The following is a 57,671-nucleotide window of genomic DNA, read 5'->3' as shown; positions in this document are numbered from 1 at the left end:
ACACCGTGTATTTTTCAGCGCCGGAGAGCGAGACGAACTTCTCCGGGGGAAGCGCGGAGAGGCGCTCGCGCAGGAAGCCCGGATCGCGGAGCACCTCGGGGTGCTTCAAGTCGTTGTCCCCTTCCACGATGAGGGGAATCACCCGGAGCACGGCCTCCAGGCATTCCTCGCGGGTCGCGTGAGCCATGCGCTCCATCGTCAGCGCCAGGTGCTCGCGGAGCGGGGCGGGGCCCCCGGGGCACCATGCCTCCAGGGTCTTGCGCCAGACATCATCCATGAGCGCTTCCAGCGTGTAGTCGTCATCGAACGACCAGAACGCATAGCGAGGGCCCTGGAGCACGTCCCAGAAGCGGAGCACGGAAGCGAGCCGGTCCGCTATGCGCTTAGCGCTTCGCGGTGGCGGCGGAGACACGGCATGGTAGAGCGCCCCCCAAGGCGTGTTCAGGCAGAAGGTATCGAAGGAGGCCCTCGCGTGCAGGCGCTCCTCTTCTTGGAAGCCTTCATTCAAGTCCAGGAAAATGGATCTTCTGTAGCCGAAATGGGCGTTCCCGCCGTGGACGGGAGGGTCTCCGATGAGAGATGGGGAGCGAGAAGCCGATAGAGGCTGTCGCTCTGGGAAGAGACCAGGTCGCGGAGTTGCAATACGTGCCGCCCCCGGGGTGCTGGAGGGGGAGGCGGGGCGTGGCGGGGCCAAGGCTGCGAGAGGTGCTGGGGCGGGTGTTGCGCATCCAGGGGCTGAGTGTGCAAGGGGCCCGGCTGGAGGCCAAGGGAGTGGTGGTGGAGGTGCGCCCGCGCCAGCGCAAGCCTCGCTGCGGAGTGTGCGGCCGGCCCGCCCCCGGCTACGACGCGAGCCCTGGGCGGTTGTGGCGGCACCTGGCGCTGGGACAAACCATCTTCTGGCTGCATTACGCCCCGCGCCGTGTGCACTGCCGCGAGCATGGGGTGAGAGTGGAGCGGGTGGCCTGGGCGGCGCACGACTCGAGCTTCACGCGGGCCTTCGAGGAGCTGGTGGCCTGGCAGGCGCAACGCCTGGACAAGTCCTCCATCTGCCGGCTGCTGGGCATCAACTGGCGCACGGTGGGCACCATCATCGAGCGCATTGTCGAGGAGCGCCTGTCGCCAGGCCGCCTGGAGGGGTTGCAAATCATTGGAGTGGACGAGCTGGGCTGGAAAGCCGGGCACAAGTACGTGAGCCTGGTGGTGGACCACCTGCGCTCGCGAGTCGTCTGGGTGGGAGAGGGGAAGAACGAAGAGACCCTGGACGCCTTCTTCGACGAGCTGGGAGAGGAGAGGACGAAGGAGTTGACGCACGCGACGATGGACCTGTCGGCGGCCTTCAGCAAGGCGGTGGGCAACCGTGCCCCACATGTGCGCAAGGTGTTCGACCGGTTCCACGTGCAGAAGCTGGCGAACGAAGCGCTGGATACGGTGCGCCGGCAAGAGGTGCGCGAGCAGGCGGGGAGCCAGGAGGGAAAGGCGCTCAAACAGAGCCGCTGGGCGTTGCTGAAGAATCCGTGGAACCTGACGGTGCGCCAGGGAGAGAAGCTCAGCGAGTTGAAGAAGACGAACCAGACGCTCTACCGGGCCTATCTGCTCAAGGAAAGCCTGGCACGGGGCATGGACTACGTGCAGCCCAAGCGAGCCTCGGAGCACCTGGACAAGTGGTGTCAATGGGCCAGCCACTCCAGGCTCGCCCCCTTCGCGAAGCTGGCGAAGACAGTCCAGCGGCACAAGGACGGCATTCTCGCCTACGTGGAGACGGGACTGAGCAACGGAGTGGTGGAGGGAATCAACAACAAGATTCGAGCCCTCAGCCGCCGCGCCTATGGCTTCCGCAATCCCAAGGCATTCAGGGCGATGATACTGCTGTGCTGCGGGGGCATGGAGTTCACTCCGCCGTTGCCAGTAGCGGCATAGCCCCTCGCCGTAGAAGCAGGCGGCTGGGGACCGAGCCCCGCAGCGCCGACAGATTCGACTGCAACCCGGCCAGTAGGGCAGCGGAGCCAGGCGCTCTGTCATGCACGGCTGCGGCTTTCGGCACCCCAGGTCGTGCCCCTGTCTCATTCATGCCTCGAACTCTCGCGGGGACTTGAATCCCATGGCCATCGCTCGGCTCCGCACGCCCTTGAGCCCCATGTCCTCCCCATGCGCACGGCCTCTTGTCGACAGTCCTGCCCACTCGACGTACCGAAGACCCCGAAGATTTCCAATGAAGTCAGGCGGGTCCCAAGGCAGTATGATCAAATAATGGACTGGAAGCGATACGAGCGCGCAATTGTGGAGAAGTTTCGGCGCGAGTTCCCACCTCCACACTTCTGGGTCGAGCCTTCGGGGAAAGACAACTACCACTTCACCGGTCGCCACTCAGGTGAGAAGCGACAACTGGACGTTGCTGTGTTCCGACGAGGCGCGGACGCCCCATTCCTAGTGGTCGATGCAAAGCGTTGGCGGACGCCTATCGACATCGGGAATGTCGAGTCGTTCATCAGCTTCGTGGATGATGTCGGTGCGGAGATCGGAGTGCTTATAACCAGTTCTCGTTTCACGAAGGCAGCTCCGCGCCGAGCAGCAGGCGCACCCGTTTCGATCCAACTAGAAGTCGTCGGTGCGGAAGAGGCGCTGGCGTGGGATTGGTTGGGGCTGGGGCGGATAATCTTCCCGCAGGATTGGGCGTACCATCTGCATCTGGGCCAAGCTCTTCGCTCTCTTGAGGAGGGCGGGTCCCCCGACATAATCTCGGAAGCGTTGGAAGAGGTTCCATTTGAGGAATGGGAGGCTGCTGTCAATTTCGCAATTGGCCAGCAGCTGAGTGAAGCGCGGCTTTATCTTGAGTGGGTCGCGACGATGCATCACGACGACGGGTGGCGATTCAACGCTGCCCGTCACCTAGCGGAGATCGGCTTTCTTACTGAATCCATACGGAGGCGAGTTATAGAACTCGAAGCCGATCCCGAAGCCCGTGCGCTCATTACGGAATTATAGGTCTTCCCATAATGCGAGAGTTGACGCACCGTCCGGACACACCAACCCGCAGCCAAACAGAGGCGAAGCTCACGCCGATCGCAGGGACTCCGCGAGATCTGCACACTGGGCCAGCATCATTCTCGGTGTTTCTCCATGCTCCCAACGACACATGAACCACATACTGGAGCACCCACATACTGGAGCACCAGAGCTATCAGCTCATGACTAGACACCGCAACCACAGCATCCCCGTCCGCGAGCCCAAATAATGTCCCCAACCCTGTCAGGCGCAGCAACGTACACGATTCCATTGCAATTCAAACTTGAGGCGGACTTCGCCACGGCGGACGCCCACGTCTACACATCCTCCGTTCCTCCGGAAACCCACCAATGGTCGCCTCTTGACAACGAGTCAACCCAGCCCTCTGCTCCGAACGGATATCTAATAATAAATTTACACTCAGATCTCGATAAAATTGACAGCGTCTCTGAGAACGCCCGATACGCTCGTCCGCGCCTTCTGGTATTGCTGGGAGCAATCACATTTCTCACTGATGAGCCGCTCACCCCTTTTGACATAACAGTTTCATCATACAAGGAGCACACCCCGCAACCCTCCCTTGTCTCCAACAACAAGCTAATCTCCGAAACCGGAGATCACTCGAAGAGCCTTTCACATCTACTCCCAGCAATTACCTCTACAAATCCTGGGGCAAGACTGCTTGTTGCCTCACTGCTTGATCGGTGGCGCAAAGCTCGGTGGATGCAGGCAGAGGAAGAGTCTCATTTATACGCAGACGAAGCATTCTTGTCGTTCTTCCACATACTTGAACTGCTCGCCAAAGAATACGACAAGGGCTTGACGGAGCAAATTAAAACAGACATCGAATCATTCCTCACAAGGCTACTCGAGAGAACCCTGAAGCATCGCGGCCCCAGGCTCCAACAATTAAAGGGGGAAAAATTCAAATCGGTTAAGTCAGCGGTGACCGATCACATTCCAATAGCCTCCCGGATCTGCCACTTCCTAGAACACCGACCGATTTAAAAACCACATCATCCCACCTGCTGCTGGGACAACTCTAGATGGCGTTGCCATGTCTCCAAATTCTGGATGCTGGCCGCACGTCGTAGATCAAAGACGTTCTTACGCACGCCCCGATAGCGCGCACGACGCCCCTGTCGTCGCGCTATATGGGCTTGTCGATGTTCCACCCCTACTCGCTTCCTGAGTCGCTCTCGCCCAGCAGGTGTCTTCATTAATTTGCGCAACTTGTGCTGGAGCGCTTCATCTTCACTGATTGCCACAGTCCGTCCTTGTCCTATCTGGGCTTGTGTACATTTCTCGCGCAATGGACAAGTCTCACAGTCCTTTGTCGCGAATTCGACTGTCTTTCCCAGTTCGAAGCGCATTGTCTTCCCCTCCGGACACGTGATGGTCCGGCTTCGCATATCTATTTTGAAGTCTGACTTCGCGAACAACTCCCCATTGCGTGCCTTCCACGGCTTGCTCAGCACTTCCCCTCCCTCCTCGAGCACGCTGTCCACGATACTGCTGTTGATATACCCCCGGTCTATGTGTAACTCGTCAATCTTCACTCCTTGCTTCTCCATGTCCTTCTCAAGCGCCGGTGTTGCCTCCGCTTCAGGTCGGTTGGCGGGCGTCACAGCACATGCCAGGATGAGTTCTTCGTCCAGCGCCGTGGCCACATGCTGCTTGAATCCGTTGAAGCGCTTGCTTTTGCTCTTGCGTCCATGACGCATCTCCCCATCTTCTACCGACACTCGTCTCTCTTCCGCCACTTGCTGGCGAACGCGGACACCTCCTCCTTCTGGGTCCGGCTCCAGGTCCTGCTTGCGAATCTGCTCGAGAGTCTGAACGTGTTCCCTCAAAGGCTCCTCTTCCATCTCCTCTGCCAGATTCTTTCTTAGCCAGGACATCATGCTTTCCACTTGCTCGAGCAGGGCTTGCAGCGCTTTCTTTTTCTGCCCCGCTTCGCTCCAGTCCACATCCAATCCCTTCTTGATACTTTTTTCCAACAACAAGGGAATACCCGCCTCTCGGCAGGCCTGCTGCTTGGAACATCCCAGCAGCTTCGCCACGCACATCATCACCTTGCGCGCTGCGTGTCCTACCAGGTTGATGGTGTCCTCTACCCGGCCAGCTCCCTCCAGTGGCTTTGAGTCAATCGCCACTCGCAACAGCGTCTTGAGCTTTCGCTCACCGAACTCTTTCTGTTCCCGCGCCACCTCGACTGTCTTCTCCAGGAGGCGCCGGTCCATTTGGTTTCTCATCAGCCGCTGACGAAACTCATACAACGAGCCCTGGGAGAACGCCGGCTCGCTGTGACCCAACCAGCCCAACACCATCTGCACTCTCAAGTCGAAGACCGTCAGTTCCACCAGGGTGGCATCCGACACTCCCATGTATCCCTGTAAGAGTATTGCCATTGCCATCAGCCCGGGTGCTATAGCCACTTTCCCTGCTCCTGTCTGGCGGTACATGGAGGCCAGTTCCGCCTGAAAAGCCTCATCCATCAGCTTGTGCCGATTCAGACGCAGAAAAGCGAACAGCTTGCCGTTACGGCTCATCCGTTCGACAATCTGTTGCTCTTGCTCGTTCAACTCCCGCGGAGGAGTCCATCGAGCTATCTCTCCGGTCACCTTCGGCGGACTGACGGCTAAGGTCATGTGCCGACCTGATCAAATTCAGCCCCTGTTGTCCACCCCCTCACGTAAATCCCTGATTTTACTAAAAAATCAAATCGGTCGGTGTTCTAGAACACTTGGGAATGCTGAATATTAAATCACAGGGACTAGTGGAGAACCTAATCGACATTCGAAACTCGATCGCTCATGGCAGGCAAGTATACCAAGACAAGCTAATCTGGCCCTTCCCATCTTTCTTCCCCTTGTCCAACGATTCTCTTGGCTATCTACCGGCAATACAAGCGCTCACCGCCAGAGCAATTTCCAAACACCTCAAGCTAGATTCCTGGGAAAAGGAGTGGCGCCAGACCATTCGCTACCTACCTCCTCCAGAAGACATAATCCGAAGTTTCATCAAAAACAAAGAATACTCAAAAATTAGCGACAGCACATATTTATCTGGCAGAAAAAGCGGCATAACACCTTCTGCCATTACAGATCTTTACCTCGCAGGAAGAATCAAATTTAATGATTTTGAGGCATCCCTCTGCGGCCTGATGATTCGCGCACAACCCTCAAGCAAGAACGCGGACAAACTCATCATGGCCGCATATTTGCTTGCAGACTCAACCAATCCACAACTGGCATCGAAGGCTCAGATTTTTGTAACAAAAATTCACGACAGTCGCACAGGAGACCGGCTTATCGGCCCCAAAGATACTCTTAGATGGCTAGAATACCTCGGATTGAGTCCGGCCTGGATGCGGCAGTGGATTGAGAATCGGTAACCTCTAGATTCTCGACGCAATGCCTCTGGCTGCATCAGCCGCAGCCATGGAGAGGACGAGAAGCCAGCATCCAAGCCAAGCCTAATGATGGCGCCCTATCGGCGTTCCCTGCCACAGTAGAGTCTTTCAACCCCGTAGACTCGCGGCCCAACGAAGAAACTGCTGCGTAGTTTGGGGGAGGGCCACTCCGTTCTGATCCCTAGAGCGCCGATCAGGCTGAAAAGCCCGATGGAGTCCAGCCGAGTGGATGGTCCAGTTGTATGGACGGATCGACAAGAGAGTGGGTGGCGTGCTCTGCGTTCCGCGAAGGTCGATGGAGGAACGCCATGGAGCGCTGGACCCCCGAAGTGAAGTGCAATGAGCGGGAGACGCGACTGCTGCGGCTGGTGGGCAAGAGCCGCAAGCTGTTCGTGTTTTTGCGAGAGCATCGCCACGAGATTTTCGACGAGAAATTCCAGGAGGAACTCGAGGCGATGTATCGCAGCAGTGGACAGGGAGATGAGCCTCAACCGCCCGCCCTGCTGTGTATGGCCGTGCTGCTGCAAGGCTACCTCCAGGTGTCGGATGCGGAGGCGGTACGCCTCTCGGCAACAGACAGCTGCTGGCAGATGGTGCTCGCCACACTGGCACAGCCAGGCGACGCCCCTGCCTTCTCACAGGGTCTCCAGGCGCGCAACTGCGGCCATTTCTGGTCCCCCAAGCCGGAGCGGAGGAGAGGAGAGTGGCGCCCCAGGCAGCGGCCAGCACGGAGCCGATGAAGGAGAAGACGCCGCGAGTAGACTGGGCCGAGTTGCTCAAGAGGACGTTCGCGCTGGACGTGTTCGCCTGCGCCCGCTGTGGAGGCAGGCGAAAGGTGCTGGCGTATGTGACGGCCCCGGCAGGGGTGCGCTCGATATTGGAGCACCTGGGACTTCCCACGCAGGCTCTGAAGTGGGCCCCGGCCCGGGGACCACCCCAGCAGGCGTGGTGCTGAACCTGGCGCAGCCGCTGTCAATACGCCCCAACTCCCTGCCTCTCTCCTCAAGCGAGGGCGGCCAGGGCAGGGGTGTGCCCCAAGGGGTTGTACCGTCCCGTGTACCGGCGCGGCGCGCGGCCTTGCTGGCCCCGTCAGCGGCCCTCCTCGGCTCCTCCGCTCCAGCCCTCACCCTCAACATGGCTTCTATCCCGCCTATACGCCTCCTCGCGCTACCGGCACGAGATGAACGCCCAGCCGCGGGTGGAGCCCCGGAGCCTCGCGGACATTCCGGAGTAGGGGGCCGGGTGGCGCGCCCGTTCCAGATAGAGTGCCGCGATGGCACCTGAGCTTGAAGCCTTGGAAGCCGAACTCGCCCGGGCACGCGACGAGGAGCGTGTGCTGCAAGGGTCCACGGGCTCGCTCGACGCGCTCGATGCGGCCTTCGAGCGCACGCGGCGGGCCGAGCGGGCCCTGGCCGCGGCGCGGGGCGAGGAACACGCCATCCCGTGCGAGGGATTTCCCCCCTGGGAGGCGGCCTCGCCCTCGCCGTGCGTGCTGTATGGGCCCCTGGGCGTCGCGCTGGTCTACCTGCACCGGCCCACGGGCGAGGAGGACGAGAACGGCGATTCCTTGCCCCTGCCGGTCGTCGTGGTGCACTTCGACGGCGTCATGCGTGTCCAGGCGGGCACACCCAACTCCGAGGTGACGCATGGCCACCGGCTCCACGGCAAGGGGCTGGACGAGTGCGGGGCGAACCTCGTCATCCACTCCACGTGGGCCGAGGAGGCGAGGCGGATCAACTCCGTGCACTCGATGTACGACGCCGCCCGGTGGCAGACGCTGAAGCACTACTTCCTCATCATCCGCGATGACACCATCGAATGTCTGGCGAGCGGCTTCACCGTGCGGATCGAGCGCGCGAGCTACGAGGACGTGGTGATGCGCGTCGTGCGGGAAGTGAACGGCCTCGACTCCCCCTGAGCTGGCGCGAGGACGGCTGGCGGCGACTGGGGCGCTTCACCACATCCCTCAGCGCAGTTTGAAGCCTGCCTGTTCCACCGTGCCGCGCAGATTCTCCCGGCCGTCCATGTAGGCCATGTCGACCGCCGAGAGTCTTGCCGCGTCCTTCCAGGTCTTCTGGTTCATTCCGAGCTCCGCGCGAAAGGCCGCGAAGGCCGGCTCATAGCTGGCGAGTTCTCGCAGGGAGCGTTCGACGTCATAGCGGTTGTGATGCAGGACGACCGCCTGGCTCGGGCGGGGGCGGATGCGGGTGGGCACCGAGGGATCGGGGACGCCCACCAGCAAACCGAAGACGACGACACTGAATCTGGGCAGTCCGATCAACTCGGCAACGGCCTGCGCGTTGTTGCGCATCGCGCCCAGGTAGCACACGCCCAGGCCGAGGGATTCGGCCGCGATCGTGGCGTTCTGCGCCGCGAGCGCGGTGTCGATGGTGCTCATGATCAGGGCGTCGAGGTACTCGTGAACCACGGCGGACTGGCCGTCGGCGGTGGCAATCCTATTGTTGCGTGAGAGGTCGGCCACCCACAGCAGGAGCGCGGGGGCTTTTTCGATGTAGGGGTTGCCGGAGCCGCTGGTTCGCGAACATTCAGCAATGCGCGCCTTGAGTGCCACATCGGTGACGACGACCACGCTCCACTGGTGCAGGTTGGAAGAATTGGACGCGGATTGCGCCGCCGCCACCATGGCCTCGATCGCTCCCTCGGGGAGCGGCTCGGGCAGGTAGTTGCGAACGCTGCGGTGCTCGAGCAGCGCCTCGATGGTGCTGTTCCACCGCATGTTCCGCGGCTTGTCCTGCTCGCCGTACCGGAGGTCGAGCAGCTTCTCGCTGGTGTTCGGTGCGTTCATTGATGTGCTCCAGGGTTCATGTCCATGAACGATAAGAGCGTTGTCACTTGGGTGAAGAGGTGATTTCGTGAAGTCATTGTTCCTGGTGGGGAACAATGAACGGGTATGCTCGCACCATGGATCAGTTCGCCGCCATTCGTTTGTTCCTGCGCGTCGTCGAGACCGGTTCGCTGACACGCGCGGCGGCGCAACTCGGCATGCCGAAGTCCAGTGCGAGCAAGTTGTTGTCGGAACTCGAAGGCCACCTGGGGGTCAAGCTGTTGAGCCGCTCCACGCGGGTCGTGAAACTCACGGGCGAGGGCAGCGAGTACTACCAGCAGGTCAGCCCGATCCTGCTGCGCCTGAGCGAGGTGGACGCCGAGGTGCGGGAGCGGGGCTCGGGCCTCCGCGGTCGAGTGCGTGTGGATGTGCACTCGTCGATGGCGAACGCACATCTGATTCCCCTCCTGGGCGAGTTCCGGGCACTTCACCCGCACATCCAGTTGATGGTGGGCGTCAGCGATCGGCCCATCAGCCTGGTGGAGGAGGCGGCGGACTGCGTCATCCGCCTGGGCAAGATCGCCGATGCCTCGTTGATCGCGCGGGTCATCTTCGAGGACCGGTTGATCACCTGCGCCAGCCCGGCCTACCTGTCGCGCAAGGGCACGCCGGCCGATCCACCCGCGCTCAAGACCGGGCACGAACTGGTGGGCTACTTCTCGGCGCTTACAGGCGAGAGGGTGCCGCTGGTTTTCCGGCGGGGCGACGCGCTGTACGAGTTCGAGACTGCCGACGTGATGTCGAATGACAGCACGGGCCATCTCAGTATGATTCTCGCGGGACTGGGGGTGGGCCAGGCCTACGGCTCGACGGTGCGCGCGCACCTCGAACAAGGCGTACTCGTGCCGGTGCTGCGGGATTGGGAAACCCATACCGCGCCGGTGTCGGTGCTCTACCCGCAGGCGCGCAAGCGCAACAAGCGCGTGCGAGTGTTCATCGACTGGCTGGTGGAGCGGCTCGCCCGCGAGCTTGCGTAGCTCCCCGGGTTCAAGCGCATGGGTCTGAAGCAGAGGGGGCGAGGCGGGCTGCGGACACAATCCGGCAGCCTCACCACCCCGCGTGGGTTGTCAATTCAAGGCTCGATTCGGCTGTGCGTTCTGCACCGCCGGGTTCGCGCTCTCGCCCCGCGGTGCCGCGTGCAGGAGGCGCGGCACGCGGCCCGCGAGGGCAACGGGTGCCAGGACACGATGGAATGGCCGCGCACGGCCTGGACCACGAGGGTCGAGCGTCAGGCCCAGGGCGGCCACGTCCCCCCGAGCGGACCCATCAGCATCGAGCGCGCGAGCTGTCCCGCTCAGGGAGGGGGGCTGGGAGTGGGGCTGGATTCCACGCGGGTCAGATAGGCATCGGTGTTGTAGACGCACGTCTTGCCAAAGGCCGTGAACGAGCCGTGCTCGACCTGGTGCAGCTTGCCATTGTCGAGGGACAGGGAGCCGTCCGTCACATCCACGCGCAGCAGCCCGCCTCCACAGGACTGGGGTTTGGCGCTGGCGCTGTTGCCCGCCAGCGGGAGCTCATAACCGATGGCGCAGTCGTTGTAGGTGAGGACTAGGTCCGTCCTCGTCCCCTCGGTGACCACGGCCTCGCCATCGAGGGTGTCGCTCGAGCGGACTCCATCGCAGGTCTGGACGACGCCCCCCGACGCCGTGGACAAAGGGCCAGTGAAACTCCACTGCCCACCGGACATGGCCTGGAGGGCCTTGGACTCGAGTCTCTCCCGATGCAACGATTCGTCCCCGCTACGTGGCACTTCATCGCAAGCAAGCCACAGCAGCGCCGAGGCCATGGCCAGCCGCGCAACGGCCTCCACCCCGGTTCTTGGTGAGGATGGCATGACTGTATCCGATTGTTATGTGTTTGCTCAGCCCGGGATTCCGGGAACAGGCCCACGTCTAGTGTGCGGCTGGGTGGATAGGCACGTGAGGGACAGACATAGAATATTTCGCAAGAGGAAATCCATTCCGTCAGTGATTGAAAGAAGAGGACAATCTGCACGCCAGTCGGCTGTGGGGGGATTGAAGGGTAATGGCAGCCGTCAACCTGAGGGTGCCCTTTGGCTTCGTGAGAGGCCACGTTGCCACGTGAACCGCTTGGGCGCAGTGACGTGCTTCACACCCCAACGGGAGCATGCGACACAGCGCACCTCGCAGGCCCCCCGATGCTGGATGCCCTCCCACAACAGCATCCTCCTGCCCGTCATGCGGACAAGACAGACCCCACCCCGGCCCTCTTGTGGAGGGCTGATGATTTCACATCCAACGAGTTACCGGCGCGGCGCGCGGCCTTTCTGGCCCCGTCAGCGGCCCTCCTCGGCTCCTCCGCTCCAGCCCTCACCCTCTACATGGCCTCTATCCCGCCTATACGCCCGAGCGCCTCGCCGAAGGAGAGCACCTGGTCGTCCACGGAGAGGCGGGCGCTGGCCTCGAGCCGGGCCACGGCCTCGGCGTCCTCGGCGGCGAGGGCCTCCTCCACCTGGGTGGCGATGAAGTCGCGCAGCAGCCGCAGGCGGCGCACGCCGAGCGTGTCTCCCTTGGCCTGGGCCTTGGGGACGGCCTCGGTGGCGGCGGCGAAGGCCTCGGGGGAGGCGATCTCCGGCGAGTCCTCGTACAGCTCGCGCAGGGGGAGCTCCGGGGCGAAGCCGGCGGCGTGGCGGTGGTGCAGCGAGGCCAGCTCGGCGAGGAAGTCGGTTGCTGCGCGTCGAGGCGTGCGGCGTGTGCCATGGAGAGAACGTGGCCATTGAAGGCCATTGGCCCGGCGTGCAGTACCCGCGCATCCCCGGCCACGAGGTCATCGGCGTCATCGAGAAGCTCGGGCCCGAGGTGAGCGGCTGGGCGGTGGGCCAGCGGGTCGGCGTGGGTTGGGGCGGAGGCCACGGGCAGGTGACGGGCCTCACGGTGGACGGAGGCTACGCGGAGTACATGGCGGCCTTCACGGACGCGCTCGTGGTGATTCCCGAGGGGCTCAGCGCCGTGCAGGCCGCGCCGCTCATGTGCGCCGGCGTCACCACCTTCACGGCGCTGCGGCAGAGCAAGGCACGGATGGGCGATGTCGTGGCCATCCAGGGCATCGGCGGGCTGGGGCACCTGGCCATCCAGTACGCGCGCAGGGCGGGCTTCCGCACCGTGGCCATCTCGCGCGGCCGTCAGAAGGAGGCGCTCGCGCGCCAGCTGGGGCCCACGAACTACATCGACACCGAGACCCAGGACGTGGGCCAGGCGCTCAAGGCCCTGGGCGGCGCGAAGGTGGTCATCGCGACGGCGCCCAACGCCAAGGCGATTGCCGCGGTGGTGGGCGGCCTCGCCATGGATGGCGAGGTGGTCATCGTCGCGGGCTCGGGCGAGAAGATGGAGCTGTCGCCGGTGCAGCTGCTGAGCCGGCTCTCGGTGCGGGGCTGGGTGGCCGAGGAGGGCGCGCGCGACATCGACGCGACCGTGCGCTTCAGCGTGCTCACGGGCGTCGAGCCCCTCATCGAGCTCTTCCCGCTGGAGCAGGCCACCGAGGCCTATGCGCGCATGATGAAGGCGGACGTGCGCTTCCGCTCGGTGCTCAAGATTTCGTGAGCCGAGCGCGGGCCCCGGCTGCTTCGTGGCGCCGGGGCCTTCCTCCCGCGGGGGGCTCGCCTGTTACGCTGAGCGCCATGCCGCGTTCACGTCCCCGCGAGACCCTTACGCTGTCCAGCAAGCTCCGCCTGGTGCCCGTCGTCGAGTTCGAGCCGGGGCCCTATGCCCGTCTGGATCGGCCTCTGCCCGAAGTCTCGGACGAGGACGGGCCCGGGGACGAGCGCTCCTGGGCGGAGCGTCTCGCGGACGCGGGCATCCAGCTGGAGCCGCTCGTCCCGGAGAGCTGGCTCGTTCCGACCTCGCGGCTCACCGACCCTCACGTCCTGCGCCAACTGCTCCGGGTGTCGCTGAAGTCCCTGGACGCCACGGGCGCGGAGCCCCGCGTCGACAGTGTCTCCGCGATGATGGGAGGCCAGGCGCTGCTCGAGGACGAGCACGTGGTGCTGAAGCCCCGGTGCTGCGGCGATCTGCGGAACCTGGAGCACTGGGAGAACGCCGCGCGCCAGCGGTTCGAGGGGTTCTGGATCGGCCACCCCCAGGTGCGCGCCAGCTGGGCGGCGCCGTGGCTGGTCCTGCGTGAAGATGAAGAAGAGCTGGACGAGGACACGGTCCGCCGTGAATGGCGGCTCCCGCTCCAGGCGCTCACGCTCGCGGTCCTCGCGGCCCGGAAGGAGCAGGAGGACTTCGCACGCAGGCTGGTGCCCTTCCTCCTGGAGCGGTTCCCGCCCGCGGTGGCGCATTCGTTCGCGTTTCGGCTCGCGGGACTGGCCGAGTCCGAGGTCCCGGGTTACTCCTGAGCCCCGGAGCCCTGGTACGCCTCCCGAGTGGGAGGTCCGCCCCGCTGCTCATGAGGCGGGCCCTCGGTCCATTCGTGACGAGCCCTCTCAGGGCGTGTAGCGCGAGGTCGTGTCGCCCGTGAGCAGCACCTGGCCGGTGTGCAGCAGGGTCGCGGCCGTGCTGGCGGGCACCTGTGCATCCGGGAGCAGGGTCCACGTGTTGGTGTCCGGGTCATACAGCTCGGCGCCGCTGGCGAGGGCGGCACCGGCCACCAGCACCTTGCCCGAGTAGAGCAGCGTCGCGCTGTGGTTGTGGAGGAGGCGAGCGCGAGGCTTGAGGTAGCGGCCAGGAAGGAACCGAGGAAGGAGAAGACGCCGCGAGTGGAGTGGGCAGAGTGGCTCAAGAGGACGTTCGACGTCGAGGTGTTCGTCTGCGTGAGGTGTGGAGGCAGGCGGCGGGAGCTGGCGGACGTGAAGGGAGGGGGTGGAGTGCGAGCGATGCTGGCGCACTTGGGCCTGGCCCCGGCAGGTGCGAGGCTGGCCCCGGCGCGAGGCCCCCCCAGAGCGCGTGGTGTTGAGGCTCAAGCGGCCCCAGCCAAGAGAGCCAATCGCCTGCCGCGCACCTCATGGGAAGGCGGCCTGGGCCGACGTGTGTATCCCAAGGGGCTGCGCGGCTTCTCCACCCGCCTGGCGTACTGCTCGGGCGGCCCCGTCAGCGGCCCTCCTCGGCTCCTGCGCTCCAGCCCTCATCCTCTACATGGCCTCTATCCCGCCTATACGCTTGATGCAGGCCTTTACCTCAGGGGGATAAGTAATAGGCGTCATGGCGACACATGGGCGGGGAGCGCGCGGCACCTGAGGGCCTTCGAGCGGCACTGGTACACGCTCAGCGACGAGGAAACCGTGCAAACGCGACGCTGCGGTTCATCCGACGTCCCCGATGTAGAACGACTTCACCGTCAACGCGATGGCGTGGGATCCGGTGGGCCAGGACTTCGTGGATCCGTTCGGCGGACAGGAGGACCTGGAGCGGCGGCTCATCCGCTGCGTGGGCTCGGCCACGGCGCGCTTCTCCGAGGACGGCTTGCGCCCCCTGCGCGCGGTGCGCTTCGCCGCGGTGCTCGACTTCTCGCTCGATCCGGACACCCAGGCGGCGATTCGTCCCACGCTGCCCATCTTCCAGAAGGTGGCCCTGGAGCGCGTGCGGGACGAGTTCGTGAAGCTGCTCCTGTCGCGCAAGGCCGTGTTCGGGCTCGAGCTGCTCGCGGACACGGGGCTGCTCGGGGTGTTCCTGCCCGAGGTCGCCGAGGCCGAGCCCGAGGCCGCCCGCCGGGCTCGGGAGGCCGCCGCCGCCGCGCCCGCCGAGGTGGAGCTTCGGTTGGCCGCGCTGCTCGCGGACCTCGTCGAGCCCGCGCGCGCCGAGGAGATCGGCACCCGGCTCAAGTTCCCCGCCAAGGTCATCGAGCGCATCCGCCTGCTGGTGACCCACGCGGCCGTGGAGTCCCTGGTGGGCGCGCCGGATCAAGCGCTGCGCCGCCTGCTGTCCAAGGTGGGGCTCGCCCAACTGGAGGCATTGCTCTCGGTGGCTGCGTGCCCTGGCCGCCACGAAGCCGCCGCTGACGGCGAAGGACCTGGCGCTCAACGGCGGAGCAATCATGTCGGCGCTCGGCGTGGGGCCCTCGCCGATGGTGGGGGAGGCGACGCGCTTCCTCGTGGAACAGGTGCTGGACGAGCCCGCGCGCAACACGCCGGAGACCCTCCGGGAGTTGCTGACGGGTTGGCGGAGTTCGCGGAGTGCTTGATCAGCTCCGCCGTGGGCGGCCCAGGCCCACGAGGAGCCCCAGGCCGCACCACGCACCGAGGATGGGACTGGCCCCCATGCCCACGAGGGGAACGGGGAAGGCCCCGAGTCCGGGCGCCAGCGCCGAGAGCGCGAGGTAGACGGCGAGGCCCATCGCCGCGGCGGGCAAGGGGCCTTTGACGGCGACCAGGGGCGACAGGACGGCTCCCGCGAGGGTGAGCACGGCCAGCAGCGCCAGGAGCGGAGAGGTGTCCCGGGCGAGGCCGAGGATGCCCTCGACCTCGGGCACGGGCAGCAGGGGATCCGGCCGGAAGAGTGCGATCAGGGCCGCCGCCGTGGAGACCGCCACGCCCACCCACCCGAGCGCCCCTTGTGGACGTTGAGCAAGCTGGATCGCGAGGACGGCGCCCGCCAGTGCCACGGCTTGCGAGGCATCCGGCTGGAGCGCCAGGACGAGCCCGATCCCGGGCACGGTGAGCGCGAACGGGAACCGTCGGGGGGCGAGGCTCGACCAGGCGACGAGGCCCACGGGCAGGAGCAGCTCGGCGGCGTTGAGCCGCACGGGGCCCAGGCGGATCCAGCGGTGGACGCCCGAGAGCCCCCCATCGAGAAAGGTGGCCGCGATGGCGGCCGGGACCAGGAGCAGGCAGACGCGTGCCATGCGCGGCGTGGCGGTCCGAGCGAGCACGGTGGCCAGGAGCGCCCCGAGGATCCAGGCGCCGGCGTTGCGCGCCCAGAGGGCAGGGGGGACGGCGTGCGCGGCGGCCACTCCGCAGCCAATGAGGACCGCGCCGCCCGAGCAGAGGGTGAATAGGACGGCCGCGCGCCGTGACGGCATGCTCGGCAGGCTGCTTGGGGGTGGCGCGTTCGAGGGGGCATCCATGTGGGCGGGGCGCGAACCTAGCAGTCAGGCGGAGGGGGCGGCCGTGAAGAGAAGGGCACCAGGGGGTCGCACGCGGCCGGGCGGCCGTGTTCACGCCAACGACAGGCAGGGGCTGGAGCGGCTGTGCCGCTATGGAGCACGCGGAGCGTTGGCGCTGGAGCGTTTGTCACGAGCGGAGGACGGCCGCATCGCTTATCGGATGAAGCGCCCGCTGCCGGACGGCACCACGCACCTGCTCTTCACCGGGTTGGAGTTGCTGCGTCGCCTGGCATCCCTGGTGCCTCCGCCTCGGGCAAACCTCACGAGGTTCCACGGCGTCTTCGCTCCAGGCTCGAAACTGCGGCCATTTCTGGTCCCCCAAGCAGGAGAGGAGGGGGCGAGCGAGGAACCTGAGGCAGCGCTCAGCAAGGAGCCGAAGAAGAAGAGGACGCCGCGAGTGGACCAGGCGCAACTGCTGAGGACGTTCGGCGTGGACGTCTTCACCTGTGCCGGGTGTGGAGGCAAGCGCCGGGTATTGGCATACCTGATGGCCTCCTCATAATGCCCCACCTTCCTCCACACTTATTTGAGCAGCTCCGCGTCCGCTGGAGCCATTTCCCTGGGCCTTGGCGGCCCTCAGCCGCTTGAGTGTCGAGCGATCGAGCTTGTACCACCGAGGAGTGCCCGGACCGCCGCCCTCGACACATCGCAGCCAGCCCTTCTCGACCCAGGTGCGCACCATTGTCTCAGTAACATCCAGCAGTGCGGCGACACCGTGCGTTGAGTACAGGCCGTCAGCCCGGCGCTCCGGCTGTCGAGGCCGTCCTCGCCGTCGTCCCACCGGCTGGCGGTGGATGCCGTAGCGCCTGCGCACCCAGCGCACCGCTTGCTTGTCCCAGGCGCGCTTGACTCCGGAGAGCAGCCCCCTTCGGTTCAGCTCAGCCGCTATCTCCCTATCGGTCCTCTTCTGCTCCACCAGTGTGCCAATGAGCTTGATGGTCTCGGGCGAGGTAGCCCTCGTGTAGGAAGGGCGGCGTGCAATGGTCAGGTCGCTGCACGCACCGGTCTGCCATAGCACCTGGATGTGAATCCCGCGCTCCGGGACTTCCACAGGGCTGAGCGCCACCTCTCGCACCAGAATCCGCAGCAGGTTCTTGCGCTCGGCATTCGTCGTGCTCCGTGCGTGCCAGACGTACGACAAGTCCTTGGCCAGTTCGAGCAGGCGTGCTCTGTCCTGGCTCGTGAGTTCCACCTTCTCGCGCCGCAGTACCTGCTGGTGCTCGCGCTCGAGCACCTCCAACTCGCCCAGCTTCTCGTTCCACTCACGCTCCAGCGTGCGGGCCACCACGCGGTTGTCCGGGTCCACCGCCTTGTAACGGCGCTCGGCCAGTTGCGCCTCGTAGTGCGCCCGCTCCAGCCGCAGCTTCCACTGACGCCCTACCTCCTGGGCCTGCCGTTCCACCTCCCGGGTGATGGCCAGGCCCAGCTCAATCTCCGGAGGCTGGACTGTCTCCAGAAAGAGTCGGGCGACTGCCTCGTCAATGCCTGCGGCCGACACCGTCCAGCACATGCCCTTGTCGGTGATGCGGCGGCACTCGTAGTACGGATGCCCGGACTCCCGGTAGGCCGTCTGCATCCGGTGACCGCACCGGCCACAGAGCACCAGCCCCTGCAACAGAGCGCTCCCTTCGCGGGCAGCACCGCGTTGGTCCGGCTGCTGGTAGCTGGGATGGTTGGTAGCGAGCCTCTTCTGGTTGGCTTCGTATTCCTCCCAGCTGATGTAGGCCGGGTGGTGGTTCTTCAGGCATACCTTCCATGCTTCCCGCGGCAAACGCGTACGGCGCTGGCGCCGCAACTGTCCGTCCACCAGCGCCATGTGCCTCTCATTGCGCCCGAAGACATAGGCACCGGCGTAGGTGGGGTTGTGGAGCATGGAGAGCAGCAGGGTGTAGCGCGGTGGCTCCGGGTGCAATTGGTGCGTGCCCGGCTCTCGCACGGGCAGCTTCAACCCGTTCTTCATGAAGTAGCGCAGCACGGCATAGGCGCTGCCCTCCAGGCGAAAGCGCTCGAAAACAAGGCGCACGGCTCGCTGCACCCCTTCGTCGGGGTCGAAGCGAAACCGGCTCGTTGTCTCCTCCCACTCATAGCCCACGGGCGGCGTGATGTGGAGGGCACCACGCCGTGCCTTGGACAGCTTGCCGCCCTGCAAGCGCAAACGCATCCAGTACAACTCGGCTTCGCTCATGGTGCCCTTGAGGCCCAGCAGCAGCCGGTCATTGTAGTCGCGCGGAGTGTAGACGGCCTGTTCATCGACCAGCACCACGTCGGCCAGGCCGCACAAGTCCAGCAGCCGGTGCCAGTCCGCCGAGGAGCGCGCCAGGCGAGAGACTTCCAGCGAGAAGATGGCGCCGACGCGTCCGTGCGCGACCTCCTCGGCCATGCGCTGGAAGCCCGCCCGCCAGTCCGCGCTCGTACCGCTCTGGCCCATGTCTTCATCGATTATCTCAATGCGCTCGGGCGGCCAGCCCAGCTCCAGAGCACGCTGGCGCAGGGCGTACTGACGGGCCGTGGACTCACGATGCTCATGGACCTGACTGAGCGTGGACTGGCGCAGATACACCACCGCTCGACGCTCCAGATGCGTGGCTCGAACCTTGTCGTTCATCGCCTTCCTCCGCGTCTACGGTTTCGGCGCGCAGCGCCTTGTGCAGCAGGGCGGCCCACGTGCCGAGCAGTTGCTGCCTTGCCGCCACGGGCAGTGCCGACCACGGCGGGCCGGATTTCTGGGGTGGACACGTTGGCATGTGTCAACGTAGGTCCACCGTGGGACAGGGGCGCGGTTGATGAGCCCTGGGGGCGACCGAGCGCCACCTGCACTGCGCTGGCAAGCTTGAGCAGAACGGGGACGGAGAGGCGGACTGCGCGACCACCGACGCTCGGCGGAACGAGGGGTGGGGAGCGGTCCGTCCACTCGAGCGGCAGTCGCATGTACCGGCCGGGAGGGTACTCCACGTCGACGTAGCGCCGACCGTCCTGGCTGCGGATGAACCGGGCGACCGGCAGCATCACGCCCTTGAGGGGGTGGACCGGCAGCGTTACGGCCACGTGCTCAAATAAGGGTGGCGGACCCGTGGCAGTGTGTCGATGCCGTCCTGACGGCACCCAACGCCGTGCGCGCCATTGTGGAGCACCTGTCACTGCCCACGCGGCCTGCTTGCGCTGGCCGCAGCGCGGGGGCCACCCCAGCACACGTGGTGTTGAGCCTCGAGCCGTCACGCTGCCAAAGACGCCCACACCCCTGTGGCCGCCCCCTGGAGGGGGCCTCTGGGCCGGCGTGTGCCCCATGGGGCTGCACCGCGTCTCCTCTGGCCCGGCACACAACCCGCCTCGGCCCGCGCCTTGGCCTGCGCACCGTGCAGAGCCCGGTGCCGCCGCTCACCCTCACCATCAACCTGTGGTGGCACGAGCGCACCCACACCGACCCGGCGATGAGCGCCTTCCGCGACCTCATCCGGCGCGCCGGTGCCCGCGGCGGTGCCAGCGCGACTTGACCGCTCACGGCCTGGTGAGGCCCAGCACGGATAAGCAAGGCCAGGAACGCCGTGATTCCGGCCAACGGCAGGCATAACCCTTGCCCCGCGATGAGCAGGGTCAGCATCCCCAGGCAGAAGAGCGTGAACCCCACGCTCCTGGCGTTCGCCGACCTTCCGCGTCCATTCCTCGGGCCGGTGGCTATCACCGAACGACGAGGCGAGCACCCGGTCCGTGGGAAGGTGAGCTAAGGCGGCGGGCAACTTCTAGTGGAGGCGGCGTGATTCGAACCCGCGCCGGGCGGTGCGAAATTCCCAGCAGAATCGCGCCTTTACCTCGCAACCGCCCGGAATGTTGGTCACGCCCTTCCCGCCCCCTCCTCAACCAAGCCTGGGCGGTGAACGGTTCCCAAGTTCACTCCAGGATTCGAGCCTCCTCCGCCGACTCGTCCGTGGGGGGACGGAAGCAGACGCGCCCCTCTCCGCAGGCATGCGGATGGACCAGGTCGTCATCGGGCCCCACGCACTCTCCCGTCGAGACGCACCAGAACGTCGCGGTCGACACGAAGCCCGTCTCCCACTCCACCGCCGCGTCGTAGCGCACGCCCGGCGTTCCCTTCGAGCGCACACGCCGGCAGACGCGCGGGGGTTTCTGCTCGGTGTTCGAGTCCATGGGCTCTCTCATGCCTTCGCCGCGGCGATCACCGTCCTTCGGATCACCGCTTCGAGGATTGGCACCTTGTAGGCGTTCTTCGACAGGGGCGTCGCGCCGCTCACGGCCGCCTTCGCCGCCTGGCGAGCGAGTTCCTCATCGAGCTTCTTCCCGACGAGGAGCTTCTCCGCCTCCGCCGCCCGCCGGGGCGTGGGCGCGACCCAGCCCAGGGCGATGGCCGCCTGCCGGACGACCTGCCCATCCATCTGGAGCACCACCGCGACGTCGCAGATCGGCCAGTCGTAGCTCTCCCGCTCGCCCTGCTTGTAGTACGCCGCCTTCGTCCCCGCGCCCGGTGCCGGGATGCGCACGCGCGTCAACACCTCGTTCGGCGCGATGACCGTGTCACTTGGCCGCTTCATGTCCGGTGGCAGCAGGAAGTCGGACACGGGCACTACGCGCGTCTTGCCCCCGGGTCCGCTCAACTCGACCGAGGCGCCATAGGCCACCAGGGCCGTGGCCGGGGTGGAGGCGTGCACCATCACCGTGCGCTGATTGTCGAAGATGGCGTGGTACTGGTTCTGCCCCTCGCGGACCCGCTCGACCTCGTTGCCCTCCACCTGGTGGAAGTACTCGTTGCGGAAGTACCAGCAGCGGGGCCGCTGGAGCAGGTTGCCGCCCAGGGTGGCGGCATTGCGGACCTGCGGCGTCGCGGCATGCTCCGCCGCTTCCGCGAGCGCCACGAAGCGGCGGCGCACCTCGGGCTCCCGCGACACCCGGCTCAGCGTCACCAGGGTGCCGAGCTCCAGCCCCTGTTTCGCGTCGAAGCGCACCCCGTCCAGGCCCTTGATGGTCTTGAGGTTGACCACCCGGCGCGGGGACACCACGCCGCCCTTCATCAGATCCAGCAGATCCATCCCACCGGCCTTCGCCATGACCGGCGCGCGCTCGCTGCCTTCACCCAGCAGCGACACGGCCTGCTCCACGGATTCAGCATCCACCCACTCGAAGCTCTGCATGCGTCCTCCGGTCCGATTCAGGCGCGCAGCGCCGCGAGCACATTCGCGGGCGTCATCGGGAGCGTGCGGATGCGCTTGCCCGTCGCGTTGTAGAAGGCATTGGCCACCGCCGCCGCCGTCGCCACGTTGGCGGGCTCGGCGACTCCACGCGCGTCCGTCGAGGACTGCGCCCCGAGCTGCTCGAGCAGGATGACCTCGATGCTCGGCACCTCGCGCGAGCCGACGATCTTGTATTGATCGACGTTGGCGTTGAGTTGGTGGCCGCTCGCGGCATCCAGGTGCCGCTCCTCGTAGAGGGCGTAGCTCACGCCTTGAATCACCCCTCCGAAGATCTGGCTCTCGGTGAGCTTGGGATTGATGGGACGCCCGCAGTCGTGCACCGCGACCATCCGCACCACCTTGACGATGCCCGTCTCGGTATCGACCTCGACCTCGGCGAACTGGACGCCCCCAATTCCATGCCGGCTGATGCTCATGTCCGGGGTCACGGCCATGTACCCTTCGTAGTCGTCCCGGCGCTCGGCGCGGTGGGAGATCTCCTGGAACCGGGCCTTCTTGACCGCCTCGCGAAACGGCATCGCCGACGCGGGCTTGCCCTTCACCATCACCTTGCCCGCCGCGAAGACGATGTCATCCGCGTTCGTGTCGAGAACGGGGGCGAGGCGTGTGGCCAGATCACGGGCACAGCGCCAAGCGGCATTCCGGGCGGCGGGAGTCAGGGAGCTGGTGACCCGGCTCCCACCGGAGGCGGGCCCGCCTGGATAGCGGGAGTCGCCGATATGGGAACCCACCTCCTCGGGGCGCAGGCCGAACTCCTCCGCCACCACCTGGGCCAGGATGGTGCGAGTCCCCGTCCCGATGTCCTGCGTGCTGCTGAAGGCCTCGACGGAACCATCGCCCATCACCCGCACCTCGCACGCGGCGTTCCGGTGGACGAGGTAGAGCCACTGGGACTGGGCGACTCCCATGCCCCGCTTGATGGCTCCCTTGTCCGAGCCCGCGGGCCGCCGCTTGTTCCAGCCGAACCGCTCGGCGCCCACGCGGCGCTCATGTGCCCGGGCCAGACAATCATCCGTCCCGGAGATGTCGATCTTCTCCCGGAGCGCGAGCGGATCCATCCCGAGCTTCTCCGCCAGCTCGTCCACGGCCTGCTCCAGGCCGAACATGCCCTGGGCCTGACCGGGCGCCCGGAAGGCGGCGCAGGGCCCCGTGTTGGTGAAGACGTCGTACTGCTCCACGTGCACGTTCGGGCAGGCATAGAGGGTGCCATGCGCGAAGCCGACCCCCGCGCCTCCGGCCACGCCTCCGCTGCCATACGCCTGGAGCTGGAGCGCCACGAGGGTGCCGTCACGCTTCGCGCCGAGCTTGAGCCGTTGAATGCTGTTGGGACGATTGCCACCCGAGACATGTTCGTCCCGGCGATCCAGGATCATCCGCACCGGCGCCCGGGCCTTGCGCGATAGATGGATGGCGAGCAGCCCGAAGTTGCCAATTCCATACTTCGCGCCGAAGCCGCCGCCGGTGAAGTCGCTGATCACCCGGACCTTGCTCTTCGGCAGATCGAAGTGCTCGGCCGCCTCGTCCCGGACGCTGCCAATGTATTGGGTGGAGGCGTAGAGGGTGAGACCCTCGTCCCGCCAATCGGCGACGAGTCCATGCGGCTCCATGGGCACGTGGGTCTGCACCTGCGTGCGGTATTCCGCTTCGACCACCACGTCGGACTCGCGAAACCCCTGGGCGACATCCCCGCGCGGGCCCATGCCCCGGGGCTTCGTGTCGGGACCTCGCACGTTGCCATTCTGGGGGAGGCCTGGAGGCGCTCCTCCGCCTCCCGCCGTCGCCGGCTGCTCGGTGGGGCCGGGGTAGACGCGAGGTGCGTTCTCCTTCATCGCCTCCTCAATGCCGGTGACGTGGGCCTGGGGCTCGTATTCCACCTTGATCAGCCGTGCCGCGGCCTCGGCGGCGCGGGGGTTGTCGGCCGCGACCGCCGCGATGGGCTGGCCCGCGTAGCGGACCGTGGGATAGCGATTGCCCTTTTCCGCCTTGGGGTCACGCAACCGCGCGGTGGACAGCAGCAGCTCCAGGACGTGAACGGCTCGGACTCCCGGAGCGCGCTCGGCCGCCGAGGTATCGATGGACTTGATGCGCGCATGGGGCAGCGGCGAGACGACCCACTTGCCCCAGAGCATGCCGGGAAGCTGGACATCGAAGGTATAGCGGGCCCTGCCGGTGACCTTCTCGATTCCATCCAGGCGGGAGACAGGCTTGCCGATGGACTTGAGCTTCGCGTTCTCGGGGAGGGGAGGGGGCTCGTCCTCGGGGACCCGCCGGGTGACCTCCTTCAATCCCTGGCCGACAATCCCATACGAGAGCGCCTGCTGCCTCGAGGGTCCCGGGTTCGGCGGCGGCGCCTTCTGGGGACCCGCCTGCGGGGCCTTCTGTCCTTCGGCGGAGGAGCCAGCTCCCTGGGTACCCGTGGTGTCCTTGACGTCTTGCATCAGCTGTTCCCCTTTGTCTTTCCACCCGCCTGGGCCGCCGCGAGGGTCGCCTTGAAGACGTTGGGATAGGTGCCGCACCGGCACAGATGACCGCTGACCGCCTGCTTCACATCCTCGAGCGTGCACTTCGGATTGCGCTCGACCAGCGCGGCGCAGCTCATCACCATGCCGGGCGTGCAGAACCCGCACTGGAGCGCATCGTTCTCCACGAAGGCGCGCTGGACCGGATGGAGCTCGTCACCCCGGGCGAGTCCCTCGATGGTGGTGATCTTCCGGCCCCGGGCGTCCAGGGCGAGCGTCATGCAGCTCGCGGCGACCTCGCCATCGAGCCAGACCGTGCAGGCCGAGCAGGCGCCGCGGTCACAGCCAATCTTCGTTCCCGTCAGGCCGAGGTGATTGCGCAGCACCTCGGCGAGGGTCGTGGCGGGATCGGCCTGGACGGCCACGGCGCGGCCATTGACGGTGAGGGACAGCGAGGCGGGCTCGGGGCCCAGGACTGGTGGAGGGGACGCGGCCGCCTGCGCGGTGGACTGGACCAGCGTGGCGGTCAGCGCGGACGCGCCCGCGCCGGTGAAGAAATCCCGCCGGCTGAGTCTGGGCAGTGTGGGCTTGGGGTCGGAGTCATCATCGGATGGGGCCAATGTCGAACGCTCCTCTCGCGGATGACGCTACCGGAGTCCTTCACGCGCGGCCCAGCGCGAATCACCGCTTGGGGTGAAGGACGTCATGTTAAGGACAGTCACATGCGACGTCTTTCATTCCCCTCAAGACTGCCCATGCTCCAGGTCCGCCGGAGCGGTTCTCTGTTCACGCCCGTGCTGCTGTTTGTGTTGGGTGCTTGTCAGGAGAAATCAACGGCGGCCCCGCGGCCTCCCGTCGAGGCTCCTCCCGTGGCACCCGTGGCCGCGGCCGCTGCTCCCGACGCGGGTGCTCCCGGTGCCACGGCCAGCCCCCGGCCCGAGGAGCCCGCCGCGGCGAGCCACACCTTCTCGCGCCTGAAGGGCTCGCCGCGTCCCGCCTGGTTTCTCTGTGATGGGACGAACCGGCCCCGGATCGCCGTCGTCGAGCGCGACGAGGGGGGATCCACCGCCACGCTCACCTGGGTGGAGAAGCGCAAGGGTGCTCCGTCCACCCAGCAGACCTACGCACTGGGAGAGGTGTCTCCCGGAGCCGGCCAGCGTTTCTACCCGCTGCTCCAGGACGGCAAGGAGGCGGGCAACCTGCATGCGGTCAACCCTGGCATGTTGCCCGAGCCCGACCGCGCGCTGATTCCCCCCTTCGTGAGCCTCCAGGCGGGTGGGGTGGACCTGTCCTGCCGGTGGATGCTGGGCGTGCGGGTGATGGGCTTCGATGGCACCCGCAGCGTGCTCGTCACCCAGGAGGCGAATGGCTTCACCTACCAGTCCTTCGACTTCACCGCCGCCGCCAAGGCGAAGCAGACGCGGGTGGAGGGTTATGGCCAGACGACTCCGGCTTCGCAGACGGTCCAGGGCGGGACCGAGGAACGCACCCCGGACGGCTCCATCTTCACCTTCCGCAACGAGGGCTATACGTATGTCCTTCGGGCGGGAGGGGAGGCCTCGTTGGAGGTCTTGAAGGACGGGCGCTCCGTACAGCGCTCCGACCTCCTCGCCTGGACCTACGCTCCACCTCCGCGCTGAAGCCCGCTAATAGATGCCCGTGAGCGATACACCGGAGAAGGTGCTGTAGGCGCGCAGCATCACGTAGACGCGGGTGGCCGTGGTCTGCGCCGCGATGGCGCACGACTCGGCATTGCCCGTCTTGTACGGGCGGCAGTCATACGCGGTCGTGGTCGGGGTGGCGCCCGCCTTCACGTACAGGTCCGCGTCTCCCGTGCCACCGTTCATGACGAACGAGGACGCCGTGTTGGCCGGCACGTCCAGGTAGTAGTACAGCTCGCTGCCCGTGGAAGCGCCCAGGCCCGTCTTCGCCACGCCGTTGGTCAATGTGGCGGGCGGGGGCGGCACCCCGACGCCCACGCCCACCGCGGTCCAGGCCGCCGCCACGGAGGCGATCTCCGCCGAGGTGTAGCCGAGTGCCGTCGCGACCTGTCCGGTGTACGTCTTCGCCTGGGCGAAGGAGGTGGAGGCCGTGAAGTAGTCCGTGTTGGCCCTGTAGAAGATGCGTCCGGCCTTCTCCACGCCGATCGCCGTCACGACCGTGGTGCTCTTGCCGCGCGGGTGCGTGCCGCCCTTGGTCAGGAGCGCATAGGCCAGGTTGCTGATGCCCGAGCTGTAGTGCACGTCCTTGCTGCCCGCGCTGCTCGTCCAATAGTCGAGCGAGACGCCGTCCTTGGCCGGGTCGTCCATGTAGCGGAGCGCGTCACCGGCGGTCCCCGGCGTCCAGACGTCCTCGCCGATCTTGTAGATGTCCGGGGCCGTGGACCAGGTGCCCGAGGCCCAGCTCTCGCACACGCTGGCGAAGATGTCGGAGAGGGACTCGTTGAGCCCGCCGGACTCGCCCGAGTAGATGAGGTTGGACTCGTTCTCGGTCACGGCGTGGGTGAGCTCGTGCGTGGTCACGTCCTTGTCCAGGCCGAGCGCGAGCGAGTTCACGCCGTCGCCATCGCCGTACACCATCTGCGTGCCGTCCCAATAGGCGTTCACGTAGTTGGTGCCGTAGTGGACCGTGGCCTTCAGTGTCGCGCCCGCGTTGTTGTACGAGTCGCGATTGAACAGGGTCTTGTAGCAGTTGTAGGTCTCGCCCAGGTTGTCGTAGGTCGTGTCCACGATCACGTCTCCCGTGGGGGGATCTCCCTCCTTGCGGACGACCGTGTTGGTCTTCCCCGAGTAGACGATGCGGTTGAGCGCCGTGTGGATGTCCGCGTCGCGCCGCTCGATGGAGCCGTTCACCGCGTTGACGAACACGTGGTCCCGGATGGGCAGCGTCGCGCCCTCGCCCGTCACCACGACCTCATAGACCAGCTTCAGCGTGCCGCCGTCGCTGGAGCGGACGTACACCAGACGCGGCTCGCCCTCGGTGGCGAGGTGGCGGCCCGCGGTGGCATTCAGGGCGGCGCTCCTCGCGGCGTCACCCGCGATGCTCGGCCGGGTGGGGGCCTGCTCTCCATCACGCGCCGAGCCATTGGCCGCGTAGATGAGGCCGGTGGCGTCCTGGTGGAGGATGATCTCTCCGCCGATCACCGGCAGCCCATTCTTCGTCTGGCCGTAGCGGGTATGGAGGTGGCCCTGCTCGTCCCGGTGCGAGCGCGTCCGCACCAGCTCGGAGGGGTTCAGGCGGAACACCGCGGCGATGTTCGACAGTGACGAGCCCGCGGCGAGGCCCTGGGGGGTGCTCAACCGGCCCTTGATCATGAAGGGAACGCCATCGTCGTGCGAGCCCACGATCTCGGCGGAGGGAAGTGCCGCGAGCGCGGCCTGGACATCCCCGAGCGAGCCGAAGCCGGCCTCCTCGGCACGCGCCTGTTCAGCGGATGATTCCGACAACTCCGTTCCACAACCCGAGACAGCGAGTGAGAGGCAGGCCGCGAGCATCCGAGTACGCATCCGGTGTTTCCCCCGTGAAGAGCCATGGCGGATCGCCAGGGTGGCGCAGTATGAAGGATCGCGAAATCAGTAATCAACGGGATAACATTTACTTCAGTGAAATCCGGTTCGAAGCTGCGGGTGGCCTGTTACGAGGACGCGCCATGAAAGCGATTCGCTACCACCACATCGGGGGCCCCGAGGTCCTGCGGCTCGAGGACGTGCCGGAGCCCGAGTTGGGGCCAGGGGAGGTCCGGCTCCAGGTCCACGCGGCCGGCGTGAACTTCGCGGACACGGAACGGCGCCGAGGGCTCTATGACACGAAGGTTCCCCTCCCGCGGATTCTCGGGAGCGAGGCCGCCGGAGTGGTCCGCGCGGTGGGGCCGGGAGTGGACGAGGCCCTCCTGGGACAACGGGTCGTCACGCTGACGACGGGGTGCTACGCCGAGTTCGCGAAGGCCCCCGCGAGTGGCCTCGTCGCCCTGCCAGACGAGGTGTCCTTCGAGGAAGCCGCCGCGGTGCCGGTGCAGGGCCTGACGGCGTACCACCTGCTGCACACGGTGGCCCGGGTACAACGGGGACAGTCCGTGCTCGTCCATGCGGCGGCGGGGGGCGTCGGGGTGCTGGCGGTGCAAATCGCCAGGGCCCTGGGCGCGCGCGTCTTCGGCACGGTCTCGAGCGAGGCCAAGGCCCGGCTCGTCCAGGAACTGGGTGTCGACGAGGTCATCCGCTACGACCGCGAGGACGTGGTGACGGAGGTCCACCGGCGCACGGACGGAGGGGGCGTGGACCTCGTGCTGGACGCGGTGGGGGCGAGCACGTGGGAGGCGAGTCTCCGGGTGTTGGCTCCCTTCGGACATCTGGTGAGCTATGGCTCGGCGAGTGGCCGGCCCCCCGCCCTGGACGTGGAGACCCTCTACGAGAAGTCATTGAAGGTGAGCGCGTACTGGCTGCACACGCGGCATCCTCCGGGGTCTCATCACCGGGCCCTCGAGTCGCTCATTCGCGACGTCGCGGACGGGAGACTTCGGATCCTCATTGGCCTGAAGCTGCCGCTGGCCGAGGCGGCCGAGGCACACCGGCGGCTGGAGGGCCGGGAGACGGTGGGCAAGGTGGTGCTGACCGTGGCGGGGTAGGGCCGCACGGGGCCATGACGAAATGACAAGAATGACGGCACCACCTTGAATCTCAGGCGGATTTGCTTTCACTTCCGCCAGAAGCGCCTCGCGCGGGCGGACCTTGCTTTCGTCCTCCGAGGAGGCTCACGAGCGATACCACGCCCCACCACACGGCCGCCCAGAAGCCGGCAACCAGGATCCACCCCAGCAGTGAGGGCCCTGGCCATCCCCCGGACTCCGCCTTCCCGAAAACGGGGAGGCCCACCGCTCGCAAGACCATGAGGGGCAGGTAGACCGAACCGGCCACCGCGGGGCCAATGGCCTCGGGAGGAAAGGCCGTTGCGAGCAATTGCAGCGTCAGCAGCGAACCCCACAGCACCAGGCGCGGTCTCATCGTTTCATGGCCTCTCAATCCGCTTTCTTCCTAGCCGAGGGGAAGCTCGAGCGTGGCCGTGGCGCCCTTGTCGGGGCCGTCGCTCTCCAACGTGAGCTGCCCGCCCAGCATCTGCGCCGCCAGCGCGCTCGAGTGCAGGCCGAAGCCATGACCGTTCTTGCGCGTGGTGAAGCCGTGCGTGAAGAGCCGCTCACGTGACTCGGGGGCGATGCCCATGCCGTTGTCCACCACCTCGACGCGGACCTTGTGCCCCTGGGTGGAGAGCCGCACGTGCAGCCGCCGCTGGCTCTCCGGGAGCACGTCCAGCGCGTGCTTGGCGTTGCTGATGAGGTTGATGAGGATCTGCAACACCTTGTGTTTGTCCATCTGCACCATGGGCAGCACGGGCAGCTCCCGGGTGATGGTGATGCCATGGCGCTTGAGCGAGGCCATCTGGATGCGCAGGGCATCGTCGACGAGCTGGGCGAGGTCGCACTCCACCGCCAGGACGGCGGTCTTCGCGTAGGTCTGTTGCACCTGGACGATGGCGCGGATGTGCTCGATGTTCCGGCCCATCTCCTCCACGTCTCCCAGCAACTTCTCCTGTTCGCGCAGCAGCTCCTCGGACAGCTCGGCGAGGTAGTCGGGGATCTGCCGGCCTCGCGAGTCGCCCGTGAAGAAGTCCGAGAGATCCTCGCGGTGCTCGAGAATCATCGCGGAGACCTGCTTCACCCGGCTCACGCGCGAGTCGCCCACGGCCCGGCGCAGCATCTCCACGTTGATGACGGCGCTGGTGAGCACGTTGCCCACGTTGTGCAGCACGTTGGAGGCGACCTCGCTCATGCCCACCTCGCGCGCCGTGTCCACCAGTTGGGCCTGGGCTTCCTTCAACGCGCGCGTGCGCTCCTCCACCCGCTGCTCGAGCGCGTCGTTGGCCCGGCGCAGGGCCGCCTCGCCCCGCTTCACATGCTCGTACAGTCGCGCGTTCTCGATGGAGATCGCCGCCTGCGAGGCGAGGTGGCTCAGCAGGATGAGCCGCTTCGGGTTGAAGGCGTTGGTGGCCAGGTTGTTCTCCAGATACAGCGCTCCGCAGAACACTTCCTGGCGCATCAGCGGCAGGCACAGCACCGAGCGGGTCTCGTGGCCGCGCAGGTACTCGTCGGACGAGAACGGATGGGGTTGGGCGGCGTCGTCGATGTGGACGTGCTCGTGGGTGCGCTTGACGTAGCCGATGAGCGTCCAGGGCAGCTCCTGGGAAGTGCCTTGCTCCCCGACCCGCACGGCGCTGTCCTCCGGTGGGCCTCCGGAGATGGCGGCCACCGAGAGCGTGTCCCCGTCGGGCAGCAACAGGGCGCCGCGTTGGGCTCCGGCGTTCTCGATGGCCACCTGCAGCAGGGTCGTCGCCAGCCGCTCCAGGACGATCTCCCGGGAGATGGCCTGCTGTGCCTTGACCACCGTGAGCGCGTCGACCTGGGTGGAGTCCGTGGTGGCGGTGGTGGCGTCCTCGACGTCGGTCCGGGAGGGCTCGAGGCCTGGCCATCGGGACTCCAGGTGACGCACCTTGCCCAGGGCTCCCCATTGTTGGTACGCCGCCCGGGCATCGCGCGCGAAGGTGAGGGCGGTGGTCGTCGCCCGCCGCGCGCGCCAGAAGTTCGCCGCGAGTTCGGCCGCGATGCCGGTGTTCTGGGTGAAGCCGTTGTCGCGCGCCGAGCGGATGGCGTCCTCATAGGCGATGATCGCGTCATCCAGCCGCCCCGTGAGCCGGGACAGCTCCGCGAACACCATGCGCTCGGGGGCGCGGAAGGTCTCGGGGCAGTTATCCGCCCAGGACGCGAGCTGCTCGTGGTGCCGCTGGATGGCCTCGAGGGTCTTCTCCCTCGCCGCCGTCGCCTCGCCCTCGCAGGTCGCGGCCAGCGTGAGGGCGCGGTAGAGGTGGAAGTCCAGGATGTTGATGCTTCCCCTCATGACCCAGATGTACCCGGCCACCTGGTTGGCGGCCTCGAGCGCCTCCTCGTAGGCGCCGCACATGAAGCGGGACTTCATCTTGACGAGCCAATAGGTGCTGCGCGGGCCGTTCAGTCGCGAGGACTTCAGTGACGCCTCGAACGCCTGCTCGTCGAAGTCCTCTCCGCTCAGCGTGTCGAACGAGAGCGAGTGCCCGCGCAACTGTCGCACGTAGCTTTGATGGAGCAGGAGCATGCTCCGCGCATCGGCGACCCCCGCCCTCTGCGAGAAGTCGCCTCGCACGAGCGCTTCCTGGTGGACGTCATCCAGGTGGTGCCCCATGGCGAGGCGGTTCAGGGTGATGGAGTTGCCGCAGTAGGCGGCCACCTGGAATTCTCCCTGCTGGACGGCGTGCTGGAAGCCCTCGATGACGAGCTGCTGGGTCACGGCGAGGGGCTGGGCCCAATAGCTGATGAATTGGAGGCTGAAGAGCACCTTGGCCCGCTGTGAGGACAGCTCGTGGTGCTCCAGGTGCTGCCGGGCGAGCACTCCCAGCGCATAGCCCTCCCGGTAGTGGTTGAAGTGGGCGCCGGCCATCACCCCCAGCCAGCTGAACCCGGACAGGGCGGCTTCCGTGAAGCCGTGCCGGATCGTCAGGGTGACCATCTGGCTCAGGTTGATGATGAGCAGGTGGGGATCGATGAAGAAGGATGAGGAGAAGAGGGACAGGAGGGCGTCCATCGTCAGCTTCATGTCCGGATCCGTCATGCGGGGAAGCGCGTCGAGGCTCCGGATGGGGTTCTCCCGGAGCAGTGCCCGCACCTCCTCGTAGGCGGCCGTCGCTTCCTGGGCGGAGGGGGCCGCGGGGATCGACATGCCCAGCAAGGCCAGACACTCCAGGATGCAGGCGCTGGCCTCCTTCATCCGGGACGTGCCCAGGTAGAGGTCATTCAGCAGCAGGTAGGTGGCCACCCTGTCCGCGAGGGTGGGCGCCCGGGTGAGGAGTCCCTCCATCAGCCGGCCCGTCTCGGCGGGATTGCCGCTCATGAGTTCGCACTGGGCCCAGGCGAGCCGCACCTGGAAGGCCAGCGTGGCGTCCGTCTCCCACGGGTCCCCGGGAATGAGCGAGAAGGCCTTGGTGAAATAGGAGATGGCGGGGCGATGCGCGATGGAGGCCTTGGCCTTCATGCCCGCCTCGGCGTTGAGCCGCGAGAGGCGGTGGCGCTCCGCGGGCTCGTGGATGAGCTCGACCGCGTCGTTGAGCTGGCTCACCACGTCGAAGAGCTTCTGGTGCAGCTCCTCCGGAGAGAGGCTCGCGAGCAGCGTCCGGCCGATGCCCAGGTGGATGGCCTTGCGCTCCTCCGCGGAGATGAGGGCATGAGCCGCTTGGTGGATGCGATCATGCAGGAAGCGGAACTGCTCCGGGCCGTCGCGCGTCAACAGACCCTCCTGCAGCGCGGGGGCGAGTCCCCGCTCCACCTCGTCCTCCCCCTGCTGTCCGGACAGGGTGTTCAGCATCGCGAGGGAGAAGACGTTGCCCACGCACGCGGCCAGGCTCAGCAGGCGTTGGACCCACGTGGGGAGCTGGCGCAGCTTGGCCACCATGAAGTCGACCACGTTGTCCGAGTAGCCCCTGGCCTGGATGCGCTCGGCGTCCCACTGCCAGGTGTCCTGGGGCGTGCGGGTGAGCAGGCCGTCGTGGTCGAGCGCGAGCAGGAGCTGGTTGACGAAGAACGGGTTGCCGCCCGTCTTCTCGCGCACCAGCGCCGACAGGGGGACGACGAGCTCCGGGCTCGCTCCGGGCAGGGCGTCCGTGACGAGCTGCTGGAGCTGCTGCACGCTCAGTGGCTCGAGCCGGAGGTCGGTCACCCGGGCGCCTGACTTGCGCGCCGCGTCCAACGTCAACATCAGGGGATGCGAGAGTGAAATCTCGTTGTCCCGGTAGGCGCCCAGCAGCAGCAGGGGGGGCGTCTCCGGGTGGGTGAGCAGGTGCTGGATGAGCTGGAGGCTGGCCAGGTCCGCCCACTGCAAGTCATCCAGGAACAGCACCAGGGGTTGCTCCGGCGTGGCGAAGACGCCGAGGAACTGGCGGAACACCCGCCTGAAGCGGTTCTGTGCCTCGGAGAGCGTCAGCTCCTGGACCGGGGGTTGCCGGCCCACGATGCGCTCGAGCTGGGGGACGAGCTCCACCAGCACCTGGCCCTTTTCCGCCCAGGCCGCCTGGAGGCGCTCGCGCCAGTGGGCCAGCTCCTCGTCGCTGCCCGCCATCAACTGCTGCACGAGCCCGCGGATGGCCTGGGCCAGCGTCGCGTAGGGGATGTCGCGCTGGAACTGCTCGAACTTGCCGCTCAGGAAGAACCCACGCCGCTGCACCACCGGCTTGTGCAGCTCCCGCACCACCGAGGACTTGCCGATGCCGGAGTAGCCGTGCACCAGCATGAGCTCCGCGGCTCCTCCCCGCGCGACGCGCTCGAATCCCCGCAGCAGCGTGGCGACGTGCGTCTCGCGCCCATAGAGCCGCTGAGGCAACTGGAAGCGTTGGGGGCTGTCCGCGGTGCCCAGGGGGAACGCCTCGAGCGCTCCGTCGCGGCACTTCTCCAGATCGATCCGCAGCCCCTCGGCGCTCTGGTAGCGCTCCTCGGCCGTCTTGGCCAACAGCTTGAGCACGACGGCCGAGAGGGCGGGAGGCACGCCGGGGACGAGCTCGTGGGGAGGCTTCGGACGTTGGGCGATGTGGGCGTGGAACCACTCGAGCGCGTCCCGTCCATGGAAGGGGCGCAGTCCGGTGAGCAGCTCGTAGAACGTGACCCCGAGCGAGTAGAAGTCCGTGCGGTAGTCCACCTGGCGATTCATCCGCCCGGTCTGCTCGGGCGACATGTACGCGAGTGTCCCCTCGATGAGGGAGGCGGGCGCCGCCTCCTGGTGCTCCACCCGTTGGAGCGTGGCCACCCCGAAGTCGATGAGACGGGCGCCGCCCTCGGGCTCGGCGATGATGTTGGCGGGCTTGATGTCCTTGTGGATGACGCCGTGGCGGTGGACCTGCGCGAGGGTGGAGGCCAGCGAGAGGGCCAGCTCCAGGAACCGGGGCACCTCCATGGGTTTGCCCACGAAGTCGGCCAGGGGCTCGCCCCGCAGCCGCTCCATGAGGATCACGGGCCGGCCGAGCACGTCCTCCTGCGAAAAGGCGCGGACCACGCCGCCCACCTCCCGCAGCCGCCGCAGGATGCCGAACTCCCGGCGGTAGCGCTCGCGCTCGCGCAGGTTGGGGGATTGGACGGCGGGGGTCTTGATGATGACCGGCAGGCCATCCGACTCACGCACCGCATGAAAGAGCACGCTCGCGCTGGTCGTGCGCAGCGTACCGAGGAGCTTGTACCCTGGGATGTCGAGCATCATGCGTCGGCCGGGGCGCTGACACGCTTGGGCGCAACCGTCATGGGGTGTAACAGGGTCGGAGGGACTCCGTCATGTGCATCCACTCCGCTGGCTCGCCTCCCCCCCGTTGAACCCGGACTGACGGCATCTCCAGGGATGGACCCCGAGTTCAAACCCCAGGGTTGCGGAGCAGGGCGGCTCAGAAGTCGAAGGTCGCCAGCGCCTGCGCCACCACGCCCGTGGGGGCGGAGCCGCGCGGCGAGCTCCAACCCACCAGGCCCTGCAACTGGAAGCCCTTCCACACGTAGGAGGCGGTCGGGCCAACCACGAGGCCGAAGGGCCGCCCCATGTCCTCGGGCGTCTTGAACTCGTCGACGAGTTCGAAGTGGACGCGCCCCTCCAGGCCCGCGCGGAAGGAGGGGGTGAGCTGGTACGACGCGAGCGAAGCCGCCTCGAAGTCCACGTCGCCCCGGTGGCCCAGGCCCTTGCCGACGAGCACGTTTCCCGTCAGTCCCACGCGTCCGAGGGTCCTCCCGAACGCCAGCTTGGCATCCAGCTCGGAGCCCGTTGATTCCATGCCCACTGCCCTGAAACGCACGAGGGCCGTCAGGTTCACGGGCGCGACGGCCTCGGAGAGCAACTGCCAGCGCACGGAGGCCGTGGGCGTGAATGAGCCTCCCTGCCATTGGGAGGAGACGCCCAGCGCGAGGTTCGTGACGGGGGACCACAGCAGGGACGCGCCCAGGCTCGTGACGGAGGCGTCCGCGCCATCGTCTGACTGATTGAGTCCGCCCCCCGCGCTGACCCGCACGGTGCCCGCGCCGGGCACCGCGGCGGCCTCGGTGAGCAGCGTATCCCGCATGTTCCAGTCGTCTTCGGCGGCGCGAGCGAGCGTCGGTGGACCCAGCACGAGGAACACGAGCATTCGCGAGGTCGTCTTCATTCTGTATGAGAGCCTTCATTGCTCCGTGACGGGCAAGTCGGGACGAAGTCGGGCGGGCGAGGACTGTTCATCCGCGAGCACCCCGTTGAATCCGGCTGGGTGTTTCCAGGTCGTCGAGGGCCAGGGGTCTCCAGGCAGCCGAGCAGGGCTCTGCCGGGGAGCACTTGGCGCGAGGCTTGACGCATCCCACCCTTGCCTCCCAGTCAGCGGAGGGGTGGAGCATGGCGATGTGGCGTGAAGGGATGGGGTTGTTCCTCCTGGCGTTCGGTGTGGGTTGTGGCGGTCCGCTTCCGGACGAGGGGGAGGAGGTCGCGACGCGGGACGTGGCCTCCGCGCTCCTGTGCCTTCCGGACGAGGCGAGCACCCAGCGGGTGCGCACCATTCTTCCCCCCACCGACCATCCTCCTCGCCTGGCTTCGTTCCCGGAGTCCTTCGAGGAGTTCCGTGGCCAGCTCTACTTCGCCGCGAACTTCGACGACGGCCGCAGGGCCTTGTGGAAGAGCGACGGCACGGAAGCGGGGACCGTCCTGGTGAAGGAGTTCCCAGTCACCGAGGCGCACATGACTCCCTCGGTGCGCGAGCTCACGGCCTCTCCGTCCCTGCTCTTCTTCCAGGCGGCGGATGCCGAGCACGGGTCGGAGTTGTGGGTGAGCGACGGGACGAGCGGCGGAACGCGACTCCTGAAGGATCTGACGCCCGGAGTGGAGGGCTCGTACGTGTCGCACCTGACGGCGCTGGGTGGCCGGCTCGTCTTCTTCCGGGATGTGTATGACCCGGTGTCCTCGTCGTCGCGCGGCGAGCTGTGGACGTCGGATGGTACCGAGGCGGGCACGGTGCGGGTGCGCGACTTCCCCGAGGGAACCGAGGTGAGCAACGCGGCGGGCCGGTTGGGCGGCGCGCTGCTCTTCTTCGCCCGGGACGCGTCGGGCACGGCGCTGTGGAGCACGGACGGCACGGCGGGGGGCACGGTTCGCCTCAAGCGCCTGGATGCCGGACCCGACAGTGCGTACGCCAGCGAGCTGCGCATCTCCGGCGGACTCGCCTTCTTCGCCTTGCGAGAACCGACCAATGACACCGAGGTGTGGAAGACGGATGGCACGGCGGCCGGGACGGTGCGTCTGAAGACCTTCGGCCCCTCGCGCGGCGTGCGCCTGCTCGACATGCTGGGCTCCTACCTGTACCTGACGACGACCTCGTACAGCACCCAGTACATGGTCCTGAACCGCCTTCCGGTGGCGGGGGGGGACTCCACGAGCATCTTCACCATCCCCAACCCCTACGCGAGCCAGGGTGAGGCGTTTCCGTACGTGACGGACGTCAGTGTCGCCCCCCAGGGCACGAAGATCTTCTTCTCCTTCTACATTGGCAGCTCGGGCCCGGCGCCCCGGGACGCGCAGCTCTGGGTGACGGATGGGACGGCCTCGGGCACGACACTGTTGCGCCGGCCGTTGAGCCTGTCGGACGAATACGGCTCGCCCGTCTACGCCGTGAGCGACGAGCTCGTCTTCTTCAGCGCCTTCGAGCAGGAGTCGGCGGGCCTCGAGCCCTGGGTGTCGAACGGCACGCCCGCGGGCACGCGGAGGCTGGAGGACATCGCGCCCGCCAGCATCGGCAGTTCCTACCCGCGGGAGTTCCTCCGCGTGGGGGGTCGCGTCTTCTTCAGTGCCTTCGACGAGACCCAGGCCAACCAGTTGTGGTCCACGACCCTGCGCGACGCGTGCGTGGCCCCGGTGCGCGAATAGAAAAGGGAAGGGGACCCACACCCGGAACGGTCCGGGCCCCCTTCCGTCCTCAGTCTCCTCGCCGCTTGGAGCGTGAGCGCTCCCAGCCGGCCTGGGTGAGGCTCTTCACGTGGCGGTGGTGCTCGCGCCGCGCGGCGGCGTCCGACTGACGGGCGTGGTAGGCCTGCTCGCGCCGCAGCTTCTCGAAGCTCTCGAGCCGCTCCTCGTCGAGCGTTCCCTCGGCCACGGCGGCACGCACCGCGCAGCGCGGCTCTCCCCGGTGCGTGCAGTCCCGGAAGTGGCAGTGGGCGGCCAGCGCCACGAGGTCCGCGAACGCCTGGCCGAGCCCCTCTTCCTCTCCTCCCCACAACCCGAGCTCGCGCATCCCGGGCCCATCGATGAGCAGCCCGCCGTGCGGCAGGAGGAACAGCTCGCGGTGGGTGGTGGTGTGGCGGCCCTTGTCGTCCTCGGGCCGCACGGCCTGGGTGGCCAGACGCTCCTCGCCCACGAGGTGGTTGACGAGGGTGGACTTGCCCACGCCCGAGGAGCCGAGCAGCGCTCCCGTCGTCGCGGGGGGCAGGTGGGCGCGCAGCGCCTCGAGGCCCTCTCCGGTGTGGGCACTGAGCGCGAGCACGGGGACTCCGGGGGCGAGCGCCTCGACCTCGCGGACGCGATCGGCCACCTCGGGGGCGAGGTCCGCCTTGCTGAGGACGACCACGGGCGAGGCCCCGCTGCTCCACGCCAGGGTGAGCGCCCGCTCGATGCGGCGCGGGTTGAAGTTGCCATCCAACCCCGTCACGAGGAACACCACGTCGAGGTTCGCGGCGATGAGCTGCCCCTCGTGCTCGCTGTCCGCTTCACGCCGCATGAGGACGCCGCGGCGCGGGAGCACCTCGTGGATCAGGGCCTCGCCCGGGCCAGATGGGGGTTGCAGCGCCACCCAGTCCCCGACGGTGGGCAGGGCCTGGGCGCCGGAGGCGTGGTGGAGGAGCCGTCCCGAGGGGCGCGCGAGCAGGCGAAGCTCGGAGGTCTGGACGGTGAGCAGCCCGCGCTCCTGGCGCACGACGCGGCCGGGGACGAGGGGCAGGGAAGAGCTGTCGAGGACAACGGAGAACGCGTGGGCGAGGGATGGACCCCAGCCGAGGGATTCGAGGAACACGGTGAAGGACTCCGGGCAGAACGGTGCCTGCGGCGCACCTGAGGACTCGAGGGCACCCAGCAAGGAGCGGGACCGCGCTGCGTCGGACCTTCGGGGCCTGTCAGGCGGCCCGCGCCCCCTGGGCGAACAGGACAGCGACCGCGACAAGATCAAGGGCGGCGTTCATGGTTGCCTCCAGGAGGTTCATGGGGCGGCGTCCATCGCCCCCCATGGGGTTCAACATACCGTGGGCGTGCTTCCCTTGGCGAGGCCCCACGCTCATGGCCTCCCCCGCCTTGTCATCGGGTGTCCCGGGTGTTCAGTGCCTGGCTTTGGAACACCGTGTCAACCAGGCTCAGGACGACTCGGGCCTGGACCACGAGCAGCAGGGCCAACATCACCAGCACCACGAGGATGAGTGGCCCTCGCTGCTTCTGGGGGAGCTGGGAAATGCCCCTGTTGAAGAACAGCCAGGCGAACAGGAGGATGAATCCGGTTGACCCGCCAATGACCGCTGTGGGGAGCCGCTCGGGAGGCGCGGCGTTGACGACGAGCGAGCCGGCGACCAACAAGGCAATCGTGGTGGTTCTTACCTTCCGGGACGTGAGGGTCCGGGCGATTTGAGCAGGGGTATCGAGCATGGGCGACTCCGTGCGTCGAGGAAGTGAGGGGGGGCGTGATTGCTTCTCCGCACCGCTCCAGGTCCACGCACGCACCTCGATGCCCATGCTCCACCCCGAGAGGCGAGCAAGGCTGGGACAGGCGCCTCGGGTCGAACTCAGCCGGGCGCTGTCCTGAGGGTTTGGGTGACGAGGCAGTCACCCATCCGTGAGAGCAATGGCGTGATCGGTGGGCCTGGGGCGGGGCCAGCGCAGGCGGGCGCGAGGATCATCCCTCGCGTACCGCCGATCATGGCTCCGAGCAGGTCACCAATCAGCCATACGTGGCGATGATCCTCATCCATTCGCTGTGGCTCTAGAGGCATGGTCATTCTCCTCCGTCGTCGGGGGCATTCGAAGGGGAAGACTCCAGGGCCGACATTTGTGAGTCACGCTAGTGGATGGAAACTTCGAACGGCATGCGGGCGTAGACGCCAGCCGGGTCGTTGAGGGAGCGCAGGACCTCCACCTGGTGCTGGACATCGGCCAGCAGCACGTCCACCGACGAGCGGGCCTTGGGCCGGGCCTCCTCGTTCAGGGACTCGGCGAGCTGCTCGGCGAAGGACTTGCGCCCCTTGGGCATGTCCATCCGGTAGTCCTTGTCCACCCCCGCCTTTTCGGCGGCGAAGCGGGCCGCGTCCTCCAGGGTGCCCAGCTCGTCCACGAGCCCCAGCTTCTGGGCCTGGACTCCGGACCACACGCGGCCCTGGGCGATCTCCTTGAGCTTCTCCCGGTCCAGCTTGCGGCCCTCGGACACCTTGTCCAGGAACTGCTCGTAGATGCGATCCGTGAGGGCCTGGATGCGCGCCAGCTCCGCCTCGCCCTGGGGGCGCGTGACGGTGCCCAGGGTGGCCATGCGCGCCGTCTGCACGCCATCGAAGGTGACGCCCAGGTCATTGGCCAGCTTCTGGAAGTTGGGCAGCAGGCCGAAGACGCCAATGGAGCCCGTGAGGGTGTTGGGCGCGGCGAAGATGCGGTCCGCGTAGGCGCTGATCCAATAGCCCCCGGACGCGGCATAGGTGCCCATGGAGACCACCAGGGGCTTGGTCTTCTGGGTGAGGATGACCTCGCGCTGGATGAGATCCGAGGCGCTGGCGCTTCCACCCGGGCTGTTGACGCGCAGCACCACGGCCTTCACGTCGGGATCCTGCCGCAGCTTGCGCAGCTCCCGGCTGAGGCGATCCCCGCCCACCTGGTCCGAGCGCCCCTCTCCGTTGACGATCTCTCCCTCGGCGTACACCACGGCGATGCGGTTCTTGCCCTTGCCGGGGCGGACCTCGGTGCCGGCATAGGCGGCCAGATCGACCTGGTTGAAGCTCTTGTTCTCGGAGTCGGTGCCCGACAGCTTCTTGAGCTCCTCGATGACCTCGTCGAAGGACGCGACGCGGTCGACGAGCCCGGCGACCTGGGCCTCCTCGGGCAGGAGCATGCCCTTGTCGTCCGCCAGGGCCTGCAGGGCCTCCGGGGTCAGCTTGCGATCGGGGGCGACCGTGGTCTTCCACTCGGTCCACAGGTCGTCCAGCAGCATCTGCATCTGCTCCCGGCTGGGGTCGCTCATGCGGTTGAGGAGGAAGGGCTCCACCGCGGACTTGTACTTGCCGACGCGGGTGACCTGCACCTGGACGCCGAACTTCTGCAGGGCATCGCCGAAGAACGTGGTCTCGGACGCCAGGCCATTCATCTCCACCCTGCCGGCGGGGTTCACGAAGAGGGGCGAGGCGACGGAGGCCAGGTAGTAGTCGCGCTTGGCCCAATCGACGTTGTAGGCGAGCACGGGCTTCTTGGCCTTGAAGCGCTGCAGCGCGCCGCGCAACTCGCGCAGCGCGGCGGGGCCCGAGCCGTAGCCGGCGGGCACGAGGTTGCTGGTGATGTAGAGCCCCACGATGCGCTCGTCCGCCGCGGCCCGGTCCACGGCCGCCACGGCGGTGGCGAGCGCCAGGGTCCGGCTCTTCTCTCCCTGGAGGGCCGTCTGCAGGGATTCCGACACGCCCGGCGCGCTGGCGTGGTCCAGCAGGTTCATGTCCAGGTCCACGACGAGCACGGCCTTGGATGGCACCGGGGGCTCGCTGGAGCCACCCACCACGGCCACGAAGCCCACGAACAGGAAGACAAAGCCCACGACGAAGACACCCAGCGCCACCAGGCAGGCGAAAAGCGTCTTGAAGAAGTCCTTCATGTATTCACCCCGAAGAAGCGCCCAGCATGCCGTGACGGCCGCCCGGCGCGGGTAGGAAAAGGTGCCACGGTTTCCAGTCAACGCTCATTCGCGGACGAAGGAGGCCGCCCGCCAGGCGCCCTCCGGCCGGTTTCCGGGGGGACGTCCCTGGGCTCGGGCTTGAGCGGAATCTCCAGGGTGGCCGTGGCCCCCTTGCCGGGGCCCTCGCTCTCCAGCCTCAGCCGCCCTCCCAGCATCTTCGCCGCCAGCGCGCTCGAGTGCAGGCCGAAGCCGTGGCCGTCCTTGCGCGTGGTGAAGCCATGCGTGAAGAGCTTGCCCTGGACGTCTGGCGCGAGGCCCACGCCGCTGTCCGTCACCTGGACGCGCGCCCACCCGTTGTCGGCCGTGAGCCGCACGCACAGGTGCCGATGCTGCTCGGGCATCGCGTCCATGGCGTACTTGGCGTTGGCCACGAGGTTGACGAGGATCTGCATCACCTTGTGCTTGTCGAGCCGCAGCCGGGGCAGGAGGGCGAACTCGCGGGTGAGGGTGACGCCGTGGCGCTGGAGCGAGGCGTACTGGATGCGCAGGGTGTCGTCGACGAGCTGCGCCAGGTCGCACTCCTCGGTGAGCAGCGGCGTCTTCGCGTAGGTCTGCTGCACCTGGACGATGGCGCGGATGTGCTCCAGGTGCCGGTTCATGGCGTCCAGGCTCTCCTGCAGGGTCGTCTGCTCCTTGATGAGCTCGGCGGCGAGCGCGGACACGTAGTCGGGCAGGCGGCTTCCCCGGGGATCCTTCGTGAGGAAGTCCACCAGCATCTCGCGGTGCTCCTCGAGCAGCGCGGCCACCTGCCGCACCCGGACGACCCGTGACGCGCCCACCGCGTGACGCGTCGTCTCGAGGTTGACGACGGCGCTGGTGAGCACGTTGCCCACGTTGTGCAGCACGTTGGAGGCGATCTCGGACATGCCCGCCGCGCGCGCCATCTCCACCAGTCGGGCCTGGGCATCCTTGAGCTCGTGCGTGCGCTCGTCCACGCGCCGCTCCAGCTCGTCGTTGGCGTCGCGCAGGGCGGCCTTGGCCTGATGGATGTCGGCGTAGAGTCGCGCGTTCTCGATGGAGATGGCGGCCTGGGAGGCGATGTGCCCGAGCAGCCGGATGCGCGCCGGGGTGAAGGCGTCCGCGGTGAGGCTGTTCTCCAGGTAGAGCACGCCGACGAGCTCCTCCTGGCGCAGCAGCGGCAGGCAGAGCACCGCCTTGGCCCGGCCGCGCTCGAAGTAGTCGTCGGAGGCATAGGGATGGGGCCGGGAGGCATCCCCGATGAGCACGTGCTCGTGCGTGCGCTTGACGTAGGTGAGGAGTGACCACGGCAGCTCGTGGGTGGCGTTGTCCTCCGGGAGCACCACGGTGCCCCCCTCCACCACGTTGGAGATGGCCACCAGCCGCAGCTTGTTGCCGAGCGGGCGCAGCAGGGCGCCTCGTTGGGCGCCGGCGTTCTCCATGGCCACCCGCAGCAGCGTGGACACCAGTTGCTCCAGGACGATCTCCCCGGAGATGGCCTGCTGGGCCTTCACCACGGTGATCGCGTCGAGATGCGTCGCGGTCGTATCGGAGGTGCCGCGGTCCGGAGCGCTCGCCGTGCTGGAGAGCGAGGGCCACTGGCCATCCAGCTGCTGGACCTTGCCGTGGGCCCCCCACGTCCGGTACGTCTCCCGCGCCTCGCGGGCGTAGGCCAGGGCAATGCTCTTGACTCCCCGCTTGAGCCAGAAGCGCGCCGCGAGTTCATTGGCGAGCGCGACGTTCTGGAGGAAGCCGTGCTCGCGTGCGGAGTGGAGCGCCGCATCGTAGGCGTGCATCGCCTCGTCCCACTGGCCCTGGCGGTAGGCGAGCTCCGCGGACACCAGCCGCTCGGACGCGCGGAAGCTGCCGGGGTTGTGCTTCGCCCAGAGCTCGAACTGTCGCTGGTGCCGCTGCATGGCCTCGAGGTAGTCCCGCCGGGCTTCTGGCGCCGCGTCCTCGCAGCAGGCGGACAGGGCCAAGGCTGTGTAGAGGTGGAAGTCGACCAGCTGGATATGGCCGACCGAGGACCAGAGGAGTTCCTCGGCCCTGGTCGACGCCTGCCGCGCCTCCTCGTAACGGCCGCACATGAAGCGCGACTGCGTCTTGGTGATCCAGTACCAGCACACCACGGTGCTCATGTGCGGTTTCAACGACAGCCCGAGCTCGAAGGACTCCTCGTCGAAGTCCTCTCCGTTCAGCGACTCGAAGGAGGGTGCCAGGCCGCGCAGCTGCTGCATGTAGCGCTGGGTGTGCTGGATGACTTGCTGGACGCCCTGGTAGCCCGCCTTCCGCGCGAAGTCCATGCGCGCGATCGACTCCTGGTAGACCTCGTCCAGATTGTGCCCGTGGACGAGGCGATTCGTGATGATGTGGTTGCAGCAGTAGCAGGCGGTCTGGAAATCGCCCGCCGGAACGGCCAGCTGGAAGGCGTTGCGGATGTATTCCAGTGAGAGGGTGAGGGGCTGGGTCCAGACGCTGATCATCTCCATCGAGTAGAGGCTTCTCGCCCGGGAGGTGGAGAAGCCGTGGCGCTCGACGAGGGCGAGGGCCAGCTCGCCGAAGGCATGGCCCTCCAGGTAGCGCCCGAACCGGTCACCCAGCGTGATGCCGTACCACGCATAGCCATTCGTCATGGCCTCGCTGTTGCCGTGGCGCAGGGAGAGCGAGACCATCCGGCACAGGTGGAGGACGAGCAGGTTGACGTCCGTGAAGAGCGCGGGCGTGAACAGGGCGGCGAGGACGCTCATCACCACCTGGATGTCCGGGTCCGTCATGAGCGGCAGTTCGAGGAGGCTCCCGATGGGGCGCCCTCCCATCAGTGACCACACCTCCGCGTTGGCGACCTCCACCTCCTCCCGGGAGGGGTGGAGGGGCATGGGCATGCCCAGCGAGGTCAGGCACTCCAGCAGACAGGTCACGGCGAGCAGGGTCTCGCTGGTGGCGATGTGGATGTCGCTCAACAACACGGACACCAGCGCGAGCTGCGCGGAGGTCCGTGCCCGGGGGCGGAGCGCCTCCGCGAGCTGGCGTGCCCCATCCGTGTTGCCGCTCATGAACTCGCTCGTCGTTCGCTGGAGGCTGAGCTGGAAGGTCAGTGCGTGCTCGTCCTCCCAGGAGTCGCCCGGCAGCAGCGACAGGGCCGCGGTGAAGTAGGTGATGGCCGAGCGGTGCGCGGTCGAGGCCTGCGCCTTCCTGCCCGCCTCGGCGTTCAGCAGCGCGACCCGGTGGCGCTCCTCGGGGAGCACGAGCAGCTCGGCCCCGGCGTTGAGCTGGTTCACCACGTCGAAGAGCTTCTCGCGCGCTTCCTCCGGGGTCAGGCTCGCCAGCAGCAAGCGTCCGATACGCAGGTGGATGGCCTTGCGCTCCTCCTCGGGAATGAGGGCATGGGCCGCCTGCTGGATGCGGTCGTGGAGGAATCGGTACTGCTTCTGGCCCCCCTGCATCAACAGGCCTTCCTGGAGCGCGGGCTCGAGTCCCCGCTCCACCTCGTCCTCCGCTCTGTCGGAGATGATGGCCAGGGTCCGCGTCGGGAAGGCGTTGCCCGCGCACGCCGCCAGGCGCAGCAGGTGTTGGGTCTGCTCGGGGAGCTGTCGCAGCCGGCCCACCAGGAAGTCGACGACGTTGTCGGAGTAGGCCCGGGCCCGGATGCCCTGCTCATCCCATTGCCAGCGGCCCTCGGGCGTGCGGGTCAGCAGCCCGTCCTGATTGAGCGTCCGCATGAGCTGGAGGAAGAAGAAGGGGTTGCCTCCGGTCTTCTGGTGCACCAGGTCCGAGAGCGGCTCGATGACCTCCTGCTCCGCGCCCGGGAGCGCATCGGTGATGATCTGCCGCAGTTGTTCCTGGCTCAGGGGCTCGAGTCGGAGTTCGGCCACCCACGCGCCGCCCTTGCGCAGCTCCTCCCGCGCCAGCATCAGCGGGTGGGAGGGGCTGACCTCGTTGTCGCGGTAGGCGCCGATCATCAACAACGGCGGGGTGTCCGGGTGGGTGAAGAGGTGGCGGATGAGCCGGAGGCTGGCCACGTCGGCCCACTGCAGGTCATCCAGGAAGACGACGAGCGGGTGCGCGGGGGTGGAGAGCACCCCGAGGAAGCGCTGGAAGACCCAGTCGAAGCGGTGGTGCGACTCGGCGGGTGAGAGCGTGGGGAGCGGTGGTTGCTTGCCCACGACGAGCTCGAGCTGGGGGACCAGATCCACGAGGAACTGCCCGCTGTCCTCCCACGCCTCACAGAGCTGTTGGCGCCATACCTCGAGCTCCGCGTCGGTGCCGGCCAGCAGCTGGCGCACCAGGCCTCGGATGGCCTGGGCCAGGGTGGCGTAGGGGATGTCCCGCTGGAACTGGTCGAACTTGCCATCGAGGAAGAGGCCTCGCCGCTGTACGACGGGCCGGTACAGCTCGTGCACCACCGCGGACTTCCCGATGCCGGAGTAGCCGCTGATCAGCACCAGCTCCGGATGCCCGCCCCGGGCAATGCGCTCGAAGGACTGGAGCAGCGTGTTCACCTGCGCTTCGCGCCCATAGAGCCGCTGGGGCATCTGGAAGTGGGTGGGGATGTCGTGCTCGCCCAGGGGGAACGGCTCGAGTTCTCCTTCCCGGCCGAGCGCCTCCTGGCAGCGCAGCAGGTCCGCCTTCAGCCCGTCGGCGCCCTGGTAGCGCTCCTCGGCCACCTTGGCCAGCAGCTTCATCACGATGGCGGACAGGGTGGGGGGAATGGCCGGGACGCGCTCGTGTGGCGTTCTCGGGATCTGCGCCATGTGGGCGTGGAACCACTCGAGCGCATCGCCCCCGTGGAAGGGCAGGGTGCCGGTGAGCAGCTCGTAGAAGGTGACCCCCAGGGAGTAGAGATCGGTGCGGTAGTCCACCGAGCGGTTCATCCGCCCGGTCTGCTCCGGGGACATGTAGGCCAGGGTTCCCTCGATGAGGAGGGCGGGGGCCGCCTCCACGTGCTCCACGCTCTGGACGGTGGCGCTCCCGAAGTCGATGATGCGCGTTTCCCCCGAGGGCAGGAGGATGATGTTGGCGGGCTTGATGTCCTTGTGGATGACGCCGCGACGGTGGATCTCCGTGAGCGTTGACGCCAGGGAGATGGCCAGCTCGAGGAAGCGCTCCACGCCGAGCGGAGTCCCCACGGTGTCGGACAGGGCGGTTCCGCCTTCTCCTTCCAGCAGGAGCACCGGCCGCCCGCCGCTCAGCTCGCATCCCAGGGCCCGGGGCACGCCGCGCACCTCGCTCAGCCGCTGCAGGATGGCGTGCTCCCGGCGGTAGTCGTCGTGCTCGCGAGTGCCGGGGTTCGCGGACATGGGCATCTTGACGATGACGGGCAGGCGATCCGAGTCGCGCACCGCGCGGTACAAGATGTTCGTGCTCGTCGACTTGAGCTTGTCGATCAGCGTGTAGCCAGGAATGCCGACCATATGAAGACTGTCCACCTTGGTTGAGCCCCCCGCTCCCCACGATCCGGAGGGCGATGGCTCGCGACTCGCGGACGGGGCTGGTGCCGGCCCGCTGCCGGGGCTCCCATGGGGTGCAGTTCTCGTATTATCGAGAACAGTACTGGTTACGGCGGAAAATAATCTGGTTCTGGATGCTTGCCCCTTGGCTGCTTGACAGGCCGCGCCGGTTCCGGATTCGGATTCAGCGAGCTGCTCGAGGGGCTCCATGCCATGGAGCAGGAAGGCGAGCGGATGATGTTCCGCTTCCCCCAGTCGCCGGCTAGAGCAGGGGGACGCCCGCCCCAGCCGAGGCCGTCAGGAGCACACTGCGGAAGCGCTCTGGCGCGCTCACCGCGAGCTTCTCGACGCCCACGTCCACCAGGAAGGTCAGCCGGGACAAGGGGGTCACCCGCACCCCCACGGTGCCACCCCCGCCGGCGCCCACGCCCGTCACCAGCGTACCGCGCAGGGCGATGCGCGGCTGGATGAGGCCGCGACCCAGGAGGTAGCCCAGCTCCAGTCCCATTCCCCACCGGCCAGCGGGTCCCGGAAGCAGTCGCGCGCTGGAGTCCAGTCCTCCGTAGCCCAGGTTGACCCCCACTCCAAACCCCCGGGCGCCCTGGCCCAGCATGTCGACGTAGCCGAAGACCTCCGGGCGCAGCCGGAAGGAGGTGTCCGGCCCGGACCGTATGGCCTGATGCTCGTCCTCGTGCCTTGCCTCGTCGGGTCGCGACGGCTCGGCTACCACCGTGCTCCGTTGCTGCTCGGCTGCCCGGGCCTCGGCTTCCGCCCGGAGCCGCTCGGCCTCCACGTCCTCCCGAGCCAGGTCCGCCAACGCCACGAAGTCAGGAGGAAAGCGCCTGGTGTCCACCCGCTGCTCGGGGTGGCGCCGCGCGAGCTCCTCGAGCTGCGCGCGGGCCTCGTCCTTCATGCCGAGCGCATGCATCGATGCGGCGAGGTAGGCACGCGCGAGCGCCTGCTCCTTCGAGGAGGAGCTCGGGTCGTCCGCTTCCTGCTGAAGCTTGTCGATCGCTTTTTCGTACTGGCCACGCTTGTAGAAATCGACGCCGCGCGGCTGCGACCACGCGGCCAGCGGGGCGAGGAGGACCATCAGGACAAAGGCACGCGGGGACATGGAAAGACACGGCTCCTGACGGAGGGAGGGCTCTAGTCCTCGAGCTGACAGGTGACCTCGAGGAGGGTCTGCTTCCCCGGGCGAATATTGAACTCCTGGCGTCGCTTCTGGATGGCGGCATTGTCGCGCAGCTCGAGCGCATGCGTGCCGACGGTCAGGAGCATGTCGTGCAGCGGGGGCATCTTCCCCATGTAGCTGCCATCCACGTACACCTCGGCCCAGCACTCACTGACCAGGGTCAGGGTTCCCTCCCCGGAAGGAGTGTGGTTCTTCTCGGCGGTCGGGGTGCTCCGGACCATCCGGGAGGAGTCGGGGCTGGTCTTCGGCGGGACCGGGGAGGGCACCTCTCCCCCTCCGAGGATGGACACCGCGGTGGGTGCTGTCGCGAGCTGGGTGGACGGCGCGGCCAGGGGCTTGGGGGCGGGTGGGCGAACAGGGCTCGTCTGTTTGGAACTGGTGGGCTCCGGGGCCTTCGGCGTGTGGAGGAACAGGGTCGCTCCCAGGCCCACGAAGAGCATGATGACGCCTACCGCCACCCGTCGCACCGTGTGCGAGCCGGGGCTCGGCGCGCGCTCGAGCCGATCGGTCATGACGGCCCGCGTGTCACGAGGCGGAGTGGTTCGCCGGGTCGCGGTGGGCAAGGGCTCGGGGACCGCCGGACGCGACCCGGACAGGGTCCTCGGTGCGGCCCGTGTCTCCGCGACGGAGGAGACGCGCCCCGAGCGCCTGCTGCTCGGAGAGCGCGGAGCCGCCGCCCGGGCGGCCCCTTGCCGGACCTGGGCCCGAGGAGCCGGGAGGGGCTCCGGCGCGCTTCGGGGAGGGGTGGTCACCCGGGTCGACTCCGTGGCGAGCGTCCGGGAGATGAACTTCAGCTCGCGCGCCACCTCATCCGCCGAGGCCGGTCGCTGCTCGGGCTTCTTCGCCAGCAGGCGCAGGACGAGCATGTCGAGCTCGGGCGGCAGTCCTTCCACGAGGGACGACGGCGCGGGTGGCGGCGTCTGCACCTGGTGGATGGCCACCTGCATGGGCGTCGCCGCCTGGAAGGGCAGCCGTCCCGTGAGCATCTCGAACAGGATGATGCCCACCGCGTACAGGTCCGTGCGCGGGCTCACCTCCTGCCCACACGCCTGCTCTGGCGCCATGTAGTCCGGCGTGCCCACGATCATGCTCGCGCGGGTCTGGGGCGTGGCGGAGTGGGGCGCCGCGGCCTGCTTGGCCAGGCCGAAGTCGAGCACCTTCATGTACTCGGTGCCGTTGGACTCCTGCACCACGAAGAGGTTGCCCGGCTTGAGGTCTCGGTGGATGACGCCCACGCCGTGCGCGGCCGACAGCGCGCCGAGCACCTCGAGGATGAGCTGGATGGCCTCGGCGGGCGGCAGCGCGCCCCGGTCATGGAGGACCTCGTCGAACGGACGCCCGGTGAGGTACTCCATGATGAGGTACTGGCCGAGTCCCGGGAGCGTGCCGAAGCCGAAGATGTCGATGATGCCGCGGTGGCGGATGGCGCTGGTGGCGCGCGCCTCCGCGATCAGGTCTCGCGAGCGGACGCCCTCGGAGGAGTCGGGGCGGATGAGCTTGATGGCGACCTTGCGGCCGATGATGGGGTGCTCGCCCTCGTAGACGACGCCCATTCCTCCGCTGCCAATGCGCCGGCGCACCTCGTACTCGCCGATCCGCTGGCCCACCACGACGTCCCTGACGACGGTGGCCTCCCACACCCTCTCGGATTCGTCCAGGGAAGGCGGCGGTAGCTGGCGCTCGTCGCGCATCACCATCTCATCGTCGGAATTGCTCATACGGCCGCACCTCCTGGGCAATGGCTGTCGTGCGGAAGATCCGTCCGTGGGGACGGGACCGTGAAGGGGAGGAGATCGTCGCGCAACGTGGTCCCCCACGTCCACTCCGCCTCCTCCGAGGCGGGGACCCTTCCCACTTGCGCCAGGACGCCAACCCTTTTCACTCACCGAGTGGTGGGAGCAGCCCGCGCGTGGTGCCTCCGTGGGGTGGACCCGTGCTGAGAGTCTTTGCCAGACACCTGGAGTGCGGCGGGCGGGGGCAGGCGGCCAGGTGGCGGGCCGGCGGGCTGGTGCGAAGCCGCGACAGCGAGGGCCTAGCGCCCGTGCCGCGTCTTGTACTCGTTGCTGGAGATGAGGGCCTTCACCACGTCGCTTCGTGTCGTTCCCGTTTGCAGTGCATTCACGTAAGCGGCGAGCCCGGAGGCATCGGGATCCCTGCCCAACAAGACCGCGTATGCATAGGTGACGAAGTAGGTGTTGGACATCGCGTTCAGCGTCGAGGCGGGGGTGTAGTTCCCCGTGGCGAGCCTGTTGGTGCGGTACTCGTTGGAGTCGAGGAAGGCGACCTGCACTTGAATGCGGGTCATGGAGCCATTGGTGAGGGCGTTGGTCCAGGTGGTCAACCCCGTCGCATCGCCCACGCGCCCCAGGAGGATCTCGTAGAGGTACTTCACGTAGTCCGCATGGGTCATCGCGTTGGCGACCACGGGAGGTGGCTGTCCACCCGCCGCGGCCTGGTTCGCGTTGATCTGCGCATCGGTCAGCAGCCCGCGGCTGGTGATCGTGGTCCTCTCCGCCGCGCTGAGGCTTCCTCCAGCGAAAGCAGATGCCAGGAAGAGGTGGACCTTGGGCGTGTTGAGGTCATACATCAATCCGAAGCGGCTCTCGGACATCGAATTGAGCTCCGGCTGATCCAGCAGCTCGTAGAAGGAGACCGACTCGATGTTGACCTTCGTCTGGGACAAGATGATGTTCAGGTGCTTCGTGATGCCCCGGAAGCAGGCCTCGGTCATCGGCTTGCCGGGGAGGTTCTCGTACGGGGTCCTGCCGCCATAAGGCGTGTTGGGGTCTCCCGCGTAGACTTCCGCGCAATTGAACTCATTGATCCTGACGGGCTTGTTGAAGCGGACCATGTTGGCGAAGAGCCCACCAGTACCGAACCAGGGGTCCGTGTCGAGGCTCGTCTGCTCCGCCCAGGGATAGATGTGATAACCCAGGACATCGAACTCCACGCCTTGCGAGACCATGAAGTCGATGAAGCCATAGCCACGGCCGATGAACCCCAGGATGATCCGCAAGGGAACTCCGGAGCTGGCCCGGACGTCCCTGATGGCTCGGGACATCCCACGGTTGACGGCGGCTTCACGCAGGCCACAGTCGTTGTTGTACGGTGACGCATCCATGGCGGACGAGCCAGGCGCGATCCGCAGTTGCCGCTCGTTCTGGATCTCCCAGTCCCGGATCAGATGCTTCATCTGATTGACGATGTTCCAGGTGGCATCATAGGCCTGCTGTTCCGTGGCCTGGGTTCCACAGGTGTAGCTGTTGTTCTTCGGATCGTACAGCATGGCTTCCAGCTGGATGTTGCGCTCCTTGAATGCCGTCACGACCTGGGTGAGCCAGTTGATGTCCGACTGGGGGGAGATGTCCAACCGGACGGAGCGGATGTTCCTCTGGCTCAACACCAGCGCCGTTTGTCTGGCCTGATCCACCGTGCGGACGTGCGCTGGATGAAGATTCACTCCATAGGTCAGTGCTTGGGCCGTTGAAGACCACGCGAGGACCAGCAGGCCCAGTGCTGAAAGCAGCTTGAATCGATTCATGGTTCTCCCTGGAATAGCGGTTTCACCAGCTCTTTCTCATGTTTCTTATTTTACATCAATTTTGTTTTTGTCCATACTTCCCGTGGCGCGCCGCGCGTTCGGTCCGGCCGGTGGGTGTGGGCAGTACCTTCTCCTTCACCCTGCTGCTGCAATCGCCACCCCATTGGCCCCTGGAGACACGTCAACCAGGATGAACCAGACATTTCCGACTGCGTGAGCGCGCACGGCTCAACAGCCGGAGGGCCAGCAATTGAGCCCCTGTTCCGCGCTGCCTAGCTTTCGCAGCACCTCGGGTCTGCCTTCTGAGTAATACATGAGAGCAATGACTCGGGGCCACTGCCAGCGGGAGTCGTCAGACATGCTCATGAAGAAAACCATGTGTCGTGGTGCCGTGCTCGCCTTGTTCGCGGCTCTGGGTGGGTGTGGGGCTCCGGAATCGGGCGGGGCTGAAGACAGACGAGACATGACTCGAGGGCCGGCGACGTCTGGTTCGGCCTTGCGTGACGGTGAGACGCCTGGTGCGCCGTCCTGGGCGGTCACCGGGAGCATGCAGTTGCCGCGCCTGTATCACACCGCCACCCTGCTGCCCTCGGGCCAGGTGCTCGTGGCGGGCGGCTTCAATACCACCACGGAGGCATACGAGCCGAGAAATGGAGAGTGGTGGCGGTCGGCCAACATGCTCACCACCCACCGCTCGCACACGGCGACGTTGATGCCCGATGGCCGGGTGCTCGTGGCGGGCGGCGGACGGCACCCTCGCACGGGGGTCAACGCGGAACTGTACGACGAAATCACGGTCTCGTGGAGCCCCGCGGGCAACATGCTCACGACGCGCTTCGGCCACACGGCGACGCTGATGCCCGATGGCCGGTTGCTCGTGGTGGGGGGCACCGACAAGGAATTCGGCGGGCGCGCGCTGAGCTCGGCGGAGCTGTACGATCCGGGCACCAGCACCTGGACGGCCACGGGAAGCCTGGGCACGGCGCGCACCCATCACACGGCGACGTTGCTGCCCGATGGGCGGGTGTTGGTGGTGGGTGGGGATGACAAGGGAAGCCGGAGGAACGCGGCGGAACTGTATGACCCGAGCACCGGGACATGGTCGTCCACGACCAGCATGAGGGCGCCTCGCACCTATCACTCCGCGACGCTGCTGGCCACGGGCCAGGTGCTCGTGGCCGGAGGTGATCCGGATGGGCGCAATGTCTCGGCGGAGCTGTACGACCCGAATACCCAGACGTGGTCGTCCACGGCCGGCATGAACGCGGCACGGCGCTATCACACGGCGACGCTGCTGCCCGATGGCCGGGTGCTCGTGACGGGTGGCTACCATGACAACGGCGGCATCCACTTCTCCGCGGAGTTGTATGACCCGGCCACGGGGACCTGGAGCTCCACGGCCAGCATGAACGTGGATCGCTTCCAGCACACGGCCACGTTGCTGCCCGAGGGCTCCCTGCTCGTCGTGGGCGGTGCCGGCAATCACGATCAGTCTTCCGCCGAGCTGTATGTGACGGAGGCTCCCGTGGTCCAGGAGTGAGCCAGGGCTGGCTGCCCGTGGCTCACGGTCCCGAGTGAGTGAGGGGAGGGGCCTCGTGCGCCACGGGCACGACGAAGGAGAAGGTACTTCCGTGGCCAGGCTCGCTCTCCACCCAGATGCGCCCTCCGTGCGCCTCGACGAGCCCCTTGGCGATGGACAGCCCGAGCCCGGCCCCCCGTCGATCTCCGTGCCGCATCTGCCAGAAGCGGTCGAAGAGGTGCTCACGGGCCTCGGGGGGAATTCCCGGGCCGGTATCACTCACCCAGAAGCGCACCACCGCTCCCTCCGCCCGGGCGCCGAGCGTCACCCGGCCCCCGGGCGGGGTGAACTTCAGGGCATTGCCCAGCAGGTTGGAGAAGACCTGGAGGATTCGTTCCCGATCCACGCGCACCGCGGGCAGCACCTCGGCGATGTCGGTGCTCAGTTGGAGCCGCGAGGCCAGCGGGCGCGCCTCCTCGAGCGCTTCCTGGAGGAGTGACTCCGCGGGCTCCGGATAGGTCTCCACGGCCAGCTTGCCCGCCTCCATGCGGCTCACGTTCAGGAGATCCTGAATCAACCGGTTCATGCGCTCCACGGAGCTGCGGATGATGCGCAAGGGAGCCTGGAGCTGTGGGTCGTTGGCGATGGTCCGCTGTCTCAACAACGTCTGGGCACTGATGGAGATGGCGTTGAGCGGATTGCGCAGGTCGTGCGCCACCACGGCCAGGACGTCGTCACGCGCCTGGGTGGCTTCCCGGGCGGTCCGGTAGAGCCGGGCGCTCTGGATCGCGAGCGCGGCCCGGCGCGCCAGCTCCTCTCCCAGCCGCAGGTCTGCCTCTTCATACGCGTGGCGGGGAGCACAGGAGACGAGCACGAGCGTGCCCAGGAAGTGTCCGTGAACCAGCAGTGGCAGGCCCATGAGCGAGCGCGGGTTCAGCTCGAGCAGGAGCCGGAGGTGCTCCTCGCTTCGGGCGAGGGACTCGAGGCTCGCGGAGGACACATCCGACAGCACCCAGGGCCGCCGCGGCTCCAGCGGGAACGAGAGCAAGGGCGGGCCCCGCCGATCGAGCGCCGTGCGCTCCATGGCCTCGACGAGTGGAGCCTTGTCCGCATCGAGATGCACGGCCTTCAGCCGCCGCGGTCTCCAGTCCTCGGCCTCCAGGGAGAGGAGGCAGCAGTCCGCCAGGGAACCCACGGCCAGCGTGGCGACGTTCGTGAGCGTCTGCTCATGGTCCAGCGTCGAGGCGAGGCGCGCGCCTACCTCGCTCAGGAATCGGCCCTCCCACTCGCGCCTCTCCACCTCGGAGGGCAAGGACTCCTCTGGTTGTCGGGAGCCGAGCAGGACCCCCACGCCCAGTGCCAGCGCCACCAACACCGCCACCCACGGGAAGCTCCATCCCTCCGACTGCCTGGGGGAGGTCACGACATTCACCAGGGCAAGGGCTCCCAGGAGGACGAGCCCCGAGAAAATCACCTTTCCAGCGGTCTCCCAGGGGAGCCGGCGCATGTCCTGTCCCTCCCCCATGAGAACTCCCGACCAGAGCGACTCTGGTCTCCCTCAAGATGGAGTGGGTGGAAAGTCTTTCCAATCCCAGGGCACGCAAGGGGCAGGGGCGGGCAGGGCGGCGCCAGGGCCTCCTCCACCCCGCGAAGACAATCCTCGTGACTATGTTTGGTTCTCAGGAGGCGCGTGCCAGGGAATCATGGAACAAAGCCAGCCAGCGGAGCTTCGCTTCCTTCGCCTGCTCGGGTCCTATCTCGCCGAGCAGATGGCGGGGGACCTGCGGGGCACCCTGCGCCTCCTGGATGAGGCCTTGGCGCAGGGTGTTTCCGTCACGGAACTCCAGTGTCAGGTGATCCAGGCGGCTCAGCGAGAGCTGGGCCGGCTCTGGCAGCAGGGGGAGATCGGCATTGCCCAGGAGCACCGGGCCACCGCCGTCTCCCAGGTGGCGCTCGCCCACCTCTTCTCTCGTGCCCAGCCCTCGCCCTCCCGAGGAGTGAGCGTGGCGGTGGCCTGCGTCGAGGGGGAGATGCACGAGATGCCCACCCGCCTGTTGTCCGACTTCCTGGAACTGGCGGGCTTCACCGTGATGTACCTCGGAGCCAACCTTCCCACGCACAGCCTGGTGGGGCTCCTCGAGCGAGAGCTGCCAGACGTGCTGGCTTTGTCGGTGACGATGCTTTTCAACATTCCCGCCCTTCGCAGGGCCGTCGCGGAGGTTCGCGAGCGGCTGGACCCCGCTCTGCCCATCCTCGTGGGTGGCCTCGCCATCAATGCGCTCCCTGGGCTGGCAGCGGAATTGGGTGTGCAGAGTTCGGGCCCCACCCCGGCCGAGCTGGAATCCGCCGTGCTGCGCGCGGTAGCGCGACGGCTCCATTGAGTCACGTGGGGGCCACCGCTCCTGGTCCGCGTCGGGGAAGTGGCAGCCCGGGCTCGTTTCGTCTCGGACGGCAGGGTAATCAATTATCAAGTCCAGGGCGTTGGAGGGTGGAGTTTCCGCTCCCTCACGTCGTGGCAGTTTGATGGAGGAAACTTTAGCGATTCTGGCCTGTCCGGAATTAGAGACGGTCCTACTCTCGCCTTCCCCTATCTGATTGAGATCAGGGAGAAAGCGCAGGTCTGAACTTGGGACTCTTGTCTCTCAGAAAGAGCAGCCTTTCGCTGCTGGGTATTGGGTTGATGGCGGGCGCCGCGGCGATCACCCTTCCTCAACAACCATGGCCCACGCCATGGCCACGGCCGTACGAACAACAGAAGGTTTCCCAGGACCTCGTGGTCAAGTACGCCACCAATCGTATCTGCCGGACCATGGAGCAGGGCGAGTGCACGCAATGGGATGACGTGAAGTTGCGCTCCTACAATGGAGGGCTCGTCGGACCGACCATCGAGGTGCGGGCCGGAACCACCTTGAGCATCCTCCTGGACAACCAGCTTCCGCCGGAACCTCCCCCGGTGGAGGCGGGGCTGCTCCATCCCACCCCCAACATTCCGCACGGCTTCAACACCACCAACATCCACACCCACGGGCTGCACGTGTCTCCCGTGGGAAACTCGGACAACGTGCTGTTGGCCATCGGTCCCCAGAAGCGTTTCGAGTATGAAATCAAGATTCCCGAGGACCACCCCGCCGGGACCTACTGGTACCATGCCCACAAGCACGGCTCGGTGGCCTTGCAGGTCTCCAGTGGCATGGTCGGCGCCATCATCGTCCGCGGCGACATCGACGAGCTTCCCGCCATCAGGAATGCCCGGGAGCGGCTCTTCGTGTTCGAGCAGATCCCCTATGTCCTGAGGGAGGATCCCGAAGCGCCGGGCAAGCAGATCAACATGGTGGAGAACTACGACCCGTTCATGCCGGGAGCCTGGGAGCGGTCCGGCCTGCGCACCCTCATCAACGGGGAGCTCATGCCCACCATCAAGCTGAGGCCGGGCGAGGCGCAGCGCTGGAGGTTCATCCACACGGGCACCATGGAGGCTCTCCGGCTCCGACTCGAGCGCGAGAGCGATCCGCGGGCCGTGATGACGCAGTACCAGATCGCCCACGACGGCATCACCACCGGCCGCCTCGACGCGGTCCAGGAAACGGAGATGTTTCCCGGCTACCGGGTGGACGTGATGGTGAGGGCCGGTGCCGTGCAGGAGACCTACCTGCTGGTGGATGAGGCGAGCGCTGTCAAGGACTCGCTGCATGGCCAGGAGGAGTCGCGCAAGGTCCTGGCTCGCGTCGTGGTGGAGGGCAGGAGCGGCGGCATGATGCCGCTGCCCAGCGCGGCCGATCTGGCCAGGCTGGTGCCCTTCTCGCCCATCAAGGACGAGGAAGTCACTGGCACCCAGGAGGCGCACTTCGATGTGGATTTCAGCGTCGTCCCGCCCATGTTCATGATCAACGGCCGGCCCTACGACCCGAACGAACCGCCGCGCCGGCTCCAGTTGGAGTCGGTGGAGGAGTGGCACCTCTCCGCCTCACAGGCACTGGGCCATCCCTTCCACATCCACGTCAATCCCTTCCTGGTGATGCTGGGCAATGGAAAGGACGTCTGGAAGGATACCCTCTTCATGCGGCCGGGCGAGGCCTTCCGGCTGCGCACCCGCTACAGGCGATACATCGGGAAGTTCGTGCTGCACTGCCACATCCTGGACCATGAGGATCTGGGAATGATGGAGGTGGAGGAAATCGTCCCGCCCGGTTCGATGAGCAGTAGCGAGCACCCCCACTGACTCCGGCACCGGGCTGCCCTGAGCGTTTGACTCGGGCAGCCCGGTGCCCGGCCCCCTTCTCCATGCGTCCGCCGCTCAGGCCGGGGCGCTGGAGGTGTGAGGCCCGGAGGATGTCCCGCCAGGCGAGTGACCCGAGGTAGGTCCTGTCTGGGGTGATGAACGCCCTCGCTCCGCGCAACCGCCTTCCCTCTGACGGAACCTGCCCGGCACGGAGCTGCGCAGCGGCTTCGGGCCGCGGCATGGGCGGGCGGCGGATGGCCGGAGCGCGGGCCACCACCCACCAGCGGTGACTCTGGCCAGCTTCGCTGGCTTCCGCGGTCCACGGGCGCCTGGCTTGTTCGGGAACCACTCGAGATGAAGGAGCTGTCCGTCCGGGGCGCGCGCCCGCCCTCATCGGGCATGGCAGGGCATGTCCACGCTCACGTTCAGTCCGGCCACGAGGGCCCGCCATCTGCTTTGGGGGTCAGGCCCGTCCTCCCGGCCGCGCACCCGCTCGAGGCGCGCTCCATCGGGAAGTCCGTGCCGCACTGCACCGCCACATCCTGGAAACAGAACCGGGCTGCCCTGGAATCGGGGCTCGGGCAGCCCGGCTCATGGACTTCACGCGCTGCGCCGCTCAGGCCGGGGCGCTGGCGGTGAGCGCTTCGGTGGAGGTCTCGTCGGCGAGCTCGAAGGCTTCGTGCAGCAGGCGGATGGCGTCGTCCGCGTGTCCCGACCCCAGCAGGCAGCTCACCCGCAGCTCATTCACCACCAGGCCCGACACGGCGATGCCCTGCTGGTTCAGGACGCGGCACAG

At 67.1% G+C, this 57,671-nt stretch carries 40 protein-coding genes and 1 pseudogene (2 of these 41 only partly in view); 18 read left to right on the top strand and 23 right to left on the bottom strand.

All coding sequences use genetic code 11. The features are described 5' to 3' along the window. On the bottom strand, window positions 1–358 hold the 5' portion of the coding sequence (locus tag CYFUS_RS36565) for a hypothetical protein (protein ID WP_198316264.1). It extends 59 nt beyond the left edge of the window; only the first 358 of its 417 coding nucleotides appear in the window; the start codon lies at window positions 356–358; its stop codon lies off the left edge, out of view. A gap of 323 nt (window positions 359–681) precedes the next feature. Here CYFUS_RS36565 and CYFUS_RS36560 point away from each other — a divergent pair, with 323 nt between their 5' ends. The 3 genes from CYFUS_RS36560 to CYFUS_RS51250 all read left to right on the top strand — a co-directional run bounded on the left by CYFUS_RS36560 (window position 682) and on the right by CYFUS_RS51250 (window position 4,012). Continuing rightward, window positions 682–1,917, top strand: coding sequence for an ISL3 family transposase (locus tag CYFUS_RS36560; RefSeq protein WP_095984812.1), 1,236 nt, complete (start codon window positions 682–684; stop codon window positions 1,915–1,917). Window positions 1,918–2,247: 330 nt separating this feature from the next. Then, complete coding sequence (locus tag CYFUS_RS36555) at window positions 2,248–2,982, top strand: restriction endonuclease (RefSeq protein WP_157758872.1); 735 nt, start codon at window positions 2,248–2,250, stop codon at window positions 2,980–2,982. A gap of 250 nt (window positions 2,983–3,232) precedes the next feature. Next, window positions 3,233–4,012 (top strand): hypothetical protein, encoded by a 780-nt coding sequence (locus tag CYFUS_RS51250; RefSeq protein WP_157758871.1) that lies wholly within the window; start codon window positions 3,233–3,235, stop codon window positions 4,010–4,012. An 8-nt stretch (window positions 4,013–4,020) separates the two neighbouring features. Here the strand turns inward: CYFUS_RS51250 and CYFUS_RS36550 are convergent, their stop codons facing one another. Continuing rightward, window positions 4,021–5,655 carry an IS1182 family transposase gene (locus CYFUS_RS36550; protein ID WP_095984660.1) on the bottom strand — a complete coding sequence of 545 codons (1,635 nt, stop codon included), beginning with the start codon at window positions 5,653–5,655 and terminating at the stop codon, window positions 4,021–4,023. 101 nt (window positions 5,656–5,756) lie between these two features. On the opposite strand from CYFUS_RS36550, the gene CYFUS_RS51245 reads away from it, so the two are divergent. The 4 genes and pseudogenes from CYFUS_RS51245 (at window position 5,757) to CYFUS_RS36535 (ending at window position 8,337) form a co-directional block, all read left to right on the top strand. Beyond that, entirely contained in the window at window positions 5,757–6,401 is a 645-nt protein-coding gene (locus tag CYFUS_RS51245; RefSeq protein WP_157758870.1) for a hypothetical protein, read from the top strand. A 326-nt stretch (window positions 6,402–6,727) separates the two neighbouring features. Further along, window positions 6,728–7,063 (top strand): annotated as a pseudogene (locus CYFUS_RS36545) (IS5/IS1182 family transposase); the annotation flags it as partial. Window positions 7,064–7,122: 59 nt separating this feature from the next. Beyond that, on the top strand, window positions 7,123–7,374 hold the full coding sequence (locus CYFUS_RS51240; protein WP_157758869.1) for an ATP-dependent helicase HrpA: 252 nt from the start codon (window positions 7,123–7,125) through the stop codon (window positions 7,372–7,374). Between the two features lie 318 nt (window positions 7,375–7,692). Next, window positions 7,693–8,337, top strand: coding sequence for a hypothetical protein (locus CYFUS_RS36535; RefSeq protein ID WP_157758868.1), 645 nt, complete (start codon window positions 7,693–7,695; stop codon window positions 8,335–8,337). Between the two features lie 48 nt (window positions 8,338–8,385). Here the strand turns inward: CYFUS_RS36535 and CYFUS_RS36530 are convergent, their stop codons facing one another. Continuing rightward, window positions 8,386–9,225 carry a nitroreductase family protein gene (locus CYFUS_RS36530; RefSeq protein WP_095989410.1) on the bottom strand — a complete coding sequence of 280 codons (840 nt, stop codon included), beginning with the start codon at window positions 9,223–9,225 and terminating at the stop codon, window positions 8,386–8,388. Between the two features lie 116 nt (window positions 9,226–9,341). Between CYFUS_RS36530 and CYFUS_RS36525 the strand changes: the two genes are divergently transcribed. After that, window positions 9,342–10,241 carry a LysR family transcriptional regulator gene (locus CYFUS_RS36525; protein ID WP_095989409.1) on the top strand — a complete coding sequence of 300 codons (900 nt, stop codon included), beginning with the start codon at window positions 9,342–9,344 and terminating at the stop codon, window positions 10,239–10,241. 317 nt (window positions 10,242–10,558) lie between these two features. Here CYFUS_RS36525 and CYFUS_RS51235 read toward each other — a convergent pair whose 3' ends face one another. Then, window positions 10,559–10,714 (bottom strand): hypothetical protein, encoded by a 156-nt coding sequence (locus CYFUS_RS51235; protein WP_157758867.1) that lies wholly within the window; start codon window positions 10,712–10,714, stop codon window positions 10,559–10,561. Window positions 10,715–11,601: 887 nt separating this feature from the next. Beyond that, window positions 11,602–11,778 carry a hypothetical protein gene (locus CYFUS_RS51985; protein WP_198316263.1) on the bottom strand — a complete coding sequence of 59 codons (177 nt, stop codon included), beginning with the start codon at window positions 11,776–11,778 and terminating at the stop codon, window positions 11,602–11,604. 173 nt (window positions 11,779–11,951) lie between these two features. Here CYFUS_RS51985 and CYFUS_RS36510 point away from each other — a divergent pair, with 173 nt between their 5' ends. Together CYFUS_RS36510 and CYFUS_RS36505 are read left to right on the top strand one after the other, a co-directional pair. Further along, the gene (locus CYFUS_RS36510) at window positions 11,952–12,824 is read left to right on the top strand and encodes a zinc-binding dehydrogenase (RefSeq protein WP_095989407.1); all 873 of its coding nucleotides are present in this window, start codon (window positions 11,952–11,954) and stop codon (window positions 12,822–12,824) included. A gap of 77 nt (window positions 12,825–12,901) precedes the next feature. Next, window positions 12,902–13,621, top strand: a complete 720-nt coding sequence (locus tag CYFUS_RS36505; protein WP_095989406.1) for a hypothetical protein — start codon at window positions 12,902–12,904, stop codon at window positions 13,619–13,621. Window positions 13,622–13,708: 87 nt separating this feature from the next. Here CYFUS_RS36505 and CYFUS_RS51980 read toward each other — a convergent pair whose 3' ends face one another. After that, entirely contained in the window at window positions 13,709–13,873 is a 165-nt protein-coding gene (locus CYFUS_RS51980; protein WP_198317011.1) for a hypothetical protein, read from the bottom strand. A 694-nt stretch (window positions 13,874–14,567) separates the two neighbouring features. Here CYFUS_RS51980 and CYFUS_RS36490 point away from each other — a divergent pair. Further along, complete coding sequence (locus CYFUS_RS36490; protein ID WP_332468314.1) at window positions 14,568–15,581, top strand: hypothetical protein; 1,014 nt, start codon at window positions 14,568–14,570, stop codon at window positions 15,579–15,581. 746 nt (window positions 15,582–16,327) lie between these two features. Further along, a complete protein-coding gene (locus CYFUS_RS53290; protein ID WP_232537010.1) occupies window positions 16,328–16,825 on the top strand; it encodes a transposase in 498 nt (165 codons plus the stop codon). On the opposite strand, the gene CYFUS_RS36475 is transcribed toward CYFUS_RS53290, so the two are convergent. The 5 genes from CYFUS_RS36475 to CYFUS_RS36450 form a co-directional block, all read right to left on the bottom strand. Further along, window positions 16,820–18,928, bottom strand: a complete 2,109-nt coding sequence (locus CYFUS_RS36475; RefSeq protein WP_095989403.1) for a recombinase family protein — start codon at window positions 18,926–18,928, stop codon at window positions 16,820–16,822. The two genes, CYFUS_RS53290 and CYFUS_RS36475, sit on opposite strands and share 6 nt — an antisense overlap. Window positions 18,929–20,208: 1,280 nt before the next feature. Beyond that, window positions 20,209–20,466, bottom strand: coding sequence for a hypothetical protein (locus CYFUS_RS36465; RefSeq protein WP_020918040.1), 258 nt, complete (start codon window positions 20,464–20,466; stop codon window positions 20,209–20,211). An 8-nt stretch (window positions 20,467–20,474) separates the two neighbouring features. Further along, window positions 20,475–21,464, bottom strand: a complete 990-nt coding sequence (locus tag CYFUS_RS36460; RefSeq protein ID WP_095989401.1) for an FAD binding domain-containing protein — start codon at window positions 21,462–21,464, stop codon at window positions 20,475–20,477. A 17-nt stretch (window positions 21,465–21,481) separates the two neighbouring features. Continuing rightward, window positions 21,482–23,962, bottom strand: a complete 2,481-nt coding sequence (locus CYFUS_RS36455) for a xanthine dehydrogenase family protein molybdopterin-binding subunit (protein ID WP_232537009.1) — start codon at window positions 23,960–23,962, stop codon at window positions 21,482–21,484. Continuing rightward, window positions 23,962–24,603 carry a (2Fe-2S)-binding protein gene (locus CYFUS_RS36450; protein ID WP_198316261.1) on the bottom strand — a complete coding sequence of 214 codons (642 nt, stop codon included), beginning with the start codon at window positions 24,601–24,603 and terminating at the stop codon, window positions 23,962–23,964. Before CYFUS_RS36450 ends, CYFUS_RS36455 begins: the two co-directional genes overlap by 1 nt. Before the next feature lie 249 nt (window positions 24,604–24,852). On the opposite strand from CYFUS_RS36450, the gene CYFUS_RS51970 reads away from it, so the two are divergent. Next, window positions 24,853–25,623 carry a hypothetical protein gene (locus tag CYFUS_RS51970; RefSeq protein WP_095989400.1) on the top strand — a complete coding sequence of 257 codons (771 nt, stop codon included), beginning with the start codon at window positions 24,853–24,855 and terminating at the stop codon, window positions 25,621–25,623. Between the two features lie 6 nt (window positions 25,624–25,629). On the opposite strand, the gene CYFUS_RS36440 is transcribed toward CYFUS_RS51970, so the two are convergent. Then, complete coding sequence (locus CYFUS_RS36440) at window positions 25,630–27,489, bottom strand: M4 family metallopeptidase (RefSeq protein WP_095989399.1); 1,860 nt, start codon at window positions 27,487–27,489, stop codon at window positions 25,630–25,632. A gap of 143 nt (window positions 27,490–27,632) precedes the next feature. Between CYFUS_RS36440 and CYFUS_RS36435 the strand changes: the two genes are divergently transcribed. Then, the gene (locus CYFUS_RS36435; RefSeq protein ID WP_095989398.1) at window positions 27,633–28,604 is read left to right on the top strand and encodes a quinone oxidoreductase family protein; all 972 of its coding nucleotides are present in this window, start codon (window positions 27,633–27,635) and stop codon (window positions 28,602–28,604) included. A 406-nt stretch (window positions 28,605–29,010) separates the two neighbouring features. Here CYFUS_RS36435 and CYFUS_RS36430 read toward each other — a convergent pair whose 3' ends face one another. Beyond that, entirely contained in the window at window positions 29,011–34,296 is a 5,286-nt protein-coding gene (locus CYFUS_RS36430; protein WP_095992449.1) for a trifunctional serine/threonine-protein kinase/ATP-binding protein/sensor histidine kinase, read from the bottom strand. A 181-nt stretch (window positions 34,297–34,477) separates the two neighbouring features. Further along, window positions 34,478–35,221, bottom strand: coding sequence for a hypothetical protein (locus CYFUS_RS36425; RefSeq protein WP_157758863.1), 744 nt, complete (start codon window positions 35,219–35,221; stop codon window positions 34,478–34,480). A gap of 221 nt (window positions 35,222–35,442) precedes the next feature. Here CYFUS_RS36425 and CYFUS_RS36420 point away from each other — a divergent pair, with 221 nt between their 5' ends. Beyond that, a complete protein-coding gene (locus CYFUS_RS36420; protein WP_232537008.1) occupies window positions 35,443–36,963 on the top strand; it encodes an ELWxxDGT repeat protein in 1,521 nt (506 codons plus the stop codon). 49 nt (window positions 36,964–37,012) lie between these two features. Here the strand turns inward: CYFUS_RS36420 and rsgA are convergent, their stop codons facing one another. The 7 genes from rsgA to CYFUS_RS36385 all read right to left on the bottom strand — a co-directional run bounded on the left by rsgA (window position 37,013) and on the right by CYFUS_RS36385 (window position 51,137). Further along, the gene (gene rsgA, locus CYFUS_RS36415) at window positions 37,013–38,101 is read right to left on the bottom strand and encodes a ribosome small subunit-dependent GTPase A (protein ID WP_095992447.1); all 1,089 of its coding nucleotides are present in this window, start codon (window positions 38,099–38,101) and stop codon (window positions 37,013–37,015) included. A 278-nt stretch (window positions 38,102–38,379) separates the two neighbouring features. Continuing rightward, window positions 38,380–38,721: a hypothetical protein gene (locus CYFUS_RS36410; RefSeq protein ID WP_095989396.1), complete on the bottom strand. Its 342-nt coding sequence runs from the start codon at window positions 38,719–38,721 to the stop codon at window positions 38,380–38,382. 412 nt (window positions 38,722–39,133) lie between these two features. Next, window positions 39,134–40,915 carry a signal peptide peptidase SppA gene (sppA, locus tag CYFUS_RS36405; protein ID WP_095989395.1) on the bottom strand — a complete coding sequence of 594 codons (1,782 nt, stop codon included), beginning with the start codon at window positions 40,913–40,915 and terminating at the stop codon, window positions 39,134–39,136. 77 nt (window positions 40,916–40,992) lie between these two features. Further along, complete coding sequence (locus CYFUS_RS36400; protein ID WP_095989394.1) at window positions 40,993–46,365, bottom strand: trifunctional serine/threonine-protein kinase/ATP-binding protein/sensor histidine kinase; 5,373 nt, start codon at window positions 46,363–46,365, stop codon at window positions 40,993–40,995. Window positions 46,366–46,663: 298 nt separating this feature from the next. Continuing rightward, window positions 46,664–47,518, bottom strand: coding sequence for a tetratricopeptide repeat protein (locus tag CYFUS_RS36395; RefSeq protein ID WP_095989393.1), 855 nt, complete (start codon window positions 47,516–47,518; stop codon window positions 46,664–46,666). A 32-nt stretch (window positions 47,519–47,550) separates the two neighbouring features. Beyond that, entirely contained in the window at window positions 47,551–49,314 is a 1,764-nt protein-coding gene (locus tag CYFUS_RS36390) for a serine/threonine-protein kinase (protein ID WP_095989392.1), read from the bottom strand. A 314-nt stretch (window positions 49,315–49,628) separates the two neighbouring features. Beyond that, window positions 49,629–51,137, bottom strand: a complete 1,509-nt coding sequence (locus CYFUS_RS36385; protein ID WP_095989391.1) for a DUF4214 domain-containing protein — start codon at window positions 51,135–51,137, stop codon at window positions 49,629–49,631. 463 nt (window positions 51,138–51,600) lie between these two features. On the opposite strand from CYFUS_RS36385, the gene CYFUS_RS36380 reads away from it, so the two are divergent. Continuing rightward, window positions 51,601–52,677 (top strand): Kelch repeat-containing protein, encoded by a 1,077-nt coding sequence (locus tag CYFUS_RS36380; RefSeq protein ID WP_198316260.1) that lies wholly within the window; start codon window positions 51,601–51,603, stop codon window positions 52,675–52,677. Between the two features lie 22 nt (window positions 52,678–52,699). Here the strand turns inward: CYFUS_RS36380 and CYFUS_RS36375 are convergent, their stop codons facing one another. Then, a complete protein-coding gene (locus tag CYFUS_RS36375) occupies window positions 52,700–54,163 on the bottom strand; it encodes a GAF domain-containing sensor histidine kinase (RefSeq protein ID WP_198316259.1) in 1,464 nt (487 codons plus the stop codon). Window positions 54,164–54,359: 196 nt separating this feature from the next. Here CYFUS_RS36375 and CYFUS_RS51965 point away from each other — a divergent pair, with 196 nt between their 5' ends. Continuing rightward, a complete protein-coding gene (locus tag CYFUS_RS51965) occupies window positions 54,360–55,037 on the top strand; it encodes a cobalamin B12-binding domain-containing protein (RefSeq protein ID WP_198316258.1) in 678 nt (225 codons plus the stop codon). A gap of 392 nt (window positions 55,038–55,429) precedes the next feature. Beyond that, a complete protein-coding gene (locus CYFUS_RS36360) occupies window positions 55,430–56,875 on the top strand; it encodes a multicopper oxidase family protein (protein ID WP_232537007.1) in 1,446 nt (481 codons plus the stop codon). A gap of 616 nt (window positions 56,876–57,491) precedes the next feature. Here the strand turns inward: CYFUS_RS36360 and CYFUS_RS36355 are convergent. Further along, a protein-coding gene (locus CYFUS_RS36355) for an aspartate kinase (RefSeq protein ID WP_095989387.1) crosses the window boundary here: on the bottom strand, window positions 57,492–57,671 show its final stretch. 1,140 nt of this gene lie beyond the right edge of the window; only the last 180 of its 1,320 coding nucleotides appear in the window; its start codon lies off the right edge, out of view; it ends in the stop codon at window positions 57,492–57,494.

The organism is Cystobacter fuscus (assembly GCF_002305875.1).
Classification (GTDB): domain Bacteria; phylum Myxococcota; class Myxococcia; order Myxococcales; family Myxococcaceae; genus Cystobacter; species Cystobacter fuscus_A.
Note: the sequence above shows the minus strand (reverse complement) of the source record. Positions and strands in the feature narration are given on the sequence as shown.

Excerpts from the sequence above, each read along its gene's own strand:
- CYFUS_RS51965 (WP_198316258.1), top strand. The coding sequence starts at position 54,360 with ATGGAACAAAGCCAGCCAGCGGAGCTTCGCTTCCTTCGCCTGCTCGGG.
- CYFUS_RS36475 (WP_095989403.1), bottom strand. The coding sequence starts at position 18,928 with ATGAACGACAAGGTTCGAGCCACGCATCTGGAGCGTCGAGCGGTGGTG.
- CYFUS_RS36435 (WP_095989398.1), top strand. The coding sequence starts at position 27,633 with ATGAAAGCGATTCGCTACCACCACATCGGGGGCCCCGAGGTCCTGCGG.
- sppA (WP_095989395.1), bottom strand. The coding sequence starts at position 40,915 with ATGAAGGACTTCTTCAAGACGCTTTTCGCCTGCCTGGTGGCGCTGGGT.
- CYFUS_RS36410 (WP_095989396.1), bottom strand. The coding sequence starts at position 38,721 with ATGCTCGATACCCCTGCTCAAATCGCCCGGACCCTCACGTCCCGGAAG.
- CYFUS_RS36420 (WP_232537008.1), top strand. The coding sequence starts at position 35,443 with ATGGCGATGTGGCGTGAAGGGATGGGGTTGTTCCTCCTGGCGTTCGGT.
- CYFUS_RS36460 (WP_095989401.1), bottom strand. The coding sequence starts at position 21,464 with ATGCAGAGCTTCGAGTGGGTGGATGCTGAATCCGTGGAGCAGGCCGTG.
- CYFUS_RS36490 (WP_332468314.1), top strand. The coding sequence starts at position 14,568 with ATGGCGTGGGATCCGGTGGGCCAGGACTTCGTGGATCCGTTCGGCGGA.
- CYFUS_RS36530 (WP_095989410.1), bottom strand. The coding sequence starts at position 9,225 with ATGAACGCACCGAACACCAGCGAGAAGCTGCTCGACCTCCGGTACGGC.
- CYFUS_RS51245 (WP_157758870.1), top strand. The coding sequence starts at position 5,757 with ATGCTGAATATTAAATCACAGGGACTAGTGGAGAACCTAATCGACATT.
- CYFUS_RS36390 (WP_095989392.1), bottom strand. The coding sequence starts at position 49,314 with ATGAGCAATTCCGACGATGAGATGGTGATGCGCGACGAGCGCCAGCTA.
- CYFUS_RS36400 (WP_095989394.1), bottom strand. The coding sequence starts at position 46,365 with ATGGTCGGCATTCCTGGCTACACGCTGATCGACAAGCTCAAGTCGACG.
- CYFUS_RS36465 (WP_020918040.1), bottom strand. The coding sequence starts at position 20,466 with ATGGACTCGAACACCGAGCAGAAACCCCCGCGCGTCTGCCGGCGTGTG.
- CYFUS_RS36505 (WP_095989406.1), top strand. The coding sequence starts at position 12,902 with ATGCCGCGTTCACGTCCCCGCGAGACCCTTACGCTGTCCAGCAAGCTC.
- CYFUS_RS36440 (WP_095989399.1), bottom strand. The coding sequence starts at position 27,489 with ATGCGTACTCGGATGCTCGCGGCCTGCCTCTCACTCGCTGTCTCGGGT.
- CYFUS_RS36455 (WP_232537009.1), bottom strand. The coding sequence starts at position 23,962 with ATGCAAGACGTCAAGGACACCACGGGTACCCAGGGAGCTGGCTCCTCC.
- CYFUS_RS36555 (WP_157758872.1), top strand. The coding sequence starts at position 2,248 with ATGGACTGGAAGCGATACGAGCGCGCAATTGTGGAGAAGTTTCGGCGC.
- CYFUS_RS36385 (WP_095989391.1), bottom strand. The coding sequence starts at position 51,137 with ATGAATCGATTCAAGCTGCTTTCAGCACTGGGCCTGCTGGTCCTCGCG.
- CYFUS_RS36395 (WP_095989393.1), bottom strand. The coding sequence starts at position 47,518 with ATGTCCCCGCGTGCCTTTGTCCTGATGGTCCTCCTCGCCCCGCTGGCC.
- CYFUS_RS51250 (WP_157758871.1), top strand. The coding sequence starts at position 3,233 with ATGTCCCCAACCCTGTCAGGCGCAGCAACGTACACGATTCCATTGCAA.
- CYFUS_RS36550 (WP_095984660.1), bottom strand. The coding sequence starts at position 5,655 with ATGACCTTAGCCGTCAGTCCGCCGAAGGTGACCGGAGAGATAGCTCGA.
- CYFUS_RS36375 (WP_198316259.1), bottom strand. The coding sequence starts at position 54,163 with ATGCGCCGGCTCCCCTGGGAGACCGCTGGAAAGGTGATTTTCTCGGGG.
- CYFUS_RS36525 (WP_095989409.1), top strand. The coding sequence starts at position 9,342 with ATGGATCAGTTCGCCGCCATTCGTTTGTTCCTGCGCGTCGTCGAGACC.
- CYFUS_RS36425 (WP_157758863.1), bottom strand. The coding sequence starts at position 35,221 with ATGAAGACGACCTCGCGAATGCTCGTGTTCCTCGTGCTGGGTCCACCG.
- CYFUS_RS36535 (WP_157758868.1), top strand. The coding sequence starts at position 7,693 with ATGGCACCTGAGCTTGAAGCCTTGGAAGCCGAACTCGCCCGGGCACGC.
- CYFUS_RS36380 (WP_198316260.1), top strand. The coding sequence starts at position 51,601 with ATGACTCGAGGGCCGGCGACGTCTGGTTCGGCCTTGCGTGACGGTGAG.
- CYFUS_RS36430 (WP_095992449.1), bottom strand. The coding sequence starts at position 34,296 with ATGCTCGACATCCCAGGGTACAAGCTCCTCGGTACGCTGCGCACGACC.